The sequence below is a fragment of the Anaerolineales bacterium genome (assembly GCA_016928575.1).
GTDB lineage: Bacteria > Chloroflexota > Anaerolineae > Anaerolineales > RBG-16-64-43 > JAFGKK01.
The window spans coordinates 1-57,671 of record JAFGKK010000012.1 but is presented as its reverse complement, the minus strand read 5'-3'; the positions used below and the strand labels follow the sequence as shown (position 1 = coordinate 57,671).

Below are 57,671 nucleotides of genomic sequence, written 5' to 3'. Positions count from 1 at the left end.
AGGATCCACCTACTCAAGGTTGGGTACAATTCGGACCATGTCCGTTTTGCGGCGCCTTCTGGAAAGCCTGATCGTCGTCTGGGCCGTGGCGACGGCCGCCTTCTTCGCCCTGCGGCTGGGGCGGGTGGATCCGCTGGCCGCGCTTGCGGCCCAGGGGTTGGCGACCGAGGAGCAAACGGCAGAGATGCGCCGCGCGCTGGGTTTGGATCGGCCGCTGTTGGAACAATACACGGATTATTTCGGGGATGCCCTGCGCGGCGATCTTGGACGGTCGCTCTTCAGCGGGCAGGATGTGGCGGCGATGATCGCAGAAGCCGCCAAGCATACGGTGCCGCTGGCGGCCGCGGCTTGGATTCTGGCGGTCGTGTTGGGCATCGGCCTGGGAGCCGTCGCCGCCCGCCGCGCCGCCGGGATCGGGCCCGGAATCGGCGGCCTCGTTTCGGCGCTGCTCGCGGTGGGGGCGTCCACTCCCGCGGCTTGGTTGGGCCTGATTATTCTGTGGGCGTCGATTCCGCTGTTCGCTGTGTCCGCCGCGGAAGCGTGGCGCGAAGCCCTGCGCCTGTTCCTGCCGGCGGCCGCGCTTGCGCTGACCGTCGGATGCGGAATCGGCCGCGCGGCCGAGGCCTCGATCCGTCAGGTCCGCGGCGAGCCGTTCCATCTGGCGATGCGCGCCCGCGGATTCCCGCGGGGTTGGCGCGCCGATTGGAGGCTTCTGCGGGCCGCCATCGCCCCGGTCCTGGCGATGGCTGGGATGGAAGCGGCCTTCCTGCTCGGCGGGACGATGATCACCGAGGTTGTATTCGCCCGGCCAGGGCTGGGGCGGACGCTTGTCGACGCCGTTCTGCGCGGAGATTATCCGGTCGTCCAGGCGCTGCTCGGCCTCGCCGCGCTGGCGTACACGCTGCTCGGGATGGCGGCGGATTTCTCGGCCGCCGTCCTGGATCCGCGGGTGAGGGAGGCTGCGTGAACCCGGCGAAGGCGAAGATCCACCGCGTCCCGGCCGCCGGAGCGCGCCGCCCGTGGGTCGCTCTTGGTTGGCTCATAGTTTTGCCCGCCGCGGGATTGCTCGCCGGATTCTTCCCCGCCCCGGCGGCGGGCCTCCCGCTCCAGCCGCCCGGTTGGAATCATTGGCTGGGAACGGACCTCTTGGGGCGCGATCTGGCCTGGCGTTTCCTGGCCGGAGGGGCGCGGACCTTTCTGATCGCTTCGGGATCGGCGTTGATTGCGGTGCTGCTCGGCGGAGTCTGGGGGCTGGCGGCGGGATTCGCCGGCGGATGGATCGACCGGATCCTCGGGCGCGCCATCGATGCCGCCCTCTCCATTCCGGCGCTGATCTTGGGTTTGGTGATTCTGGCGGCGCTCGGTCCGAGCGAGGCGGCGGTGATTCTCGCCGTCGGCTTGAGCAGTGCGGCGACGTACGCGCGCCTGCTGCGCGCGGAAGCGGCGCAAATTCGGAATCGCGAGTACCTTCTCGCGGCGCGGACGCTCGGCGCGGGAACGGTGCATCGGATGTTCCGCCACCTTTTGCCGAACATCGCCGGCCCGCTCACCGCCTACGGGGCGCTGCACTTCGGATGGGCGATGGTGAACGCCTCGTCGCTGACGTTCCTCGGATTCGGCGGCGATCCCTCGGCTTCGGAATGGGGGCGGATGCTCGCCGACGCGCGGATGGTTTTCGGGCGGGCTTCCTGGCAGGCGGCGGTTCCCGGCTTGGCGCTGGCATTCACCGTGCTGGCGGTCCAGCAGGCCGGCGAGTGGTGGCTGGAGCGGAACCGGCGCTGAGGCCGGCTGTGTTTCCGGTCCTCCGGGCGCGGAGCGTATAATATCCACGCCGGTTGCGAGGCCTCCGCCCGCAGGGAAAAGGCGCCCGACCGGCGGGAGGATGGTATGAGCGATTATTCCAAACCCCCGGATGACGAATTGCGCAAACGGTTGACCCCCGAAGAATACCGTGTGACGCAGTGCTCCGATACCGAAACCCCGTTTGCCAACGCGTATTGGGAAAACAAGCGGCCCGGCATTTATGTGGATGTGGTGTCGGGCGAGCCGCTGTTTTCCTCGCTCGACAAATTCGATTCCGGCACCGGTTGGCCGAGTTTCCTGCGGCCGATGCCCGATGCGGAGCTGGTGTACCACCGCGACCGGACACTGGTCCGGGAACGCACGGAAGTCCGTTCGGGGCGTGCGGATTCGCACCTCGGGCATGTGTTTGACGACGGACCGCAGCCGACCGGCAAGCGCTATTGCATTAACTCGGCCGCCCTGCGGTTCGTTCCGCTCGCCGAGATGGAAGCCGCGGGATACGGCCGATACCTTTCCTTGTTCTTCGGAGCGGACGACGATAAAAACTCCATAAAAAAAGCGCCGTAGGCCGGCGCGGAATCTCAAGTTTCCGCGGATATTGCCGCGCAGAGGGAGAACCTCCGCCGCGGGAGGGTTGAAAAACACCGGCCGTTTCGCGTATAAAGAGGATGTTCCTTCCGGGGCTGATGGCGATGGTTTCTCCCGTCCGCATCAGGCGGGAAAGCGGGCCGGAAAAACATCCTCGGCTCTCTTCTTCTTCTTATTATTCAAAGGCATCATATTCCGGTTTGAAAGCCGCATCTGCCAGGGAAGGGACCGACTATGCTTTTATTTCCGTTCACGCCCGATGAAGTCATGAAGGAGATTGAGCATCTGCTGGACCTTCAGCGCCGGGAGAAGAAACCCTCCGCGTGGGTATTCCGCGAATGCAATCTGTGGGAGGACCAAAACCGGAACCGGGTGGCGGACGCCTACGGCAAGTTCTATCACATCTCCGCCCAGGCGCGGCGGGTGGCGGACGGCGAGCTTTCTCTGCGCGAAATGAAGCGGGATCTGGAGGGCCTGCACGCCGCCTTTTGGTGCATGCCGCAGCTCATCCGGCGGTTCCTGGTGGATGCGGTGAAAATCCTCGGGGTCGGCTTGTTGTTCACCGCCGTAGGCCTTGCGCATTACGGATTGAGCGTTTGGATCGGAAACGTGCCGGCGGCGGGAGTCATCATCGGGGGTTTGCTGGCGGTTGTGTTGATTCCACAAACCGCAAAGGAGATCTGGAAATGGCACCGGCGGCGGAGCGAAGCCAAGACGGAGGATTACCAACAGTCGATTCTCCAAAGGTTATGGAAAGGTTCGTCCTTGCGCTGTCCGAAGTGCGGCAAGTATTGCGGGGATCTGCCCGTGGATGCCGATGGATTTGTCCGCTGCACATGCGGCAACCGCATCGAACGGAAGCCTATCCCCTGACCGTCGAGTGAAATCCGATTGCGCCCGGTTTTTCCGGGCGCTTTTTTTGCCTTGGGAAATCACTGTCCATGGCCGTGAGCACCCACAAAGGGCTCCGCCGTGAAAGTGAAAACGAGAAGGCATCTGCTTGGCCTCCCCCTCTTCCCTTCCCCCTGCTGACTGCCGCGCGTTGAGTGTGGTACTCGTCCCATTCTGAAGAATTAGGCGGAAGCGATCCCGCGGGGGGAGGCGGACGGGCTGGAAAACAGGCCACCGATGAGCTTAAGGAGCGCACCCCCGGCCTCGCCATAGCGAAGCCGGAGTGTAACTTCCCGAAGCGGCATTCCCGAAGCCGGCCGCGATGCGGGTGGAAGCGGGGCCGGCGCTTTTGGCGGCGGCAATCTGCGGAATCTCAGCCGCCCAAAAAAGGCTGTGCCCTCAAGCGGCGGAAGGCACCTGTCAGGTGATGCGGACCTGTCAGGTGGAAGGCTCGCGGCGTCAGCCTCAGGGGAGGATCGGAAGGGTTGGGGGGCGGTCTCCGGCCTCATTTGCGCCGATCCCGTCGAAGAAGGTTGCGCCAACATCCGTGTGTGAAAGGAGGAAAGCGATGATTGCGCAAATCCGCCGCTCGGCAATGAATGGAGGAAAAGGATTCCTTTAAAACACGCGCGTGTCGGATCAGGCGGATTCCAAACCGGGGATGGACGCTCGCAGGACGGCTTCCGCCCGGCCCGCCGCATCCGGGCCGGAGGGCAACCAATGGATGTTCGGATCGCCGGGGCGGAACCAGTTTGCCTGATGGCGGACCAAGCGGCGGGTTGCGCGGCGGATTTCGACGACGCATTCTTCCCGGGTGAGTTCGCCCTGCAGGTGGCGGGCGATCGCGCCGTACCCGAGCGCCGAAAAGGCCGGCAGGGCGGGCGAGTACCCCCCGGCCAGAAGGATGCGCACTTCCTCGATCCAACCCGCGGCGATCATAGAGGCGATTCGCGCATCCACCCGGGCGTACAACTCGGGCCGCGGGAGTGCGAGGCCGATCAGCACGGATTGAAATTCGGCCGCGCCGCGGCGGCGCTGGGCGGAGAACGGCCTGCCGGTCGAGAGCACGACTTCCAATGCGCGGACAACCCGCCGCACGTTGCGCGGATCGATGCGCGCGGCGGCTTCCGGATCGGCCTGCTCCAATTCCGCGTACAAGGCGGCGGGTTCCCGCAGCGAGCGTTGCTCCAGGGTCCGGCGCAGCCTGGGCGCCGGCGATGCGGGGGGAATCTCCCAAGCCTCGAGCAGGGCGCGCACGTATTGGCCCGTGCCCCCGACGCACAACGGAAGCGCGCCCCGGCCGGCGATCCGGCGGATGCAATCCAGCGCGGCGGCTTGATACTCGGCCAGCGACCACGGCTGATCCGGCTCGGCGACGTCGATCAGATGGTGCGGGATTTCGGCGCGGACCACCGCGGAAGGCTTGTCGGTCCCGATGTCAAACCCCCGGTACAGCAGGCGGCTGTCGGCCGATACGATTTCGGCCGGCAACCTCCGCGCCAGGGCCAGGGCCAACGCGCTTTTGCCGGAGCCCGTCGGGCCGACGATGAACGCCGCCCACGGGCGGCCGTCGCGATCAACCGCGGACGGCATTCTCAAACACCTCGATCCGCTGCGAATCTCCCGCCCGGCCGAATTCCACCGCCACCACGTCGATCCGCCAGGGCGTATCCAAAAGGCCGCGCTCCTGAAGGTAATGCTGCGCCGAGCGGATCAGGCGGGTCCGTTTACGGGCGGTGACCGCCTCCTCCGGAAGGCCGTGGGCGCGGCTGCGGCGGGTTTTCACTTCGACGAAGACGGTAAATCCCATGTGCCGGGCGACCAAGTCCACCTCGCCGTACGGCGTGCGCAGGTTGCGTCCGATAATTTCGTACCCGGCGCGCCGCAGGCTTTCTGCGGCCGCTCGTTCGCCTTGGTCTCCCAGGATTTTGTTATGCGCCTTCCCTCGAACGGTCATGGCCGCTGTTCGTTTACCAAGGGGCAGGCTTCGCGGAGGTTCATTCCGCCGTCCGAATCCTCCGGATCAGTTCCGCGGTTTCCGCGGGCAGGCGGGGAAGCAGCCTGCGCAGGAAGGTCCGGCCCCGCTCCAACGATCGTGTGGACAATTCCGAAATCCATCCCTGCGTCTCCTGCGGATAGAATTCCGCCAGCTTCAGAAACAAGCCGGAAGCCCGGTCCTGGGCTTCCGGATCCGATTCGGAGAAAGCGGCGGCCAGCAAGTCAAAAGCGGCGAACGCCGATTCGGAGGTCTTTTCCTCCGCCCATTTGCGGAGCGCCGTCCAGCCGAACCTCCGGCGGGCGGGAACGGGATGCTCGATCCACCCGCGGACGTCGGACCGAAAGAGAACGGCGTTCGAGCGCCACAGGGGAGGGCAGGCGCGGGCGGCGAGGGTATCCAACAAAACCGGGTCGTCGACTCCCTCCAGCCATCCGCGGAGCAGGGTTCGAATCTCGCCTGAATCCTGCGAGAAGCCGGCCAGGAAGGCCGCCAATTGCTTTTCCTCCAGTCTTCCGGAAGGCCAGAGGGCCGCCGCGGCGGCCAGGGCCGCCGGGGGATTCTCCTGCGCCGCAGGCAGCAAAGCGGCTTCCACTTCACGGACCAGCAGGCCGGGGACGTCCCATGCGGGAAGCGCGCCGCGTTTGGAGAGCGACGGACCGCGCCGAAGCAGGCGGTGAGCATGCCCTTCCAGCAGCGTGCGCAACCGCTGTGCAAACGCGGCGGGATCGCCGAGCAAGCCGCTTAACGCCAGGGTCTCCCGGCGCAGGCTGTGAAGATCGACCGGCGCCATGCCTTAGTACGCTTTGCCGAACACGGCCTTGTGGGCGGAGGATTTCCCGCAGACGATGCAGTTGCCGCTGCCGCCCGGCTGGTCGAAGGGGATGCAGCGGATGGTGGCTTTAGTGTCTTTCTTCACCTTCTCCTCGCACGCCGCCGCGCCGCACCACCAGGAGGAAGCGAACCCGTTCTCCACGGCCTCGCGGAACGAAGCATAATCGGGGGGATCCTGAATCCGGCTGTCGCGGAATTGCTTCGCCCGCTGGAAGAGCGATTGTTGGATGTCGCCCAATAAGGTTTCGACCGACTCGGCCAGTCCGGCCCAGGGGGCCGCTGTCTTCCCTTCCCGGCCGGGCTTGTCGCGCCGGGCCAGCATCACCGACTGCCCCGCCAGGTCGCGGGGGCCGAGCTCGATCCGCACCGGCACGCCGCGCATCTCCCAATCGTTGAACTTGAAGCCGGGAGTCAGCCCTTCGCGCAGGTCGACGGTCACCCGCAGACCCGCCTTCAACTCCGCTTCCAGGCGGCGGGCCTGCTCGCAAACCGCCGCTTTCTCCTCTTCCTTCTTCCAGATCGGCGTGATCACCGCTTGGATCGGCGCCAGGCGCGGGGGAAGGATCAGCCCCGTATCGTCCCCGTGGACCATGATGATCGCGCCGACGAAGCGGGTGGATAGCCCCCAAGACGTGGTCCAGGCGTATTGCAGCGCGTTCTGGGGGTCCAGGTATTGGATGTTGAAGGCCTTGGCGAAGTTCTGCCCGAGGTTGTGCGAGGTGGCGGACTGCAGGGCCTTGCCGTCGCCCATCATGGCTTCGACGGCGTAGGTGGCGGACGCGCCGGCGAATTTTTCGCTTTCGCTTTTCCGGCCGCGGATCACCGGGACGGCGGCTTCGTTTTCCGCGAAGTCGGCGTAGATGTCGAGCATTTGGCGGGTCTCCGCCTCGGCTTCCTCGGCCGTGGCGTGGGCGGTGTGCCCTTCCTGCCAGTAGAACTCGGTGGTGCGCAGGAACAGTTTGGTGCGCTTCTCCCAGCGCACGACGCTGTTCCAAAGGTTGATCAGGATCGGCAGGTCGCGGTACGACTTGACCCACTTGGCGTACATGTGGCCGATGATCGTCTCGGAAGTGGGGCGGATCGCCAGCGGTTCCTCGAGTTTTTCGCCGCCGCCGATCGTCACCACTGCGAGTTCGGGCGAGAATCCCTCGACGTGTTCCTTTTCCTTTTCGAGGAAGGATTTGGGGATGAACATCGGGAAGCCGGCGTTAACGTGGCCGGTGGCCTTGAAGCGCCGGTCGAGCTCGCGGGTGATGTTTTCCCACAGCGCCCAGCCGTATGGACGCACGACCATGCAGCCGCGCACCGGCGCGTAGTCGGCCAGTTCGGCCCGCAACACCAGCTGGTTGTACCATTCGGAAAAGTCCTCGGCGCGCGAGGGAAGTCGGTCCTCAGCCATGAAGAAAATTGCCTCCGTCGGGGAAAGGATTCCGGGCAATCATACCCGGTTCGGCGGAGATAGCCAACCAGACCCCGTCCGGCTCCCATTCGCCGAGTCTTGCAGAGCGGAGGATTCGGTTTTCATCCTGGGGCGATAGGGGGGCGGGAGGAAAGGGGAAGGGCCGGGCAGGTCGGGGAAAGCGGGTGGATTTCCCCGATCAAGCCGAGAAAGCGGCCGGTTGGGTGCGGGCTTCAGGCCGGCTTTGACTGTAAAAAAACGTTTTGCAGGATCCGGACCGCCTCTGCCGGCGAGTCCGGAAATCGGAACAGCGCCTTGTCGTTTTCGGTCAGGTATGCGGCGGCGGAACGGAAGAAAAAGGGAAACGTCGCTTTCCACAAGGGGCCGAGCAGCAGAATCGGGCGGGGGGAAAGCTCGCCGGTCTGGATCTGGGTGGCGCAGAAGGCGATCTCCGACAGAGTCCCGATCCCGCCATCCAGCGCGACCGCGGCGTCGCCCAGGCGGCACAGGGTCAGCAGCCTTTCCCGCGCCGTGGGACATCGGATCTCTTCTTTAATCCAGGGATTGGTGCGGCGGCCGGCGCGGGTCATGGTTTCGCTGGTAACTCCCACCGTGCGGCCGCCGGCTTCGGCCGCGCCGCGGCTGACGGCGGCCATCGTCCCGCCGTATCCGCCGCTGGCGGCGGTCCATCCGCGCCCAGCGATCTGCGCGCCGAGCTCGCGGGCGGCCGCGTACGTCGGCCCATCCTCCGGCAGAAGGGCGGCGCCGAACACGGCGACGACCGGTTTTTTCACTGCGGGGCCGGCCGCTTTGGAATCCGCCATACTATTTCCCCGCTTCCCCATCCCAATCCAGGAGTCGGAAAGGCGGGATGTAGAAGACGTCGGTGGATCCGACGCGGGTCTGGAGATCGTGCGGCGGGCGGGCGAACTGCGAATGGCCGTGCAGCATCCAGCGCGGCTTGGCCCATTCGAGCAGCCAGCGGAACGCTGCGAATCCTTTGTGGGCGGGGTCTTCGCCTTCGTGAATCCCGCGGGCCGGCGAATGGGTGACGAGAATGTCGAGCCGGCGGCCGTAGCGCACTTGGTTGGTCAGCAGCTTGGGTGTCAGCTTCAGCACCCGCCGCCACATTTCGGCCTCGGTGGACTGGTTCTTGGTCGTGGCGCCGAAGCGGAGGCTGCCGCCCAATCCGGCGATCAAAACCCCCTTTGCCTCCAGGGTAGCGCCGTCGATGCTCTCACCGGCGTCGGGCAGGAAGTCGACCTTCCCGGATTCGCGGAAAAATCCCTCGCCGTCGTGGTTGCCCAGGACGTAGTACATCGGGACGTTGAAAACGCTCATCAGGAATTCCAGGTAGTCGAAGGGCAGGTCGCCGCAGCTGACGATCAGATCGACCTTGCCGGTGCGTTCGGGGGCTTGGCAGGTGTTCAAACGCGGGGAGACGTCGTCGCTTACCGCCAAGAGGATCCGCCGGTCCGGGGAGGCCATCAGGATCCGCTTCCTGCAGCGCCCGGACCGGGCCAACGCCGTTCGTAATTCGCCTTCAGCTTTTCGAGGATCGCCTGTTCCAGATCGATGCCGAGGACGGAGGCCAGCTGCAGGAGGTACAGCGCCGTATCGGCGAGTTCTTCCTTCACCGCCGGATCGGCCTGCTCCTCCCACTGGAAGTGCTCCAGCACTTCAGCCGCTTCGAGCACGAGGGACGCCGCGAGGTTGCGCGGGGTTTGCGGGCGGGGGGAATTCTCCTCGTACCAGCCTTTCGACCGGACGAACCGATGCATCTCCTCCGTGAGCTGCTTCAGATCCATGTTCCCGTCCGAATCCCGCCCCGGCGAACCTCGCGGGGAGGGAAAAAATCTCCGCGGCGGATTATACCAGTCCGCCATTCCCCGCGCGGCGCGTTTGCACATGCGCGCGTGCGCAACCGCTCTGGCCGCGGGCCGCGAAAGGAGATATACTGGATTCATCCGATGGAAACGCTTGGGAGGTTTGCATGCCGAAGACCGAACGGGATCGTGAAATCTCGCGCCGACGCCAACGCAGATTGAAAATGCAGTTCCTCCGCCGGCGCTTGGCCGAAGCCAAAGATTCAAAGGCGCGCGCCGCGATCGCGCAAAAAATCCTGCAGATCAATCCGAAGGCCAACGTTTCGGCAAAATGAACCGCATACCGTGCGAACGTTCCGCCGGGAGGGGGGCATGACTTCCGGGGGAGAAAATCCCCGCCGCGCCCCCGCCTTCCGGGAGATCCCGGACGCGCAGTGGAACGACTGGCGCTGGCAGCTCGGCCACCGGCTGAACAAGGCCGACGAGCTGGAGCGCGTGTTTGCGCTCACCGAGAGCGAACGCAAGGCGCTTTCGGCGGCCGGCTTGTTCCGCGTGGAGGTCACCCCGTATTTCGTCTCCCTCATCCGCCCCGACGATCCCCGCGATCCGATCCGGCGCCAGGTGATCCCCACCGCCGAGGAGCTGGTGCCGTTTACGGCGATGATGGAGGATTCGCTCGCCGAGGATAAGCACTCGCCCGTCCCGGGATTGGTCCATCGCTATCCGGACCGGGTGCTGATGCTGGTCACGACCCAATGCGCGTCCTACTGCCGCTACTGCACCCGCTCGCGGATCGTCGGGGATCCGTCCGAGCAGTTCTCCTCGGCCGAATACGAAGAACAGTTGGATTACATCCGGCGCACGCCGCAGGTCCGCGACGTGCTGCTTTCGGGCGGGGATCCGCTGACGCTCGCGCCGAAGGTCCTGGAAAACCTGATCGCCAGCCTGCGGGAAATTTCCCACGTCGAGATCATCCGCATCGGCTCGCGCGTTCCGGTGTTCCTGCCGATGCGCGTCGACGACGAACTGTGCGCGATGCTTTCGCGCTACCACCCGCTGTGGATGAACATCCACGTCAACCACCCCAACGAAATCACCCCGGAGCTGGCGGCGGCGGCCGACAAGCTGACCCGCGCCGGCGTTCCGCTCGGCAACCAGTCGGTTCTGCTGGCCGGCGTGAACGATTGCGTCCATGTCCAGCGGCGCCTGGTCCAGGACCTCCTGCGGATCCGCGTCCGGCCTTACTATCTCTACCAATGCGATCTGGTGGAGGGAGCCGGCCATTTCCGCACCCCGGTCTCAAAGGGAATTGAGATCATCGAAGGCCTGCGCGGGCATACCTCCGGCTTCGCCGTGCCCACCTACGTTGTCGATGCTCCGGGCGGAGGCGGGAAGATCCCTCTCGGACCGAACTACCTGCTAAGCATGTCGGACCGCCGCGTGGCGCTGAGGAATTTCGAAGGCTACATCTCCATCTACGAAGAGCCCCTCGGGTACACGCCGCACGACCCCGCCGCGTGTCCGGATTGCCGAAGCAAGCGGACCGAAGAGGGGCAGAAGGGCGTCACCGGCCTGCTCGACGGGGACGATCTGGCGATCGAACCTCGGGATTGGGGGATAACCCATACCCGCGGGGGAATGGAGCACCGTTTGAACCGGGACTCGGGCAAATGGAATCCGCGCGGGATCGGAGCGCCGCCGGGACCCGGCGGCGGCGCGGAAGCCGGTGCGGCGCAGGACCCCGAGAGTCCGCAAGGGTCCGCAAGGCCTCCCCATCCAAAGGCATAAGGATTGCCGTTGACCGATATTTCATCCAAAGATATGAAAACCGCGCCCAAGGGGGACGACAACGTTCCTCCCCGGCCTGTAGAAGACCCCAACCGCGGAAAAACCGGCAGAAAAAGCGGATTGCGCGTCGCGGTCCTGCATAATTTAAAGAAGCATGCCCCGGCCAACGGCGCCCACCCGGCGGATGCGTTTGCCGAACTTGACAGCGAGGCCAACATTGCCGCTTATGCCGCTGCGTTGCGCGCGGCCGGACACCATGTGATCGGGATCGACGGCAATCCGGACCTCTTCCGCCGGCTTAAGCGCCTAAAAGTCGATATCTGCTTCAATACCTGCGAGGGGTACCGCGGGGACGCGCGCGAGGCCCAGGTCCCGGCGATGCTAGAAATGATTGGAATTCCCTACACCGGCGGCAAGGTCACCTGCCTGGCCAATACGCTCGATAAAGCCGCGACCAAGCGGATTCTCCAAGCCTTCGGCCTCCCGACGCCGCGTTTCCAGGAATTCACGGATGCCGAGCTTCCCTTGGAGGATCCCCTGCGTTTTCCGCTGTTTGTCAAACCGAATCGCGAGGGAACCGGGATCGGCATCGACAGCCAATCCCTGGTGGGCTCCGAATCTCAGCTTCGCGCCAAGGTGGACTACATATTAAAGGAATATGGCCAGACTGCGCTGGTCGAGGAGTACATCCCCGGCCGCGATATCACCTGCGGGCTGGTGGGGAACCTGAGCGCTTTGGAATCCGGCCGGCCGATCCCCGATTTGACGGATCGGCCGAAGACCCCGAGCGGCGGACTGGATTGGGGGGACATCCATATCTTTCCCATCTCCGAAGTGGATCATGCCCGGATCCCGGACATGGATCCGTATTATTCTTATGCGGTGAAGGCGCTGTCGCTTGAAGAATATCCGTATTTCTGCCCGGCGCCGATCCCGGAAGACGTCGCCGATGAAGTCCGCCGGCTGACCTTGGAGACCTTCCGGGTGACCCGGTGCCTGGATTTCGCGCGGGTGGATTTCCGCCTGCACGAAGGGGAGAACCTCCGGCCGTACATCATCGAGATCAACGCCTTGCCCGGCCTGACGCCGATCAGCGACCTAACCCTTTGCGCGCAGGCGGAAGGATGGGAGTATCCCCGGTTGATTCAATCGGTTCTCGCCGCCGGCGCCAAACGGTACGGACTGCTTCCCGCCGAAGGGGAACCGGGCCGACTCGGATGATCCCCTTGCCGGGTCTCAGCGTGGCGGCCAGCCGTCCGGAGGACCGCGATGCGATCGGCGAGATCACCCGGCGGGCCGGGGTGTTCACCGAAGAGGAGCGGGAGTCGGTCTTTGAATTGTTCGACGCGCACCTGCAATCGGACGACTCGGGCTATGAATGGCTCTCTGCGCGGAGAGAGGGTCGTGTGGTGGGGTACGCCTGCTACGGTCCGGCGTCGTTCGCGCAGGGGGCGTACGATTTGTATTGGATCTGCTCCGATCCCGAGGCGCGGGGGGGAGGCGTGGGGCGCAATTTAATCGCGGCGATGGAAGCGGACATCCGCGCACGCGGCGGCCGCTTGCTGATGGTTTGGACCAGCGGAGCCGCCAAGTACCGTCCGGCGGCGAAATTCTACAAGGCAATGGGCTGCCAGCTTTCGGCGCGGATCCGTGATTATTACCAACCGGGAGAGGATTTGGTCGTGTACGTTAAACATTTCTAGCCGTGGTTTTTTCACTTCGCCCCATTTTTCTCCGGCCTTAACCCGCATTCGATTGATTCCCTTGGCGTCTTTGCGCCTTGGTGGTTTGTTCCACCACCAAGGCGCAAAGACGCCAAGGGTTTTTTGTATCTCCTCAGCCCCCCGTCCTTGCCCTTTCCTCACCTCCAACCCCCTCAACCCCTTCCCCCTCTACTGACTTATGTCAGGAGAGGGGGAAGGGGCCAGGGGATAGGGGTGAGGATGGAAAAGAGCAGGATTTCATTTCAATATTGCTGAGGCTGAGGAGATACGGATTTTTTAAAAGGAACGACTTCGGGCGGAGAAATATTTTCATACGTGTGGATTCCTCCAATTCTTTTCGTCCGGTCCGAAAAAATATTTCCTTCGCGGAGCAAATCCGGAACTTCACTGCGGAGTCGAGAAAAAAAATTATTCCATCGCCGCGGAAGGAGCAAAACCGCATCGCGAACCGCGCGAAATGTTAAAAGCGCCCAAAGGCAACTTTAAGATTCAACCCATTGACTTCCCGGTTTTGTCATGTAGAATAAAAATCATAAAGGAGATCGTTCATCCGTTTCGGCGGAAAAACAGGAGAGACATGAGACGATCGACAAAAGAAATCTACAATCCGTACTCGGTCTTGATCCTTCACAATGTAATGAGCGATTGGACTTCGGCGGACATCGAAGCCGCCGAGCAAGCGGTGACCCGGATGAAGTACGGGTTGACGTCGCTTGGCATGGAAGTCACTTCGATCCCCGTTCGGCGCGACATCGAAGGCGCCCTTCAAGGGTTTAACCCCAGAGAGTGCATCATCTTCAATTGGTGTGAAGGCTTGGACGGCGAACCAAACGCCTACGATGCGATCCCGCCGATTCTTGAGCGGCTCGGATTCATCTACACCGGATCGGATGCTTGGTGCCTGAACATCACCGAAGACAAAGTGACCACTAAGGAAATCCTCCGCCGCCATCGAATTCCGACGCCGCAGGCCGCCGTGTATTCGCGCCCGGCGCGGAACGGCTGGGTCCGGTTCCCGGCGCTGGTCAAACCCGCCACCGAACATTGTTCCTTCGGCATCACCCGCGAATCCGTCGTGGATTCTTCCGACGAACTCCGCAAGCGGGTGGAGTACGTGCTGGATACGTACCATTGCAAGGCTTTGGTGGAGGATTTCATCGACGGACCGGAATACAACGTCTCGCTGTGGGGGAACGACCGGCTGGATGTTCTTCCCCTGGCGTGCATCGATTATTCCGTCTTTCCTGATTACCACGACCGGCTGTGCTCCTACGACGCCAAGTGGGATCCGGCATCCGAAGCCTACCTGCTCACCTCGGTGCGCTGCCCGGCCCCGCTGGAGGACGAACTGCGGCGCCGGATCGAAAACGTCTGCCGGCGCACCTACCGCTCGTTGAGATTGCGGGATTACGGCCGTGTGGATCTGCGCGTCCGCGACGGAATCCCCTACGTGGTGGACGTCAACTCGAATCCCGACATCACCATGGAGGGCGGATTCGCCCGCTCCGCGCGCGCGGCCGGATACGACTACGGCCAGGCGATCGCGCGGATCCTTGAGCTGGCCGTTGCCCGCAGCGCCATTCCGGCCGAAATTCCGGAATCGGTGATGGCGATGGCCTGACCGCCCGACCCCGGAAAAACCCCGCTTCCCGCGGGGTTTTTTTTTATCCCCCGCCGATCCGGCGGAAGCCGCGGCCCGGAAAATTGGTACAATCGCAAAGCAAGACGGCGGATGTATGCAGCAACTTTCCCTTTTCCGATCGGACTGTCTGACGGTCACGCAAATCAACCGGTTGGCGCGTTCCACTCTGGAACGCGAACCCCTCCTGCAGGACGTTTGGGTCGGCGGAGAGGTTTCCGGCGTATCGCGGCCGGCCTCAGGGCATTTGTATTTCACCCTAAAGGATTCCGCCGCCTCCCTGCGCTGTGTGATGTGGCGCGACGCGGCGGCGCGGATCCCGCCTCCGCGCGAAGGCGAGGCCGTCGAAGCCCATGGGCGCATCAGCCTTTACGAGGCCGGCGGCCAATATCAATTGTATGTCGACACCCTTCGGCTCGCCGGGCAGGGCGAATTGTTCGCCGAATTCCTGCGCTTGAAGGCGAAATTGGAATCCGAAGGCTTGTTCGATCCGCAGCGCAAGCGGCCGATTCCGCGCTGGCCGGCCCGAATCGCGGTCGTCACCTCGCCGATCGGCGCCGCCTGGCGCGACGTGCAGACCGTTCTGGCGCGCAGGTTCCCCCTCGCCGAAGTGCTGTTCGCGCCCGCGGTGGTGCAGGGGGAGGAGGCCCCGCCGCGGTTATGCTCAGCCCTGCGCGCGGCCGATCGTGCCAAAGCGGACGTGGTCTTGCTGGTCCGCGGCGGCGGAAGCATCGAGGATTTGTGGGCGTTCAACGACGAGGAGCTGGTCCGGACGGTCGCCGCCATGCAAACCCCCGTCGTTACCGGAGTGGGGCATGAGACGGATTTCACCCTGGCGGATTTCGCGGCCGATTTGCGCGCGCCGACTCCTTCCGCGGCGGCGGAGCTTGTTTCCCCGGATCGGGCGGACCTCGTCCAGGAAATCCGCCGCAGCCGGCGGCGCCTTGCGCTGGCGGTGGAATCCGCCCTGCGCGCGAAGTGCGAACTCCTGTATTCGACGGAGATCCGAATGCGCGGCGCCTCCCCGGTCCACCGCCTGCAAAACATCCGCCAGCAGATCGACGAACTGACGCGCCGGGCGGAAGCGTCGATCCGCAACCGGGTCTCGCTCCGGCGCACGGCTTTGCAGGGTTTGGCGCGGGTGCTGGAAGGGATGGGGCCGGCGGGCGTGCTCGACCGCGGATATGCCTTGGTGCGGCGGGCCGACGACGGCCGCCTGGTGCGGTCCGTCGTCCACGCCCCGGCGGGGACGATGCTTCGCGTGCAGGTGAAGGACGGGGACTTCCGCGCCCGTTCGGAGGGCGCGGAAAATTCCGCGGCCGCCCGCTGAGCGGAAGGCCGCCGCCGGCGCCGCAAAGGAGCTTGGAAATGCCCCCCAAATCGAAAAAATCCCCGGACCGGGGACCGAGCTATGAGAAATCATTTTCCGAACTGCAGGAGATCGTCGCCAAACTCGAAGCCGGCGACCTGCCCCTGGAAGACGCCCTGACGCTGTACGAACGGGGCCAAGCCCTGGCGAAAACCTGCTCGGATCTGCTTGAGAAGGCGGAATTGCGGATCCGGGAATTGGGAAAGGCCGCCGCGGAATCCACTCAGCCAGATTGACGGGAGCATTCGGCGAACCATGGAGATACTGCAGAACCGGGTGTTGCATTGCGTGTTGGTCGCGTGGTTGATCGCGCAATCCAGCAAGCCGTTCATCCAATATCTGCGCACGCGGGAATGGGGGTGGCACTGGTTTTTCAGCGCGGGCGGCATGCCGTCCACCCATTCGGCCGTGATCGTCGCGGCGACGACCTCCATCGGGGCGCTGTTGGGATTCGACTCGCCGGTCTTCGCCCTCAGCGTGGCGATCTGCATGATCGTGCTGTACGACGCGGCGGGAGTCCGGCGCCAGGCGGGGGAGCACGCGCGGGTGATCAACGCCATCATCGACGATCTGGCCCACGGCCACCCCTTAAAGGAGGAAAACCTGAAGGAATTGCTCGGACACACGCCGGGCGAAGTGATCGTCGGCACGGTTGTCGGGGTCACCGTCGCCGTGTTGATGATGGCCGATGCGGGTTGGTGAACCGCTCCGCCGGATTCCACGGCCCTTTTTCATCATTTGCGGCACAAAGGCGAAAGGCGAATTAACTGCAGGATCGATCGCCTGCCCGGGCGAGGGGATCGTTGAAGGAACGCCGACGGAGAAAGGGGGAATGAGGATTGTGGGCGTTTGGCGTCTTAGCGGTGTAGGAACTTCGATTGCAGGGAGCGCAATGCGCCCCGCGCTTCCGGCGAACCGATGAGAAGGCTGGCCGCCCCGAATATGCCCGTCCCGGCCAGAAGCCCTCCCAAGCCCTGAATCCAAACCGACAAGTGTCCGGCGGCGCCGATCCATATCCAGAGCGCCGCGGCCATGACCGCCGAGGCGAGCGCGGTGCGTGCGAGGCTCAGCCACGCCGTGCGGTCCATCAACCGCCGGATCCGCCGGCGCAACAGGAGGATCAGGGCCGACATTTCGGCGATTGTCGCCAGCGAATTCGCCAGCGCCAATCCGCCGTGCGGCATCCAGCCCAGGCGCGGAAACAGGGAGATCAGCAGAAGACTCAGCGCGACGTTCAGCGCCATTCCGCCGATGCTGACCGCGACGGGAGTGGCCGTATCCTGCATGGCGAAGAACGTGCGGTTGAGGACTTCCAGCAGCGAATGCGCCACCAGGCCGATGGCAAAGAATGCCAGGGCCCAGGCCACCATGTCGGTGGAGCGGGAGTCGAAGGCGCCGCGCTCGAAAATCATCCGGACGATCGGCCGCCCGAGCAGGATCAATCCGGCCGCGGCCGGCAGGGCGAGGAAAAAGATCCCCCGCAGGACCGAGGCGACGGTCCGGCGCAGCAGATCGATTTCCCCGCGGCCGGCCTGGGCCGAGAGGGTCGGGAAGGCCGCCGTCCCGGCGGCCTGCGCCACGGCAATCTCCGGCATCAGCATCAGGGCGAAGGCCAGCGCGATCGCGGACTGACTGCCCTCCGGCAGGGAGGAGGCGAGGATCGTGTTCACCAGCAGATTCAATTGGATGGCGGATTGGCCGACCGCCCGCGGAACCATCAACCGCGCAACGTTGCGCAATGCGGAGTCGGCGGTCTCGAGAAGGAACCGGTACGCCGGCCGCAGGGAGACGAGCGCGGGCAGCTGCACGGCGAGATGCATCACCGCGCCCCCGACCACCCCCCACGCCAGGCCGAAGATTCCCAGCGCCGGTGCGAGCCACAGCGTTCCGGCGATCCAGCCCAGCGAATAAAACATCGGCGCCAGCGCCGAAAGGAAAAAGCGGTGGTGGGCGTTGAGAATGCCCATCGCCAGCCCGCTGATCCCGAAGACCGCCGGGCATACCAGCAGGATCCGCAGCAGGCTGATGGTCGTGTGAATCTGCGGCGGATCCGTGTATCCCGGCGCAATCACGAACCGGACCAGCGGATCGGCGAAGACGGCGCACAGCCCGGAAACCGCCGCCAGCAGGACGAACACCCAACTGCCGACGGCCGAGGCCAGAAGGTCGGCTTGCCGGCGCTTGTCCTCGATTAGGAACGCGGTGTAGGTGGGGATGAAGGCCGACGCCAGCGCGCCGCCGGCCATCAGGTTGAAGAGGAACTCCGGCAGCCGGTTGGCCGCGACGAACGAATCGTAATCCGCGCCGGTGCCGAAGGCGTGCGCGACGACGATGCTTCGAATCAGCCCGACGGCCTGTGAAAGAGCCAGGCCGATCATGACCACCAGGGCGGAGCGGCGGATGGATCGGGTGGGGGCGGCGGTCGGGGCCATGAGCGGGATTATAGCAAGAACGACGCCGGAAGGATGGAGCGCATTTTCGCCGCAGGGATGCGAAGGCCGCCGAGGGAAGTATTCCATGCCGGCGTTCTTTTCTGCTTCGAATACGAAACCCGCATTCCATTTGGCAGAAACCGGCCGGCTTACTTCCCCCGAACGGTTGCCTTTCGAAAAAAACTCATCCCCTATCCGCCGCCGCGGATTCCTCCACCCAAACCGGGCGGATGCGTCAACCGTTACCGCAATCTCCCTGTTCCGATCCGCCGGCCGGATCGAAGGGCGCATCCGATGATACAATCCCTGCGTAGAGTAGAATATGCGCCCGAAAACGGCGGGCTTCCGACCGACGGGAATCCGTTTTGACGAACTTTCCAGAAAGGCGGCTTAACGATCCTTGACCGAGATAACTCCCCCCAAAGCTCAGGAAATCCACTCCAACAGCGTCGAGGACCTTGTCAACCAACTCGACACCCACATTCACAAAGGCCTCGGCGCCGATCAGGCCCGGGAACGGTTGGAGAAGGTCGGCCCGAACGAGCTTAAGGAACGGCCCCGGCCCGGCTTCCTGCATCTGCTCCTGGCGCAATTCAACAACTTCCTGATCATGCTGCTGATCGTGGCCGCCGGGGTGTCCATGCTCCTGGGAGAGTACGTGGACGCAGCGGCGATCCTGGCGATCGTCGTCCTCAACGCCGTTTTGGGCGTGGTTCAGGAATCGCGGGCGGAGAAAGCCCTGGCCGCATTGCGCAAGATGGCGGCCCCGAACGCAATGATTGTCCGGGACGGCGCGCAGATGCTGATCCCCTCGCGCGAGCTGGTTCCCGGCGACATTGTCCTGCTCGAGGCGGGCAACTACGTTCCCGCCGACCTGCGCTTGGTGGAAAGCGTCAACCTGAAGATCGACGAATCCGCGCTGACCGGAGAATCCCAGCCGGTCCACAAGGATTCGGGGGTGGTGCTGGACAAAGACATTCCCATCGGCGACCGGACCAACTCGGCCTTCATGAGTTCGATGATCACCTACGGGCGCGGGCGCGGATTGGTCGTGGCGACGGGGATGCACACCCAAATCGGCATGATCGCCCAGATGCTGCAAACCTACGAGGAGGAGCCGACCCCGCTGCAGCGGAGGTTGGACGACCTGGCGCGCACGCTGGGCGTGGCGGCGCTGGCGATCTGCGGGGGGATCTTCCTGTACGGCATCCTCCGCGACACCTCCCCGGGAGTGATCCTCGCCCAGGGCGTCGGGGCCTACCTGGCCGCCCACCGATCCGAGATCGTCGAATTGTTCATGACCGCGGTCAGCCTGGCGATCGCGGCCGTGCCGGAAGGACTGCCGGCGGTGGTGACGATCTGCCTGGCGCTCGGGATGCAGCGGATGGTCGGCCGGCACGCGCTGATCCGCAAGCTGGCGGCGGTGGAAACGCTGGGCAGCGCGACGGTGATCTGCTCCGACAAGACCGGAACCCTCACCCAAAACGAGATGGCCGTCACCCACGGCTGGGTGAGCCGGGCCGAGTTCACCGTCGAGGGCACGGCCTGCCTGACCGAGGGCTGCTACCGCCGGGGAGAATCGGCGTTCGAGCCGGCCCGCGATCCGGATGCGTTCCTGCTCCTGCGGGGGGCAGCGCTGTGCAACGACGCGCGGCTCGAGGAAAGCGGCGAATCCGAAGGCGAGAAAACCTGGCGCATGATCGGCGATCCGACCGAGGGGGCCCTGCTGGTTGCGGCGGCGAAGGCGGGTCTGCAACGCGAAGCGCTCGAACGGGAAGCCCCCCGGGCGGGCGAGGTCCCGTTCGACTCGGCGCGCAAGCGCATGACGACGATTCATCCCGTCCGGGGAAAGGACGGTTCCGGCTGGATTGCTTTCATGAAGGGGGCGCCGGACGTCGTCCTGGATCTGTGTACCCGGATCCGGGAAGACGGAAGCGATGTGCCGCTGACGCCCGAGCGGAAGCAGGCGGTGCTGGACGCCAACCACGGCATGGCGCGGCGCGCCCTGAGGGTCCTCAGCGTGGCCTGCCGGTCGTTATCCGAAAAACCCGATACCGAGGATGCGGAGGGGCTGGAACGGGAGATGGTGTTCGTCGGCATGCTGGGGATGATCGATCCGCCGCGGCCGGAAGTCGCGGCTGCGATCCGCACCGCCCGCGCAGCCGGATTGCGGACGGTGATGGTGACCGGCGACTACCCCGACACGGCGCGGGCGATCGGCGAGCAGATCAACCTCCTCGGAAAGGGGCAGGAGGTGCTGCCGGGCTCGGAGCTGGATGCGCTGAGCGACGCCGAAATCTCGGATCGGGCCGAGCGGGTCGGCGTGTATGCCAGGGTTTCGCCCCAGCACAAGGTCAAGATCGTCGAGGCCTTGAAATCCCGCGGCCATGTGGTGGCGATGACCGGCGACGGGGTGAACGACGCCCCGGCCCTGAAACGCTCGGATATCGGGATCGCAATGGGGATCACCGGCACCGACGTCTCGAAGGAGACCGCCGACATGGTGCTGACCGACGACAACTACGTCAGCATCGTTTCGGCGATCGAGGAAGGCCGGATCATTTATTCCAACATCCGGAAATTCGTCTACTATCTGATCTCCTGCAACATCGGGGAGATCCTGATCGTCCTGTTTTCCATGGTCGGCGGGCTTCCTTTGCCCCTCCGGCCGATCCAACTGCTGTGGCTGAACCTGGTGACCGACGGCGCGCCCGCGCTGGCGCTGGGGATGGAGAAAGGCGAACCGGACGTGATGCGGCGACCGCCTCGGCCGCCGAAGGAGCCGATCATCAACCGCGAGATGACGGCGGGCATCGCGGTTCAGGCTTTGGTGATGACGGCGGCGGTGTTAAGCGCGTTCCTGTACGGGCTGCAACGGTATCCTGGGAACCTGGCAGGCGCCCAAACGGTGGCGTTCGCCACGCTGGTCCTCTCCGAACTGCTGCGGGCGTACACCGTTCGCTCCGAGCGCATGTCCGTGTTCCAGATCGGGTTGTTCACCAACCGGTGGATGCAGGCCGCGGTCGTGAGCTCTCTGCTGCTCCTCTTGGCGGTGATCTACATCCCCTTTTTCGACCCGATTTTCAACACCGTCGCGCTCGACCTGCAGGATTGGCTGGTTTTGTTCCCCTTCGCCTTGGCCTCGTCGCTTGCCGCCGAGTTGATGAAGGGGATCTTCCGCCGGGGTTCGAATGCGCGGCGGCCGGCCGCCTCCTCCGAGTAGAATCACAAGAGCCGGGGACGCCGACCCCGGCTCTCGAAAAGGAGGAGAAGAAGAGAGAATTGCCCTTCTGTTATGTAGATTAACACATCCGTCGAAAAAATGCATGCTCGATGTCCGACGGAAAACCTACGAATGCCCTACGCCGCGCCCGTTTTAACCTTTCCTTAACACCCAGCCGATAGGAGAACGGCCCTTCCCTGCCGCAACCATGGATACTTGGCGGATCCTCTTGTCCGCGTCTCCGCTTCTGGCCATCCTCCTGCTGATCGCGGGATTGCGCTGGAACCTGATCCGAACCGGCCTCGCCGTTTGGTGCTTGACCCTTGCGCTTGCGGCGGCGGCTTTTGAAGCAGGATCCGCGACCCTCGCCGTCTCACAAGCCAAAGCGCTGTTGTTGGCGCTGGACGTCCTGCCCATCGTCTGGGGGGCGCTGTTGTTCTATTCGGTCTGTTCGGAGGCCGGGATCATCCGGGCCGTCGGGGACGGCTTGGCGGACGCCGTTCCCCGGAAAAGCCTGCGCGGACTGCTCCTGGCTTGGGCCTTTGCCTCCTTTCTGCAAGGCGCGGGAGGGTTCGGCGTTCCGGTGGTGGTCACGGCTCCGCTGATGGTCGCGTCCGGCTTCTCCCCGATCCATGCGGTGGTGCTTCCTTTCCTCGGGCATGGCTGGGCGGTAACCTTCGGATCGCTCGGGGCATCCTTCCAGGCGCTGATGTCGGCCAGCGGGTTGGGATGTGAAGCGCTGGCGGCGCCGTCGGCCGCAGTTCTCGGAATATTGTGTTTGCTGACGGGCTTCCTGATTGGCGCGTCGGTCGCCGCGAAGGGTGAATTCCTGCGCCTGTCGCCCGTTATCCTCCTTGCCGGATCGGCGATGGCCGGAATGCAGTATTTCCTGGCGGCGTCCGGCTTTTGGCAGATGGCTTCGCTGGGAGGCGGTTTGGTTGGGATACTCGTCCTGCTTGCCGCCGGGCGGCTGATGCGCGGGAGGGACGCCCCGGCGCCTGGAAAACGGGACAGCAAATTTCTCATGGGATTATCGGGCTACGTCCTGCTGGCGGCGATCGTGCTGTGCGCGCGATGGATCGGCCCCCTGCGCGACGCGCTGGAATCCTGGCAAATGCGGTTTTCGCTTCCGGCGGCGGCGACCGCGCTCGGGCACGAAACCGCCGCCGGCGAGGTGCTCCGGATTGCGCCGCTGGCGCACCCCGGGACCCTGTTGCTGTATGCCTCGCTCGCCGTGTTCCTCGCGTTTTCCGCGCGGCGCTGGTATCCTCCGGATGCGGCGGGAAAGATCCTCCGAACGACCTTCGGCCGGGCGCTTCCGGCCTCGGCCGGAATCCTGCTGATGACCGGGATCTCGACGATGCTTTCGTATTCCGGGATGACCGCGCGCTTGGCGGACGGGCTGGCCGCTACCCTCGGCGCCGCGTTCCCCGCCTGCGCGCCGTGGCTGGGCGCGGCCGGGGCTTTCCTCGCCGGGAGCAACACCAATTCCAACCTTTTGTTTGCCCCGCTGCAGCAGCAGGTAGCTCGGACGATCGGCGCGGAGGAAAAGATCCTCCTGGCGGCGCAGACCGCCGGAGGCGCCGTGGGTTCCGTGCTCTCGCCGGCGAAGGTCGGGGTCGGAACCGCCGCGGCGGGGGTTTCCTTGAGGGAAGGGGACGTAATCCGACGTTTGCTGATCCCGGCCGCGTTGTTGCTGACGGCGGCGAGCGGATTTGCCGTCTTCTTGGGTTAACCCCGCACCACTTGACCCTCACAAAAAAAAAGAATGGACATCTCCCCGTCATCCCCACATCATCGCCCCCGATGATGTGGGGAGGACGGGGAAGGGAAAGACGGGCATCATTGCAGGCCTGAGGAGAACTTGATACGATTGGTTCCCGGGCCGCATCCGCCCACTCCGTATCCCCCAAAACCAGAGACGGTTTGTGAGGAATCGGCGCCTATGGAAGAACCCGTCTTTGTCCTGATCACGGAACCGTTCTCCGCCGAGATCGTCGACCAACTGCAGGCGATCTCTCCGCGGCTTGAGTTGCACGTCCACCCTGCGAACAAACTCGAAGAGGTTCCGCCCTCCCTGCTGGCGCGGGCCGAGGTGCTCTACACCCTGCGGATCGTTCCCGCGCCGGAGCAGGCCCCGAACCTGAAATGGATCCAATTTCATCAGGCCGGCCTGGACCGCTTCGCCGATTCCCCCATCCTTCATCGGGGAGTCGAATTCACCTCGCTTTCGGGCGCGGCCGCGCCCCAGATCGCCGAGTACATCGTGATGATGCTGCTCGCGCTGGGGCACCGCCTGCCGGATCTTCTCGGGGCCCAGGCCGCCCGCGAATGGCCGCGCGATAAGTGGGAAAAGTTCGCGCCGCGCGAGCTGCGAGGTTCGACGGTCGGGATCGTGGGCTATGGCAGCGTCGGGCGCGAAACGGCCCGCCTGTGCAACGCCTTCGGGGCCAGGGTTCTTGCGGTCAAGCGCGACGTGATGGCCCCCGATGACGGCGGCTACTCTCCGGAAGGCGTAGGGGATCCGGAGGGGAGAATCCCGGCCCGCATCTACCCGCCGCAGGCGGCCAAGCGGATGCTGGCGGAATGCGATTTCGTGATCGTCTGCGCGCCGCTGACCTCCGCCACGCAGGCTTGGTTCGGCGCGGAGATGATCGCGGCGATGCGCGAAGGGGCCTGCCTGGTGGGAATCTCGCGGGGCGGAATCATCGACGAGGCGGCCCTGCGCTCCGCCTTGGCCGAGGGCAAACTCCGCGGGGCGGCGCTGGACGTGTTCGCCCGCGAGCCGCTCCCGGCCGAGGATCCGCTGTGGGAGTCGCCGCGCCTGTTCCTGACGCCGCACATCGCAGGCCATTCCCCGCTCTACGATGCCCGGGCGTCGCTGGTGTTCGCCGAAAACCTGCGCCGCTATCTTTCCCGCCAGCCGCTCGTCAACCGGCTGGATCCGCAGAGAGGGTATTAGAACCCCGAATGATTCACGGGGCAATTTTGGATTACGGATCGACACTGATCACGTTCGACGGAGATGTCGCCGAAGTGCGCGGCCGCGCGCACCGGGCGATGCTGGAGCGCCTGCGCCGCGAAGGTCTGCCGTTGCGCGAAGCGTCCTTCCTCAACCGGTTCGCGCGGAAGTTCGACGAATACGACCGCAAGCGCAACGCCGACCACCGGGAACCCACGGCCTTCGCGGTGCTGGCGGCGGTTCTCGAGGCGGAGGGGCATCCCGCCCAGCCGGCCGACCGGATCCGGCGGGCCCTGCGGGCGATGTACGAAGTGTACGAGTCGCACTGGAAGCTGTTCCCCGACACCCTTCCCGCGCTGGAGCGGATCCGCGCCTCCGGCTTGCGCCTGGCGATGCTCTCCAACGCCTCCGACGAAGAAAACGTCCGCACGATGCTGGAGGGTCACGGATTGAAGTCCTTCTTCGATCCGGTGGTCATCTCCGCCGCGATCGGAATCCGCAAGCCGGATCCCCGGGCGTTCTGGCCGATCCTGGCGGCTTGGAAAATCCCGGCCAGTGAACTCGTGATGGTCGGGGACCAATTGGGCAAAGATGTCCGCGGGGGCCTGGGGCTGGGCATGCGGACGATCTGGCTGACCACGGAAAAGGATTCGTCCACCAACAAGCCCTTGCGGAGAAAGGTCGTCCCCGACGCCCAGGTGAAAACCATCGGCGAGGCCGCGGCCCTGCTGGTGCATTGGAGGGGGCAGGCCTGACGATGAACCTTTCCGATTGGGACGGCGCATACCGCGGCGACCGCAGGATCTGGGGCCGGGGTCCGAGCGAAACGGCGCTCGCCGCCGGAGAATACTTTTCCGAGGCGGAGTTTGCGACTGCGGGCAAGCGTCTGCTGGAGATCGGCTGCGGATACGGGTGGGATTCCTTTTTCCTCGCCTCCCGGTGGGGTTTGTGCGTGACGGCCGTCGATCCCTCCCCGGCCGCGGTGGCGATGGCCCGTGCCGAGGGTCCGGAGCATGGGCGGCCGGCGGTGGAGTTCCGCACGGCCCGCTTTCAGGATCTCGCCGACTCCCCGTACGACCTGGTCTACGCCTCGAACCTTTATCAAATTCTGCCGCCGGAGGAGCGAGAGCAATTCCCGCAGGCGGTGGATTCGCTTCTTATGCCGGACGGATTGTTGATCCTCGGCCCCCTTTCTAGCCGCGATCCCGAGCATGCCGGGAATGGAGCGGCGGTCCCCGGAGATCCCAATTCCCGGATCGATCGGACGTACGTCCACATCAGCGACCGGGCCGAGCTGGAAACCGCCTTCCCCTTTTTGGAGTTCCAGAAGTTTTTCGAACAGGAATACCTCGAGAGCCGGGCGGAGGGGGCGGACCACCATCACATTTCCTGGATCCTGATCGCCGGTCGGAAGTCCGCGGGCGGCGGCAAAGGCTGATCCGATGTTGGCGCGCATCGCGGGAATTCCGATCGTCGGCCAGGGGTTGCGCAAAGCGGGAAAAGCGTTGCGCGGGTGGCGGAACGCGCGGCGGATCCGCGGCGCCCTGGGCCGTTCCCCGCTGCGGATCGTAATCGGCGCCTCGGCGACGTTCGATCCGGGCTGGATCCCGACCGAAATCGAGGCGTTGAACATTCTGCGCGAGGAGGATTGGGCGCGGTTCTTCGAACCCGGGTCGATCGACGCCATGCTAGCCGAGCACGTTTGGGAGCACCTTACCGCAGAGGAGGCTCTGCGCGGCGCGGAGTTGTGCCGCCGCTACCTCAAGCCCGGCGGATACCTGCGGATCGCCGTCCCCGATGGCTGTCATCCGGATCCGGACTATATCCGCTGGGTGGAGCCGGGCGGAAGCGGGGCGGGGGCAACGGACCATAAGGTCCTCTACACGCACCACAGTGCGAAGGCCCTCTTCGAACGGGCGGGATTCCGGGTGCGGCTGTATGAATTCTTCGACGAGGCCGGCCGTTTCCATTGCGACGAATGGTCTCCGGCCGACGGAATGATCCACCGTTCGAAGCGGTTCGACAAGCGCAACCGCGGGGGGAAGCTGGCCTATACGTCGATCATTCTCGATGCGGTGACTCCCTCGCCGGCCGTCCTTGTCCCCCCAATCCCGGGGGAGGGCGGCCGAACCCGCCCCGGAGCGGGCGGCGGCAGGCCGGATGAGGGGAGTGCCGGATTCCGAAAGGCGGCACGCCGTGCAGGATGAATCCCAACTTGCCGCGAAGCAAAACGCTTTGTTCTCGATCCTGAAGGACATGGGATCGGTGCTGGTCGCCTATTCCGGCGGCGTGGACAGCAGTTATCTGCTGTGGGCCGCGGTGCGGGCGCTCGGAGCGGGGAAGGTGACCGCCGCGACGGCCCGGTCGCCGATTTACGTCGAGCAAGATGAGGAATCCCTGCGGGCGCTTCCCCGCGAGCTTGGAATCCGGCATCTGTTCCGGGACGTGCGGCAACTCGAGGACGAGGTTTTCACCCATAATCCGCAGGACCGGTGCTATTACTGCAAACGCGGCGTGCTGGAGTCGTTCGCGGAATTGGCCCGCCGGGAAGGGATCGATTGGGTCGTCGAGGGTTCCAACCGCGACGACCTGGGCGACTACCGCCCCGGCGAACGGGCGGCGCGCGAGGCGGGAACGCGCAGTCCGTTGTGCGAGGCGGATCTGGCCAAGGCCGAGATCCGCGGATTGGCCCGCCGCGCGGGACTCGCGGCGTGGGATAAGCCGGCCGAATCCTGCCTGGCGACCCGGTTCCCCTACGGGGCGCGGATCACGTCCGAAGGATTGCGGCGCGTGCGGGAAGCCGAGGCGGCGCTCAAGGCGATGGGGTTCCACGATGTGCGCGTGCGGGATTACGGGGCGATGGCCCGCGTGGAAGTGGCGCCGGAGGAAATCGCCCTCCTTGCGTCGCCGGAAACCGCCGCCCAAGCGGCGGCGGCCCTGCGGCGCGCCGGATACGCTTACGTCGCCGCCGACCTGCAGGGGTATCGGCGGGGAAGTCTAAACGAGACGCTCGGCCCTTCGGCCGGAGAGGGACGCCATGGATAGCAACCGGGTGCGCGAACTGCTGGAGCAGGTCCGCAGCGGAAGATTGAGCGTGGAGGATGCCTTCGCCGGCATCAAAGACCTGCCGTACGAGGATCTCGGATTCGCGCGGATCGACACCCACCGCGCGCTGCGCAAGGGATATCCCGAGGTGATCTTCTGCCCGGGAAAAACCGTCGACCAGATCGCCGCCATCTTCGAGCGCGTGGCCCAAGGCGAAGGCCGGGTGATGGCGGCGCGCGCTTCCGCCGAGGCGGCCGAAGCCATCCGCAGAAAATTTCCGCAGGCCGTCCATCATGCGTCGGCGCGAATCGTCACCCTCGGGGAGACCGCACCCTCCGGGAAGGGGACGGTCCTCGTGCTCAGCGCCGGAACGGCCGACATCCCCGTCGCGGACGAGGCGGCGGTGACCGCCGAAACGCTCGGCAGCAAAGTCGAGCGGCTGTTCGACGTCGGCGTGGCGGGAATCCACCGTTTGCTGGACCGCCGCGAAACGCTGTTTTCGGCCAATGTGCTGATCGTCGTGGCCGGAATGGACGGCGCGCTGCCCAGCGTCGTCGGCGGGCTGGTCAGCCGGCCGGTGATCGCGGTCCCCACCAGCGTCGGATACGGGGCTTCCTTCGGCGGATTGGCCGCGCTGCTGACGATGCTCAACTCCTGCGCGCCGGGCGTGACCGTGGTGAATATCGACAACGGGTTTGGCGCCGGATTCTCCGCGCATCTAATGAACCAATAAGAGGAGCCGATCGGGATTGCTCCCAGCCGAAACCGCCCATCCCCGGCGCGGGAGATTGCTTCGCCGCCTTCGGCGTCTCGCAATGACAACATGGAATCCCCCACGGGCGGCGCGGATGCGTCCTCTTCCGGTAATCCTGGCCATCCTGAAAAATCCAGCAATCCTGTCCCGGATGTCTTCCTCCTTCGCCAGCCGAAACCTCCCATCCCCGGCGGGGGAGATGGCTTCATTCCATCCCGTGGTAGCGCCGGGCGAAGAGGGGCCGCAGAGGCATTTCTCCATACCTTGTCGTCCTGCTTTGCGTATATACCCATGAGCCTTGCCTTTCGGGCTCGCCGTCCGGCGGTCATGGAATGAGCAAACGCCGGTCATGGGGATGGATGTTTTCGTCTATAATAAGCCAATATGAACAGCACGCCGCGCCTAAACCGGTTTTTGTTTGTTGCCTTCATTTTCCTTTCCTTCTGCGTGGGAAGCGCCGCGTTGTTCTCGCCGCAGGTCCGCAGTCTGTCGTATGCCCCCCTGCGGGATTCCCTGTTTCCCAATTTTTACCTGAATCCCCAAGCCGGAAAACCGGTGACCCTGCTCGTCGCTGTCCCGTCTGCTTTGGAGAATTGGGTCAAGGATTCCACGGCCGATTTCTCCAGCCAGAATCCGCTGATCACCGTCGAGCTGACCGTGGTCCGGGGCGTGGATGCCGGCCGGCGGCTGAACGTAATGACCGGGATTCCGGACGTGTGGATCGCCGAATCGGACTGGACCCGGACGGCGGCGGGCGGAATCCCGTTCGAAACCGAGGGGTGGGTCGTCGCGCAGGATTCCTTCGTCTGGACGGTTTGGTCCGGATCGCGGGCCGATGCGCTTTCCCAATTGGATTGGGGATCCATTTCCCGGCTGGCCGCTTCCGATCCGCAGTTCCGTCTGGCGGTTCCGCCGGAAGGAAGCGTGGAGGGGATGGGCGGATGCCTTTCGGCGGCCGCGGAATATTTCCAGCAATCCGTGCTGACGGCGGATCAGATCAACGACGCATCCTTCCAAAGATGGAAGTCGGAGTTGTTGGAGTCGGTCCCGGATCTGAAGCGCAATCCGTTCGACCAGCTGACCAGCCGCCCCCCGCAGGCGGATGCGGCCTTTCTGCCCCTCAGCGACGGCCGCCGCCTGGACGGGTCGGCGTTCCTCCTGCAGGCCCCGCAATCCGCGGCGGTTCTTAATTTCACCTTTTATATCCGCTCTTCCTGGCTGGAGATCGAGGATTGGGAGGCGGAGTTGCAGCGCCAAGCGGCGGAGAAATTCCGCGCTCATTTATTAAGCGGCGGCGTGCAGGGCGGATTGGCGGCGCACGGCCTGAGCGGCCCCGGGGCGGATTTCCCCAACCCCGTCCGCCCGGCGGATGAGCACGCCGTCTATGCCCTGCAGTTCTGCTGGAGTCGTCAAGGAGGGAATGCATGAAGCGCCTGATCGCAGTCATCCTCGGAGTGAGCGTGTTCGCGGCGGCCTGCAGCATCATCGGCGAAGCCAAACCCAAGGACGCCGTGGAGATCAGCATCACCTACGCGCCCGAGAGCGAACTGTACTTGAAGGAAGCCGTCGAAGCCTTCAACCAAACCTCGGCCGCCGGCAAGAATCCCGTCACCAACCAACCCTACGCGGCCGGCGAGAAGCCGGTCTGGGTGACCGGAGGCTCCGGATCCTCGGGCACGGTGGCGCAGGGGATCATCAACGCCATCCTGGCGCCCAACAACGAAAACGTCGCCCGGCCGACGATCTTCAGCCCGTCGGTCAGCCATTGGCTGGCGCTGGTGAACTACCAGACGGGCCGGGAGATCTTCACCCTCTCCGACTGCCCGCCGACCGCGCTCGCCCCGGTGGTGATGGCGATTTGGGAATCGCGCCTGCGGGCGATCCAAAACAAAAACGGCGGCCGGCCGGTGGGATGGGAGGAGCTCCTGGAAGTGATGAACTCCCCCAACGGCTGGGCGGATTACGGCATCGGCGGGAACCGCACGACGGTCTACTACGGACACACCGATCCCTACATCAGTTCGACGGCGATCTCGACTCTGATCGCGGAATTCTACGCCAGCGCCATGTACAATGCCGGCGCCGGCGATATCCGCCGCTTGACCATGGACCTGGTGCAGGACGAGGAGGTGCAGGCGGGCGTGCGCCGGATCGAGAGCCTGATCAAGCACTACTCCTCGCGCACGACCGAGTTCAAGGAATACATCGCCCAGGGCCCGGAATACCTGGATTTCGTGGCGCTGGAGGAGAACGATCTGATCTTCATCAACCAGGGCAAGACCCAATACAAGCCGCCGGAGAAGCTGGTGGCCTTGTATCCGAAGGAAGGGACCTTCTGGCACGAGCATCCGTTCGCCGTCCCCAACGCGGATTGGGTGACCGAGGAACAGCGGACGGCCGCGAAACTGTTCACCGACTACATCCTCGGCGAAACGGTCCAGCGCAAGGTGCTGGAGAACGGATTCCGGCCGGTTAACGCCAGCGTTGCGATCGGATACCCGATCGTCGCGGAACTGGGGGTGGATCCGAACCAGCCGGCGACCGTCCTGAACGTGCCCGACCCGGACGTGATCGCCGCCGTCCAAGCCAGCTGGCAGTACGTGAAGAAGCAGGGCGACATCCTGCTGGTGATCGACCGCTCCGGCTCGATGGAAGGCGATAAGATCGAGCAGGTGAAGCAGGCGGCGGTGCTGTTCCTGGACAAGATGCCCAAGCAGAACCGGGTCGGATTGACGATCTTCAACGATACGGTGCTGGAATTGGTGCCCCCCGGGCTGGTGGAGGAGGTCAGCAACCGGATCGCCACGCAGATCTACGCCCTGGAGGCGGTCGGCGGCACGGCGCTGTACGACACGCTGATCCTGACCATCGACGAATTGATGGCCACGGCCCCGGCAGAAGGGGAAGACCGGATCCGCGCCATCGTCCTGCTGAGCGACGGCCAGGACACGGCGAGCGCGGCCACCTTGAACCAGGTCCTGGAGAAGATCGCCGAGGGGCGGACCGGACGCAACCCGATCCTGATCATCCCGGTCGCCTACGGCTCCGACGCCGACATCGGCGCCTTGAACAGCATCGCGCGCGCCTCGGCCACCAAGGTGCAGTCCGGCGATCCCGACGACATCGCCAAACTGCTGGAAATCATCAGCAGTTACTTCTAAGCCGGGAAGGACGAAGCGATGCGATCCCCTTGGATGACCGCCTTGTTCCATAGCTTGAATCCGGCGATGCTGGGCCTGGCCGTGCTGGCCGGTTTGACCGCGGCGTGGTGGCTGTTTCCGGTGGGGCTGATCCTGTGGCTGGTCATGGTCGCGCGGGTCGCCACCGATCGCCGGATCCGCATGGACTACGACATGCGAGCCCGGTCGGGAACGCTGTCGGCGCGGTTCCAGGAGCAGTATTCCAAGGTCGTACGCTCGCAGATGCGGATCTTCAATTCGCTGATGAGCGCCAGCGGACGGACGAAAACGGCACTCGATCCGGTTCAGGCGGAAATCGAGCTGCTGACCAAACGGGTGTATAACCTCTGCCGGCAAATGACCGGCCCCGAAAATTTCCTCAAGGTCTCGAAGATGAACACCGACCTGGAGGGCGAGCGGGCCCTGCTCAAACTCGGCCTGGAAACCGAGAGCGATCCGCTGGTGAAGCGGGAGAAGCAGGAGGCCCTGCAGGCCGTCGAGGATCGGATCAAGAAGCTGAAGAAGGTGGAAACCCTGCTCAACCGCGTGGAGGCCCAGCTGGCGAGCATGATCACCACGATGGACGCCCTGCTCGCAGACATCGCGCGCCTGCAAGCCTTGGGCGGCGCGCAGGCGGCGAAAGAGGCGCCGCAGATCGTCCGGCAGATTCGGGCCCAATCCGCGCAGGTGGAAGAGTTCGCCAAGGAAGCCGCCAACCTGGCCTGACGGCCGAAAGGGGGGATAGGAAAACCATGCGTTTCCGTTTCCGCAGAACCGCGCTCATGGGGGCGGTATGCGCCGCCGCCGGAATCGCCTGTTGGACCTCATTCCTTGGCACGCCGCCGAAGGATCCGGCGTTCGGACCGCAGGACGAACCGCCGGCATTTCCATGGGGCGAGGGCGAAATGCAATTCGTCCGGCTGTCACGGGAAGACGGGGCGCTGATTCAATACACCCAGGTGCTGGTCGACAGGGAAGGGACCGTCTACCTGTTCTGGCAGGAAGAGTACGGCGACGGCGATTACCGCTCGTATGATTATCTGCTGCGGCGGCGTCGGACGGACGGGTCGTGGGACGCCGAGGAGCGGATCGAAAATTCGGAGTTGAATTTTGATCCGTTCTTTCTGATGGACGACCAGGGCCGCCCCTGCTTCACCTACTACGAAGATGCGGACACCGCCGTACTCGGATTGAACTGCAGGGTGGGGGGCGGCTGGATGACGTCCAATGTCGACGGATATGCGGATTTGATAAATCACAGCCTCTCGCTGTTTCTGGATCCGCCCCGGATCGTGACGGCCTACATCACCCTGGAAGGATCTTATGGTATCCTGCACTTCAACGGAAAGCCGGTATTCCGCGGGATAGGGGATATATCCGGCGTGCGTCTGGCGCACGACGGAGCCGGGACATATTACTTGTTATTCTGGATGGACGACGACACCGTTTCCGCCGCCCCGATGATGATCTCGGAATCCATGGATCGGGGCCAAACGTGGTCCGCCCCGGCGGAAATTTTCCGCGGCCATGGAGGGGAGCCGAAATTCTTCCTGGGGCGGGACGGCACGCTGTACCTGGCCTGGACGGAATTAAATAAGCTGATTCTCCTGCACCATCCGCCGTCTGCGGAGTGGATCCGGCTGGAACTTCCGTTTGACCGGAAGTACGCATTTTTTAACGAGGATATCTTTCTCGGCGAATCCGACCGGGGAATCCTATGGATTGCGTTGTGGGACGAGAACGGCATGCATACCCTGCATGGGACCGCGGAGGAAGGATTCGGCGACCCCGTCCCGGTGTTGAGCGGCGCCTATTCGGAGTATTGGATGACCGGTGAATCCGCGGTCTTCAACGGCGACGGATCGTTGTATTTCACCGGCGTGGCGTATGATAGGGACGATATTGATCTGAGTTATGCCGTTTTCGGGTGGATTTAGCACCGTGGTTTTCCGGGAGACCGGCATGAAGCGTCGCGTTCTCATCCTTATGGTCCTTGCCGCGGGCGGATTGGCGTGCGCGAGAACCGCCACGCCCTCTCCCGGACAGCCGGCCGCGCCGGTCGAAACCGGCCTGCCGGCCGCCACGCCGACTTCCACCGCGGCGATGACGGCCGTTTGGGTGTATTACACAATGGCCGCCGACGAGAACATGACGCCCGTTCCGGTGGAGCGGAGCGTGCCGGAGTCGGCCAACGAAGCCGTCCTGCTGCATTCGACGCTTAAGGAGCTGGTCAAGGGGCCGACCGGGGCCGAGCAGGCCGCGGGGATGACCTCCTGGTTTTCGGCCGAGACGGCCGGAACGGTCGTCGCGGTATCCGCCGGGGACGGAGAATTCACCGTGGACGTCGCCGGATGGCCGGCCCTGATTCCAAACGCCTCGACCAGCGCCGGAAGCCGGATGCTGCTCTCGCAGATGAACAGCACGGTGTTCCAATTCGGCTTCGTTCAGAAAGTACAATACACCCTGAACGGGGATTGCGCCGCCTTTTGGGAATGGCTGCAGATGGACTGCCATCCGGTGACCCGCGCCGAATGGGAAGCCGGTTGAGGAGAAGGCTGGATCGTGAGCGAGTCGCTGGAAGGGCGGTCGTATCTTCCGCCGGAAGAACCGCTGGAAAAGGAAAGCTCTCTGGCCTGGACCAGCCTGGTGTTCGGCATCCTGAGTTGGGTTGCGGCTCCGGTTTTCTTCGCTGTCCCGGCGGTCCTCTTGGGACATATGGCGAGGACACGGATTGCGCGATCGGCGGGGCGGCTGAGGGGTGATGGACTGGCGGTGGCCGGTCTGTTGCTCGGCTACGCCAATCTGGTTTTAGCCGCGGTGGCCGCGGCCTGCCTGGCGGGCCTTTTCCTCATTCCGGCGTTGGTGCGGATGCTTTCAAGGTGATCCTTCGAGACATCCCCGGCATTCGGTATCGAACGAATACCAAAAAAGGGAGGCAAGAATGGAAACCACAACCCCGAAAAAAGGCTGGCTTTCCCGGAACGTCATCTGGTTGATCCCGGTCAGCGTGCTGGCCGTGGTGCTGGTTTTGGCGCTGTCGTGCGTGGGCTGCGGAACGGCGGGCTTCTTCGGCGTCTTCGGGCTGATGAAATCCCATCCCGCGTATCAGGAAGGCTTGGCCTTGGTTCAAGAAAACACCCGGGCGCAAGAGCTCTTGGGCGAGCCCATCGAAGCGGGATGGTTCGTCAGCGGCGAAGTCTCCGAGACGGGCGCCACCGGAACCGCGGAACTCTCGGTTCCCGTCTCCGGACCGAAGGGGTCCGGCGTGGTGTACATCACGGCCCGCAAGCGCGCGGGCGAATGGGTGCTGATCGAGGTGGTGTTGGTGATGGACAAAACCAAACAGCGGGTTCTGATTCTGGCGGATTAATCACGGCGGGGCTGTTTGTCGGCCGCCCGGGTAGCTTCCGCATCATAAAGGAACGCAGAAATATGAAGACAATCGCCTACTTCGATTGTTATTCCGGCATCAGCGGCAACATGGCGCTCGGCGCGCTGATGGATTGCGGCGTCGCGCCGGATTCGCTTAAGGCTGAATTGCATAAATTGAACCTGGGCGGGTACCGGCTGGAGGTCCGCGAGGCGGAAAAGTCCGGCCTGCGCGGTCTCTTCGTCGACGTTCCGGTGGAGGAGAAGCAGCCCCACCGCCATCTGCGGGACATCGAGGAGATCATCCTCCGCGGCGGCTTTACGGCACGGATCCGGGAACGGAGTCTGGCGGTCTTTCGCAGGCTGGCGGAAGCGGAATCGCGGGTCCACGGCGAAGCGGTGGAGAAAATCCATTTTCACGAGGTCGGCGCGGTGGACGCGATCGTCGACATCGTCGGGACCGCGATCTGCCTGGAGATTCTGGGGGTTGAGAACGTGTACGCGTCGCCGCTGCACATCGGCGCCGGAACCGTGCAATCCGCGCACGGGCTGCTGCCTGTCCCCGCTCCGGCGACGGCCGAACTTCTGCGGGGGGTTCCGGTCTACGGTCGGGACGTAGAGGCCGAATTGGTCACCCCGACCGGCGCGGCGCTCTTGGCGGGGCTTGCGGCGGAGTTTGGCGCGGCGCCGCCGATGCGGGTCGAACGGGTGGGATACGGCGCCGGAACCCGCGACCTGCCGTGGGCCAACCTGTTGCGCGTGACGATCGGCGCGGTCGCGGATCGGGAGCCGTCCGCCGCGCGGGAATTGGTCGTGGAAGCCAACATCGACGACATGAATCCCCAGTGGTACGAGCACGTCACCGAACGGCTGTTTGCGGCGGGGGCGCTCGACGTGTACCTCACCCCGATCCACATGAAGCGCAACCGGCCGGCGGTGATGCTCGGAATGCTGGTGGAGGAAACCCGGTTGGATCCGGTGCTCGGGATCCTGTTTGCGGAGACCACGACCATCGGCGTGCGGATCCATCCGGTCGAGCGGCGCAAGCTCGACCGCGAGGAAAAGACGGTCGAGACGCCCTATGGTACGGTGCGGGTGAAAAACGCCAAGTGGGAAGGACGGGTGATGAACGCGGCACCGGAATACCGGGATTGTCTGCGGCTGGCGGAGGAAAAGAACGTCCCGCTCAAGGAAGTGTGGCAGGCGGCGCTGGCCGCGGCCCGGGCGATGAAGAAATAGACGTTTCATCGCAGAGGCGCAGAGAACGCAGAGGAGAACACTGTCCCTGCGGCCTCTGCGTCTCTGCGGTAAAAAAGGTTTTCAGAAGACCGAGAGAAAAATCATGCCAAAAAGTGAAACCGGTTCGTCCGATCCGAAGGCGGAAGTGATTCTTTATTGCACGCAGTGGTGCCCGAGCTGCCGCGCGGCGCGGAATTTCCTCAAGGAACACGGCATTGCGTACACCGAGATCGACATCCACCGCGATTCGCAGGCCGCGGCGCGCGTCCGCGGCTGGGCGGACGGCAACGAGACCACTCCGACCTTCGACATCGGCGGCCAGATCGTGGTGGATTGGGAAAAGGAACGGGTGGCGGAACTGCTGGGGATCGGTTGAGGCGCCGGTATCCGCAAATCGGGATTATGGGGAAGAGGGCGGACTTAACCCATTCCAATACTCGATGAAAACCACCGCTTCCCCTTATCGTCGGGTTCGGGAAAAGGGCTTCCGGTTTTTCCGGAAGCCCTTTTATGCTTCTCCGCCGCGGCGCGGGGAAATCCGGAAAAATCCAGGGTATCGATTTGGATTATTTAACCCGGCGTTATGCGGACATCATCCCCAATGCGTTTCGGGCGCGGACTCTGGCTTCTAGTCACTTGGAGAAGCTTTCCAAAACCATTCCGGAGAAGAAATTATCGGATCATTTTGGTTTTTCCGTTTCTTTCCTTTGCCATCGATTGGCCCAAGAAAAAGCCGACCTAGAAGAGAGGATTTTTCTGGACTATGTGAAAGAAAAAAAATTAGTTCTTGCGGTTTCAAACGATCCGGAACTCGGCTATCGGATACCGGATGCGGATGAAATCGTTTCCAGCGGTGCAAATCCTTATCAATATTATCTATTCAACGACGTTGACGTTTCTTCCATGAACTCGCTGGAACGGCACGTCGGGGAACTGCTGGATCGACAACAAACCATTGTCTGGTGGTTTAAAAACCGGGTTAAGGGAGGGTGGTATTCCATTCAGGGTTGGAGGGAAAACCGCTTTTTTCCAGATTTCGTCGCGGCCAAGAAAAACACGTCCGGTAAGCTGGATATCGTATACATTCTCGAGGCGAAGGGGGAGCATATCGCGGGAAACGAGGATACGACATATAAGAAACAAGTTCTCGACCTCATGACCGAGCAGAGCCGCATGGGGCAATTACAAACGTATGTGCAAAAGGAGTTTCCCGGATTCCATATCAATGAGAAAATCGAGGAATATCTTGTGGAAGAGGGTCAGGAAGAAGCAAAGATACGCAGCCTTTTTTCCATCAAAGAGTCATCCAAAATCAAAGCAAAACCCTTGAATAACACACGAAAAAAACAAAGAGCTAAAGCAAAGTAAATTACGTTTCGATGAGTATAGTAATTAATTCAACCCTGGATGCCCGCTAAGAACACGCGGGCATGACGGCCTATTCCGCTAATGCCCAATCCTGACGCTTTTTGCTCTTGTCGGTTATAGAGCCACTGGATGCCGGCTTCGTGCACGCCGGCATGACGAGTAAAACCCTTCGTGTTCTTCAGGTTTTTTTCGTGTCCTTCGTGGTTTCTGCTATACTTTCCCCCATGGACCTTTTCGATCACGCGCTGAAGGAGCGGATGAAACGCGAGGCGCCGCTGGCGGCCCGGATGCGTCCGCGCACGATCGACGAGTTCGTCGGGCAGGAAGAAATCATCGGCCCCGGAAAACTCCTCCGCCGCGCGATCGAAGCCGACCGGCTGTTCTCGTCGATCCTGCTTTGGGGGCCGCCCGGCAGCGGCAAAACGACCCTCGCCCAGATCATCGCCAATTCGACCAAATCCCACTTCGAAACACTGAGCGCCGTGCTGGCGGGCGTGGCCGAACTGCGGCGGGTGATCGCCCAGGCGCAGGAGCGCCGCAAGCTCCACAACGTGCGCACGATCCTCTTTGTAGACGAAGTCCACCGCTGGAACAAGGCCCAGCAGGACGCGCTGCTGCCGCACGTGGAAAACGGCACGGTGGTGCTCGTTGGCGCGACGACTGAAAATCCCTACTTCGAGGTGATCGGGGCGCTGGTGTCGCGCTCGCGCATCTTCCAATTGCGGCCGCTGGCGCAGGACGACGTGCGGCGCCTGATCCGGCGCGCGCTCGAAGACCCCGAGCGCGGCTACGGCGGCCGGCCGGTGGTGCTGGCGGAGGAGGCGGGAACCCACTTGGTGGACGTGTCCGGCGGCGACGCGCGCAACGCGCTCAACGCGCTCGAACTGGCAGTCGAATCCACCGCCCCGGGGCCGGACGGCGCCGTGCGGATCGACCTCGCCGTGGCGCAGGAATCGATCCAGCGCCGGGCGCTGCTTTACGACCGCGACGGCGACGCGCACTACGACACGATCAGCGCGTTCATTAAATCCCTGCGCGGCTCCGATCCGGACGCGGCCCTCTACTGGATGGCGCGCATGCTTTACTCGGGCGAGGATCCGCGCTTCATCCTGCGCCGGATGCTGATCCTGGCCGGGGAGGATATCGGCTTGGCGGATCCGAACGCGTTGGTGGTCGCCAATGCGGCGGCGCAGGCCTTCGATTACGTCGGCCTGCCGGAGGGAATCTACCCGATAGTCGAAGCGGCGCTGTACCTTTCGACGGCGCCGAAATCCAACAGCGCGCTGGCCTACTTTCAAGCCTATGAAACGGTCGAGGCGCGGGGCGTGACGGAGGTTCCGGACCATCTGAAGGATTCCAACCGCGACGCGAAAGGGTTGGGGCACGGCGCGGGGTACGTGTACCCGCACCAGATGGAAGGCCACCACGTCGGCCAGCAATACCTGCCGAAAGCGTTGCAGGGAACCTACTTCTACAAACCCACCGGCATCGGGTACGAAGCCCAGGTGCGGGAGCGGCTGGAGCGCTGGCGGCGGGCGCAGGAGAAGGCCCTCGGGGTCACCGAGACGACCACCCTGCCCACACCGACGCACGAGGAGGCCGAAAGCATCAAGCGCAAGATGGGATTTAAGAATACATAAGCCATTCCCCCCCTCATCCGGCCTACCGTCACTCCGCTCCGGGACAGGTTCGGCCACCTTCTCCCAGCGTAAGCAGGGAAAAGGAATGGATGAGGGCGGCGCCGCAAGAAAAATGATCCCCATCACTTTTTCAAGGAGACTCACATGTACAAATTCGAGGTTTACAAAGACAAGGAGGGGCAATACCGCTGGCGGCTCGTCGCACCCAACGGCAGATCGATCGCCGATTCGGGCGAGGGATACTCAAGCAAACAAGCCTGTTTGGAGGGGATCGAATCCGTCCGCCAGAACGCCACCGGCGCCCAAGTGGTGGAAACGGCGTAGGCTCCTGATTCCCGGGACCAACAGGTTGTCAAGACCTGACAGGTCCAAAGGTGGAGGCAAATGCCGGACCTGATCTTCCCCGACGGTTTCCTCTGGGGCGTATCCTCCTCCGCCTACCAGATCGAAGGCGCCTGGAACGAGGACGGCAAGGGGCCTTCGATTTGGGACTGGTACTCGCACCTCCCCGGGAAGACGGCTCGCGGCGAAACCGGGGACGTCGCCTGCGATCACTACCACCGTTGGCGGGAAGACCTCGATCTGCTCAAGGCGCTGGGCGTCGGCGCATACCGTTTCTCGGTCTCCTGGTCGCGCGTGATCCCCGAAGGCCGGGGAAAAATCAACCCGAAGGGATTGGATTTCTACGACCGCCTGGTCGACGGACTGCTGGAACGGGGAATCGAGCCCTTCCCCACGCTCCACCATTTCGACCTGCCGCTCGCGTTGCATAAGAAGGGGGGCTGGCCTTCGCGTGAAACGGCTTCGGCCTTCGGAGAGTTCGCGTCATCCGTGGCGGCGCGCCTGGGCGACCGGGCGACCTGGTGGATCACGATCAACGAACCGATGGTGATCGCCATGATGGGGTATCTGCTGGGAAATCACGCGCCGGGAAGGCGCCACCCGGGAGCCTTCGCCCGCGCGATGCATTCCGTGCTGATGGCGAACGGCGAGGCGGTGCGCGCCGTGCGCGCCGCGGCGCCGCGTACGCCGCGGGTCGGAATCGCGCTCAATCTTTCCCCGGTTCATCCCCTTCGGCAAACGGAACCCGACCGCAAAGCGGCCGCGGCCTTCGACGCGCTGTCGAACCGCATCTGCCTGGATCCGATCCTGCGCGGCTCCTATCCCGAGGATTTGTGGCGCCGGTTCGGGCTGTTTGCCCCGCCCATCCGTCCCGGCGATCTGGCCGGAATCTCCGAACCGCTGGACTTCCTGGGTGTGAATTTTTACACCCGCCACGTCGTCTCCGCCCGCTGGTGGATCCCTTTCATGGGCGGAAAGATGGTGCGGCCGGAAACGGGCGAGTTCTCCCCGATGTGGGAAATTTATCCGCCCGGGTTAAGCGAGACGCTCGAACGGGTGTGGAACGAATACCGGCCGAAGATGATCCTGGTGACCGAAAACGGGATTCCGACGGCGGATGTGCCGGATCCGTCGGGCGCGGTCGACGATCCGCGGCGCATCACCTATCTGCGGCGCCATCTGCAGGAGCTGCACGGAACCATCGCCAAGCGCATTCCGGTGAAGGGGTACTTCGTCTGGTCGCTGACCGACAACTACGAATGGGATCTGGGGTATGCGATGCGCTTCGGATTGATCCGCGTGGATTTCGGGACGCTCAAGCGCACTCCCAAATCCTCCTTCGATTGGTATGCCGGGGTGATCCGCCGCAATCGAATCGAGGCGGCCGGATGACCGTCCTGCTCCTGGTCCGCCACGGCGAAACCGATTGGCTTGGGGAGCGTCTGGCCGGTCGGCTTCCGGATGTCCACCTGAACGCGGAAGGGCGCAGGAAGGCGGAGACGGTGGCGGCCATGCTCCGCGACGTTCCCCTCGCCGAGGTCTATTCTTCCCCCCTCGAACGGGCGGTGGAAACGGCGGAACCCGCTGCGCGAACGGCGGGATTGAGAATCGTCCGCGATGATCGCCTGCAGGAGGTGGATTTCGGCGGGCTTGCAGGATTTCCCTACGCCGAACTGCGTGAGGTCCCGATCTGGCGGAAGGTTCACCGGGATCCGGCGTCCGTGCGGTATCCCGGCGGTGAGAGCCTCCAGGAAGTCCAGGATCGGGCCGTTCGGTTCATCAAGGAGCTGCAGTCCGGCCGGGAATCCGGGGTTGTGGCGGCATTCACCCATGCCGACACCATCCGGCTGGCGCTGGCGTTTTTCCTGGGCATGCCCTTGGCCTCTTACCATGCCCTGGTGACGGATCCGGCGTCGGTTTCGGTGCTATCCTTAACGGGGCGGGTTGTCCGGGTGCACGGGGTCAACCTCCCCCCGGGATCACCGCTGGTCATCCCAAAGGATTAACCTTTTTCCAGGAGCGGCATGACACCCTCTCGGTATGAGATACGTCCCGTGGAACGGATCACCGTCGGCGCAATCGGCGAACCCGGGCACCGCGTGTTTTACCTGCAAGCCGGAGGAGGGGAAAAGCTTCTGACCCTCCGGGTGGAGAAGGAACAGGTGCTGATGCTGGCCTTGTCGATCGAGCAGTTTCTCAACGACCTCCAGCAGCGGTTTCCGAACCTTGCGGAGGCCGATGCGCGGTTCGAAGAGGGGGAGATGGACTTGGTCGATCCGCTGGAGCCGGCATTCCACATCGGTAACATGGGGCTGGGATACGATGAGAAGGAGGACCGGCTGTTGTTCGTCCTGCGCGAGGCCGTCGAGGATCTGCCCGCCGGAAATCCGACCTCGGAGGCTTCCCTGTGGTGCACCCGCGGCCAATTGCGGCGGCTGGCGCTGTGGGGGGCCGAGTTGGCGCGCCGCGGCCGGCCGATCTGCGGGAACTGCGGGAATCCGATCGATCCCGGCGGTCACTTCTGCCCCCGGAGAAATGGGCACAAGCACTGATCGGGGTTCACGCCCGACATCCACAGACCGCGCGCTGGAAATCCTCCGCAAGGGCGAGGCGGAAGTGCGCGGTTTGTTCCGCCTCGGTTCGAACGACGCTTTTCTGTGCCGGCTGCGTTCGGATGCCGGCGAGCTTCAGGCGGTGTACAAACCGGTGCGGGGGGAGCGCCCGCTGTGGGATTTTCCCCGGGGCAGCTTGGCCAAACGCGAAGCCGCGGCGTTTGAGACGGCCCGCCTGCTCGGCTGGGATTTCGTGCCCCCTACGGTGTTCCGCCGCGACGGACCGCTCGGCCCCGGGTCCTTCCAGGAATACCTGAATCTGGACCTCGAGCAGAATTATTTCCTTCTCCGTGGGCAGGCTCCGGCCGCCCTGCGGCGGGTGGCGGCCTTTGACATCCTGGTCAACAATGCGGACCGCAAGGCGATGCACGTCCTGCGCGACGATGCCGGAAGGATCTGGCTGATCGATCACGGGTTGTGCTTCCACCGGGATTGGAAACTGCGGACCGTCATCTGGGATTTTGCCGGCCAAGCCCTGCCGGACGACGTCCTGCAGGTGTTGGCGGCCTTCGCCGAATCCAAACCGGACGATCATCCTTCGCCGAATTCCTCGATTCGAACCCGTCTGAAGGGCGCCCTGTCTCCGCTGATTTCCGGTGAAGAGATCTCCGCGGTGAGGGTCAGGGCGAAAGCCCTTTGGAAGGCGAAAAAATTCCCGCTTCCCGGCCCGGGGGTTTCGATTCCCTGGCCGGTTTTGGCTTAGCGGTCCCGCCGATGCCATAAGATCATCACAAAAAAGTGATTAATTTGCGCCAAATTCGTGACGGATCGCGTATCGGATTGCTTCCCGAAGGGGTATAATGACAAAAACGGGGGGATTCTCCGCGCCCAGCCGTGACGGCGGAGGGCGGAGAAATTTCGGAACTCTGGGGAGTGTGCCAGGGGATTGATCATGGACATCGGCAAGTGGGTCCAGGAAGGCCAAATTGTGAACATTTCGACCTCCATGGAGGGGGAAGATTGGTATGCGTCGAAAGTTGCGGAGGTGGGGTCCGCTTCCTTCTTCATCCTGCCTCCGAAAAAAGACAACGGTGCGTTTTCGTTCCAACCCGATCAAAGAATCCGCGTCAGCGTTCCCTCGAAAGAGGGGCTTTTCCAATTTACCTGCGGGGTGCTGTGCGAGGAGCAGGGATCCGGGCGCCGCGTGGAGTTGGATTTTCCAAAGGAGGTGGTCCATTTGGAGCGTCGCGCATTTCCGCGTCTTCCCGTCCGGATGGATGCCCAATATGCGGAGATCCGGGACGGGGGGGGGAACATCCCGTACTCGCGTTCCACGGCGCTCGACATCAGCGGGGGGGGAATCCGGCTGGAAACGAACCGGCTGTGCCCGCGGGAAAGCCTGGTGCGGGTGAAGTTCCAGATTCCGCTCGGGGCGATGGAGGAGGAATTAATCCTGACCGGGCGGATTGTCCGTTCGACTCCCGCCGAGGGCGCCAGGAAAAGCCAGGCGGGCGTGGAATTCATCGACATCACGCCGCAGCAGCAGGAATCGCTGGTGCAGTTCATCTTGGACCGCCGGAAGGATGCGCGTCCCCAAGCGTGATGTCCGGGAGAGAGGGAGAGGAGTGGGTATGGCTCTTGACGCCAAACAATTAGTCGATCAGATGCTGGCTAATTTTCCCCCCGACAAAGCCGCCGGACTGGAAGCGGAGATTCAATTGATTCTGTCCGGGCCGGGCGGCGGAAATTGGGTGATCAAGTTCGCCGGCGGGAAAGTGACCGCAACGGAGGGGAAAACCAGCGCCCCCCGGTTGACCGTCACCGCCGGCCTGGCGGATCTGATCGCCGTTGCGGAAGGCAAGCTTGACGGCATGGCCGCGTTCATGCAGGGGAAGATTAAACTCGACGGCGATGTCGGCCTGGCGATGCGCATGGTTAACTTGTTTCAGCGCGCCTGATCCGCCCTCAATGCAGAGCGTCCCCGTCCACCGATCGGGCTTCGTCGCCGTCGTCGGTCGTCCCAACGTCGGCAAATCCACCCTGCTGAACGCCTTGCTCGGCCAAAAAATCGCCGGAGTGTCGCCGTGGCCGCAAACGACGAGACGCCGGCAAATGGGGATCCTCACCCTCCCGTCCGCGCAACTGATCTTCCTCGACACGCCGGGCTGGCACGCGCCCAAGGACGGCCTGGGCCGGGCGATGATCCGCGATTCCGAAAAAACCATCCGGGATTCGGATGTGGTTCTGTTTCTGGCGGACCTCTCGCTCCCACCGGCGGAGGAGGACCGCGCCCTCGCCGCCTGGCTGATCCGGCACGAGCCGGATGCTCCCGCCGTTCTCGCGCTGAACAAGGCGGACGCCGTTGCGCCGCCGTTATGCGAGGAGCGCGCCGCCGTTTACCGCGCGCTCCTGCCGCAGGCCGAAGGCTGCGTGATCTCCGCCAGGGAAAACCTGGGGCTTGGGGAATTGATCGAGAGAATTTCCGCGCGGCTTCCCGAAGGGCCGATTCTGTACCCGGAAGAGGAAATCACCGATTTGTCGGAGCGGGAAATCTCCGCCGATCTGATCCGGGAAGCGGCTCTGCGCAACCTGCGGGCCGAAGTCCCCCACGGCGTGGCGGTCCGGATCGAGCAATACAAGGAACGCGGGGAGGGAGGCGCCTGGGTCGAAGCCACGATCTTCGTCGAGAGGGAATCGCACAAAGCGATCGTGATCGGCAAGGGGGGATCCATGCTGAAGCGGATCGGCACCGACGCCCGGCGGAAGATCGAAGCGATGAGCGGCCGCAAGCTGTATCTGCAGCTGCGGGTCAAGGCGCTTCCCGGTTGGCGCGACCGCGAGGACGCCCTCCGGCGGCTGGGGTACGCGACGAAGGAAAAGTAGGCTGAAAGCTCTTCCCCTTGTAGCGCCGATTCTTCGACACCAAAGCGGCCTCGGGTTGACCCATCCCGAGCGTCATTGCGTCATTCCGAGGAGCCCGAAGGGGCGGCGAGGAATCGGCGTCGTTTGCGGAAAAGGGTTGTCGCATTCCCCAAACTGACGCATAATTGCGCGCGCGGCGGCTTTGCGCGCGCCTGAAAGCCATCCCGCGGGAGGTACTCCATGGACGTCGATGTCTTGCTGGATGATTACGCCTCGCCCTTCAGCTCGCGCTACGGATCCGTCGCCATGCGCCGGATTTTTTCCGAAAAGAACCGCCGCACCCTCTGGCGGCGGATCTGGATCGCGCTGGCGGAGACCCAGCAGAAATTCGGACTCGTCCGCCCCGAACAGGTGGAGGACTTGCGCCTGCACGCCGCGGATGTGACCCTCGAGCGTTCGCTGGAAATCGAAAAGGAAATCGGCCACGACGTGATGGCCGAGGTCCGCGCCTTCGCCGAACTCTGCCCGGTCGGCGGCGGGATCATCCATTGGGGGGCAACCTCGGCCGACATCACCGACAACGCCGACGTATTGCGGATGCGCGACGGAATGGATCTGCTGTTGGACGGACTCCGCAGGCTGCTCGAGGCCGTCGCCGGGCAGATCGAGCGTTACGCCGGATTCGTGGTCCTCGGATACACGCACCTCCAACCCGCCGAGCCGACGACTCTCGGATACCGCTTGGCGCTTTTCGGGCAGGATTTGCTCGAGCATTGGGAGGACCTTGGACGGATCCGCGACGGCCTGCGCGGCAAGGGGATGAAGGGGGCAGTGGGGACCGCGGCCTCGTACGGCGAAATCCTCAACGGAAAGAACGTGTCCCCGGATGTCATCGACGCGACCGTGATGGAGATGCTGGGCCTGAAGTCCTACCCGATCGCCTCGCAGACGTATCCGCGGATACAGGATTACCGCGCGCTCTCGGCGCTGGCCGGCTTGGCCGCCGCACTGCACAAGTTCGCCTTCGACCTGCGGATCATGCAATCCGCCGGTTTCGGCGAAGTGCGCGAGCCGATGGGCAAGCGCCAGGTGGGTTCCAGCGCGATGCCCTTCAAACGCAACCCGGTGAAATCCGAGAACGTCTGCTCGCTGGCGCGCTTCGTGGCCGTTTTGCCGGAGATCGCCTGGCAGAACGCCGCGAGCAACCTGCTGGAGCGCACGCTCGACGATTCCGCCAACCGGCGCAGCATCCTGCCTGAGGCGTTTCTGGCGACCGAGGAAATGCTGACCGTGATGACCGCCGTCGTCGGCGGGCTGGATGTGGACGAGGCGGGTTGCGCGGCGAACCTCGCCCGGTTCGGCGCGTTCTCGGCCAGCGAACGGGTGCTGATGGGGCTCGTGGCGGCCGGGGCCGACCGGCAGGCGATGCACGAAAAGATCCGCGAACACAGCCGCAAGGCGTGGGAGGTTCTGCGCGAAGGACGCCCGAACCCGCTGGCGGATTACCTGGCCGCCGATCCTGACATGCTCAAGCACCTCCAGCCGGCGCGGATCCGGGAGCTGATGGACGCCGGCGCGTATGTCGGCTCGGCGCCGGATCGCGCGCGGGAAATGGCGAAGAGGATCAAAGCGGCGATAAAGGAGTAGTGGAAGGTCATCCGCGAAAGACACGAGAGGGACCTGAAGCCTCCGGAGGATTTTGGCGCGGCATGCCCACGCCTGCCCCCCGGCCCGACCACCGGGGCGGGCTTGCGCAACGCGGGTGACCGTGGCGGGCATCCAGGGACTTTGCGAGTCTGTGTCTTGCGGATCCCCGATACGATCACTCGGGGATGACGGTCGAAAACATTCGCGGGGAGAGGGGCTGTGGAAAGGGGAAGGCCGAGCTATGACTATGTTTTTTCAACAATCCCGGTCCCATCCTTCGTGGATGGGGGTTATCTGTTATCGGTGTCCAGCCAGACCGTAAACGGCCCATCGTTGACGAGTTCCACCCGCATGTGCGCGCCGAAGGCACCGGTGCGGGCTGGCACTTCCAGCGCGTTCAGCTTCTCCGCAAATCGGCGCACCAGCGGTTCGGCGGCCTCCGGCGCGGCGGCGTCGGTGAAGGAGGGCCGCCTTCCCTTGCGCGCGTCGGCATACAGCGTGAATTGCGAAACCACCAGCGCTTCCCCCCGAACATCCTGAACCGACAAGTTCGTTTTTCCCGCCTCGTCCTCGAAGATCCGCAGGTAGGCGCACTTTTCCGCCAGGGCGTCCGCATCCCCCGCGCCGTCCCGCGCGCCGATCCCCAGAAAAATCAGCAGGCCGCGCCCGACCGCGGCGACGGCCTGGCCGTCGACGCTCACGCTGGCTTTCGTAACCCGCTGAAGGACTACTCGCATAGGGGTTGTCCAGTTCTTTCCGTACGTGGATTATGGAAACCGAGTAATCTGACCGTCGACCATGGACCATCGCCGCGGATTGATTTCAGATCGGCGGTTCTTCGCTAATGCCGGGTTAATGCATTGGGTGATTTTAAATCAAGATGCTTTTCTGAACCCTGCACGATGGTCCATGGTCAATCGTCGATGGTCGGATTCTCACGGCAGACCGATCGCCGCGCGCACTTCGGCCATCGTCGCTTCGGCGATGAGGTGCGCGCGTTTGGCGCCGTCGGCCAGCACGTCCCAGACGTAATCCGGATCCTTCGCCAATTCGGCGCGTTTGGCGCGGAATTCCGCGAGGCTTGCGTTGATGTTCGCCGCCAGGCATTTTTTATCGTCGACGCAGCCGAGTTTGGCGCTGCGGCAATCGGCCGCGATCCGTTCCACGTCCGCGGCGGGCGTGAAGGTCCGGTGCAGGGTGAAGACGTTGCACACTTCGGGGCGGCCGGGGATGTTGCGGTGGGTGCGCTGGGGGTCGGTGACCATGGCCATTACCTTGGCCGCGGTCTCCGCCTCGGTGAGGGCCAGTTCGATCTGGTTGTTGAGGCTCTTGCTCATCTTCTGCGCCCCGTCGGTGCCGAGCACCTTGGGGTAATTGGTCGTCTTCATCTGCGGCTCGACCAGAACCGGTTTACCGGTTTTGAAGTTGAACGAGCGCACCACTTCGCGCGTGAACTCGAGGTGGCTTTCCTGGTCGATCCCGACCGGGACGACGTCGGCCTTGTAGAGTGCGATGTCGGCGGCCATCAGCACCGGGTAGCCCACCAGCCCGTAGTTGATGTTGTGCGGGTGCATGCGGGCTTTTTCCTTGAAGGTCGGCAGGTCGGTGAGTTTCCCGAGCGGCGTGAACATCGAAAGGATCGTGTGCAGTTCGGTCACCTGCGGAACGTGGCTTTGCACGAAGAGGATCGTCTCCTCCGGGCGGATGCCCGCCGCCAGCCAGTCCAGCGCCATTTCGGCGGTGTTCTCCCGCAGGAGATGAAAATCCTCGAGCGTGGTCAGGGCGTGCAGGTCGACAATGCAGTAGACGCAATCGTAATCGTCCTGCAGGGCGACGTAGTTTTTGATCGCGCCGAGGTAGTTGCCGAGATGCTGGCGCCCGGTCGGGCGGGCGCCGGAGAACACGCGTCCTTTTTTGTTCGCCACGATAAGATCCTTAACCTAAGGGATCGTTCCGGTTCCCGAGCCAGAGAGACGGGAGGAGGAGCCGAGAACGGGTGAATCCGAACTGTGATGTATTGCTGGAATCTCCAACTGCCTGATTCCTCACCCGGCCTTCGGCCACCTTCTCCCAGCGTCAGCTGGGAGAATTTTTCCCGGAACGCAGTGACGGGAGGAAGGGATGAGGGGTCGGAGAAGAATTCGTTGGAGTCAACCGACGCAATGTCAAGTCGCAAGTATAACATGCCGGATATCGGCTTAAACCTCCAGCCGCGCGACCGTCACGCCCTCGCCGCCTTCGTGTTCCCCGCCGGATTCGGCTGATGAGACCTGCGGATGCCGGCGCAGGGCGTCGCGCACCGCGCTGCGCAGCTTGCCGGACCCCTTGCCGTGGATGATCCGCACCCACGGCAGGCCGGCCGCCACCGCCGAATCGATGTAGCGATCCAATTCGATCAGCCCGTCCTCCACCATCATTCCGCGCATGTCGAATTCCAGGCCCGGGCCGGGTTTCGCGGTCCGCGCGGCCGGCGGCGGAGCGGATTTCGGCGCGGGCGCCTCCGCCGGCGCGGGCAGATCCTCGGGCAGGATGAAATCCCCGCGCTCGGCGCGGATCCGCAGCGCGCCGAGCTGCAGTTCGTAGCGTTCGCCGTCGCGGGCGGTGATCTTCCCCAAAACGCCGAGCCCTTTCATGCGCACGGTTTCGCCGACGCGCGCCTCGCGCGCCGGCGCGGCCGCCGGGGCGGAAGCGAGGCCGCTTTTCTCCGCGCTGCGCTCGATCCGGTCCTCCAGGGCCCGCGCTTCGGCGGCGATGTTCTGCAGTTCGGGCGCGGCGGCGTGGCCCGCCCGGCGGCGGAGTTCGCGCAACTCATCCCGCAGGTCCTCCAGTTCGCGTTCGGCCTGGGCGCGGGATTCTCCGAGGATCCGGTTGCGCTCTTCCTCGATCCCGCCCAGTCGGTTGGCGAGCATCCGTTCGCGCTGCAGCGCCCGACCCTTTAACTTTTCGGCGTCGGCCCGCGCCCGGCGCGCCGTTTCGCGCTCGCGCTGGATCTTCTCCAGCAGGCGGTCGGCTTCGAGATCGCCGGCGTCGACCATCGCGCGGGCTTCGGCGAGGATTTCCTCCGGCAGGCCCAGCCGTTTGGCGATCGCCAGCGCGTTGGAGCGCCCCGGCAGACCGAGAACCAGGCGGTAGGTCGGCCGCAGGGAGCGCAGATCGAATTCCATGCAGGCGTTCTCCGCGCCCGGTGTGTTGTAGGCGAAGGCCTTGAGCTCCGGATAGTGGGTCGCCACCAGGGTCGGGATCCCGCGGCGCAGAAGGTCCGAAAGGATCGCCCGCGCCAGCCCCGATCCCTCCTGCGGATCGGTCCCGGCGCCCAGTTCGTCGAGGATCACCAGCGAGCGCGGGGTGGCCGCGGCGAGGATGCGGATGATCTGCCCGACGTGCGCGCTAAAAGTCGAAAGCGACTGCTCGATCGACTGCTCGTCGCCGATGTCGGCGTAGACCGAGTCGAAGAACGCGGTTTTCGATCCGCGTTCGGCCGGGACGTGCATCCCGCATTGGGCCATCAGCGCGAGCAGGCCGGCGGTTTTGAGCGCGACCGTCTTTCCGCCGGTGTTCGGACCGGTGATGACCAGAGCCCGCACCCCCGGCCGCAGAGCGACGTCGATCGGCACCACCTTCTCGGGCGGGAGCAGCGGGTGGCGCGCGGCGTGGAAGAGCAGGGGGGTGAAATCCGGCGGCGGCTTTTCCGGCATCTCCGCCAGCTCCGCGCGCACGGCGTCCAACGCCTCGGCGTAGCGGGCGCGGGCGACGGCCGCATCGTAGTCCGCCAGCGCCTCGACGGTTAGCACGATGGATTCGCGTTGTGCGCCGATCTGGGCCGAGAGTGCGGCCAGAATGCGGTGGACCTCCTCCTGCTCCTCCAGGATCGCCTCGCGCCAACGGTTGCCGAGTTCGACCGCGGCCAGCGGTTCGATGAACAGGGTCGCGCCGGAGGAGGATTGGTCGTGGACGATTCCCCTCAGGCGGCCCTTGCACTCGGCCCTCAGGGGCACCACGTAGCGGCCTTCGCGCTGGGTCAAGATCGGCTCCTGAAGCTGGGAGGCGTGTTCGGAAAGGATCCGCTGCAGGCGGGTGAGCAGGCGGTCGTGGGTTGTGCGCACCTCGGCCCGCAGGGAAGCGAGCTTCTCGGAAGCGCCGTCGAGCACCTCGCCCTCGTCGCTTAAGGTCCGCCCGATGGCGTCGATCAGCCCGCTGGAGTCGTCCATCCGCAGGGCGATCCGGTACAGATCGGGAACTTCTGCGGCGATCCGGGCCAGCGTGCGCCGGATGGCGCAGGCGGACCCCAGGGTTGCGCGGACCGCGATCAGCGCCTCCGGCAGGAGGGTGATCCCGCGCGCGGCGTCTTCCGCGGCCGGGCGGATGTCCCGCGCGCCGCCGATGGAGATTTCGGAATGGCGTTCGAGCAGAAGCCGGGCTTGGCCGGTTTCATCCAACAGCCGTGAGGCCGCGGCGAAATCCGACGCCGGGCGGGAGGCGAGGATCCGTTCGCGCGAAGCCGAGAATGACGCGTGTTCGGCCAGCCGTTCCAACACCCGCGGAAGTTCCAAAGTGCGCAGCGATTTCTCGTCCATGGTTTTTCGTCGGGCGATCCGCAACCGCCCGTATTCCGTTCATGATGGATTACGCCCATAAAACCCGTAGGGTGGGTTGATGGCGTAGTTCCCGACCTAACTCCCTCACCCCGCTGGCTCTCCGGAAGGCCGCCGGGACTCCGGCACCCCTCTCCCCCTTCACTTAAAGGAAGGGGGAGAGGGGATTGGGGTGAGGAGGTTAGGTCAGTCCGTCAACCCACCTTACAGAATCGCCGCGAATACGATTCCGAACGCCGCCCCCAGCACCGTCCCGCCGGCGACGTCCGAAAGATAATGCACGCCCATCGCCACCCGTGCCAGCGCCACCAGCGGCGCCCACAGGAAGAACAGCAGACTCAGCCACCACGGGCCGAGCGCAAGCGTCAGAATTGCCAGCATCGCCATCCGCGCCGCATGGCCCGAGGGAAAAGAGTGCGGATCGGTCGAGCGGTAGATCAGCCCCCAATCCCCCGCCGGTCGGCTGCGGCCGATCAGCCGCTTAAGCCCGACCGCGGTGAGGGCGGTGATGCACACGGCGAGGAACATCACCAGCATCCGCCACTTCCACATCCCGTCGCCGAGGAGCCAGATCACGCCCATCACCGGGATCATGAACCATGAATCGCCCGAATGCGCCAGGAAACGGAACGCCGTCCGCCATCCGGCGTGGCGCTGGGCCGCGGTCAGCTTCGTGGAGAGGCGGGCGTCGAGCAGCAATACCTTGTTGATCCAGGTGTTTCCCGGGATCGGGGTTTCGGATTCCGACATGATCGCGGATTTTTCTCCTTTGGATGTGCGCTGAGGTTTCGGGTGCGTCTTCGATGAGACCGAGGCGGTCTGTCAGACCGCCTCGGTCTGTGAAAATCTCCGTTACGCCCCCAAGCTTTGGATCGCCTCGCGGACGATTTGGGCTGAGCGCTTAAGCAGCGCCGTCTCCTCCTCGTCAAGGGCCATGGCGAAGGCGTCGAGCACTCCGTCGCCCCCCACCAGGTGCGGCAGGGAGACGGTCACGTTTTCGACGCCGGCCACCTTCGTGGTCGGCGTGCAGACGGTGAGGATCGAGCGCTGGTCGCGCAAGATCACCTCGCAGATCCGCGCCAACGCGCTGCCGATTCCGTAATAGGTCGCGCCCTTGCCCTCGATGATGCGGTAAGCGGCGCGGCGGACCGCTTCATCGACCTTGGCCTTCTCCTCGCATTCGCGGCAGGGGATTTGTTTGCAGCAGAATTGCCCGACCGGCATTCCGCCGACAGCGGCGATCGACCAAGTCAACACCTCCGAATCCCCGTGTTCGCCGACGACGTAGGCGTGTACATGCTGGGGATCCACTCCCAGATGCCGTCCCAGGAGCGAGCGGAAACGCGCGGTGTCGAGCGTGGTTCCGGAGCCGAGCACCCGGGTGGAGGCGACCCCGAAAGGTTCCGCGGCCTTGGCGGCCACGTGCGTCATGACGTCCACCGGATTGGTCACCATCAGCAGGACGGCTTCCGGGGCGTGCCGCAGCACGGAGGGTACGACCTCGGAAACGATTGCGGCGTTGCGCGCCAGGAGGTCCATCCGGGTTTCGCCGGGCTTCTGGGCGGTTCCGGCGGTGATTACCACCACCCGGCAGCCCGAGAGGTCGGGATAATCACCAGCCCGGACCTGCAAGGGATGGGCGAAGGGGACCGCGTGCAGGATGTCGTCCGCCTCGGCCTGCGCCCGCGAGGCGTTCTTGTCCACCAGGACGATTTCCCGCCCCACGCCGCGCATCACCATCGCGTAGGCGGCGGTGGCGCCGACAAATCCGCTCCCGATGATTCCGATTTTCATGGGACCGTCCTTTCCATCCAAGCCGGGCTGTAAGACGGGCGTGATTATAGTCCATATGTCCCGGGATTTGACGAAGGGAAAAAAGGAAGACCCCCGTCGGGATTTCATGACGGGGGTCTTCCTTAAGCGGAGCAAGCGATTTGTCCGTCCGTGACCCGCAGCCTATCGCATGCACCGTTGCAAGGTTACCTGCCGGAACACCTCGCTCCGGGCCACCGGCTGGTAGTTCGAATCGTAGGCGACGAATTGAATATCCAGCCAGGCTTCGTTCTGCCAGTTATAAATACTCGGAAGATCGTTGCCGGAGAGTTCGAGCTGGTACCAGCCGTTCCCCAGGCGTTCCATCTTCAACCCCTCGTTCCAGTCGTAGGCTCCGGTTCCGTCCTTTTCCACGAGGCGGTAGTGCAGCGCGATGGAATGGACCAGATCGGCCGGCGCCACCATCACTTTGACGGTGAGGGACATCGGGTGGCAAGTTTTTCCTCCTTGAAAGAGCTCATCAGAGGAGAACTCGACCGGGTCGAAGAGGATGGGCGAGAGCCCGGGCGTCGGGGTGGGGGTGATATCGAGGGCCGGCGTCGGGGTGGGCGTGGGTGTCGCGTCTTCGGAGACCGCTTCGAAGGCGCCGATGTCGCAGTGCGGTCCCTGCGGCCGGGCGACGTTCCGCTGGTCGAGCGGCAGGCAGGTTGCATCGTCGCCGGCGTCGATCGCCGGGCTGTCGGGGGCCAAGGCGTGGGTGAAGCTGCTCCCGCCGTTGTCCTGCAGGGGGCCCAGCTTCGGCGAAGTATCGGAGAGGTCGCCGACCGCCGTGAAGCCGCAGGTGGTCCCGTCATCCAGATTGAATCCGCCAGAGACGATGGGATCCGGTGCGGCGCAGTTGATGGGGGTGTTTTCAGCGATGATGCTGTTCCGGACGGTCAAGCGGTTGTCGCCGAGGATTCCACCGGAATGGTCTGCGCTGTTCTGGGTTATGGTGACGTTGTTCAAGGTGACCGCGTCGCCGGCGGCCACCATCCCGCCGCCGGTGTTGGCGGACCGGTTGCCGCTGATGGTCACGTTCTTCACCACGCCGGATCGGGCCTGGATGTACAGCCCTCCGCCGTTGGATGTGGCGGAATTGCCGGAAATGGTGGAATTCTGGATCACCACATCACCCATCGACCGCAGGCCGATGCCCCCGCCCGTCCGGGCGTCGGTAAGGTGTATGTTGCCCGAGATCGTGCTGTAGGATAAATCCAGGTCGCCCCGGTCCATTTGCAGGCCGCCCTCCGAATTGTCCCGGATCAGGCCGCCGATGAAATACAGATCGGCGTATTCGGCATAGATCCCCGAGAGCGTGTTGCCCTCGATCGTGCTTCCGCTGATTTGGACGGTGCCGGGCGTGAGCGAGGAATGGGATGCGATCCCGTTCATCGTGTTGCCCCGGACGACGCTGGTTTGCAGGCGCAGCCAGCCGTTGTTGTTGTAGATGCCGTCACCGCTGTTGCCTTCGATGACCGAGTTGGACACTTCGACGCGGGCTTCGCTGTAGATCCCGCCGCCCCGGCCGAAGGGGATATCGCCGGTCTCGTATTCCGCCGTGTTGCCGTGTCCGGGCTGGCCGATCTCCGTCCCGTTTTCCACCCAAAGGGTGGCCGTGCCGGCGCTTCCGGGCACAATATGGACGCCGCCTCCATCGATGCGGGCCTTGTTGTCGATGAGGACACTGTGATTCAGCCGGACGGTGCCTCCATTTACGGCCAGCCCGCCGCCCAAGTAGGCGATGTTGTTGGAGAGGGTGCTTTCGTTCACGATGAGCGAGTGGCTTCCATCGCTGGTGAAGTCGATCCCGCCGCCGCAATCGTGGGCCGAGTTGTTGTCGATGATGACACCGGTCAGTTCCGCGTGGGAAAGATACAGCCCGACGCCGCCAAAGGGATGAAGCGCCCAGCCGATATTGTCCCGGACCTCCGTCCCCCTCATCGTCAGGGATCCGTTGCTGACCCCGATTCCCCCGCCGTTGCCGCGGATGATTCCGCCGGTGATCGTCACAGCGTTCATATTGGAGGAAATCCCCGCCGATACGTTGTCTGTGAATTCGGAGTCGACGATCGTCACCGGCCAGGGGGTGGCGCCGCTGCCGGTCGCCAGGCCGACGTCCCGGTTGCGGCTCACATTCATTTCCTCGAGAATCAGCTCTCCGCGGTTCGAGATGCCGCTGTCGGGGAATTCGACGATCGCCAGGCCTTTCATCGTAACGGCGATATCCGCCGCGACCGTCAGGCCGTCGAGGGTCGGCGGAACGAGTAGGCCGCCGCCGTCGAGCGTCACCAGGGTTGTCCCGCGGACATATCCCGGCTGAGACATTCCATCCAGGATCACCGCCTCGCGGATTTCGGGAAGGGCCGAAAGCGGGGCGATGGTCAGGCTTCCGGCGGGAAGGTTGAAGGTGATGGTGTTGGTTCCGGCCCAGGCGTTGGCTTCCTCGATGGCGGCGCGCAGCGTGCATTCCGTCGCCGAGGCGGCGATCCGGCAGATTTCATCGCCGGGGTCGGAGTCGCCCGAGTCACCGGTGCTGTTGACCACCAACCCGCCGCCTTTGCCGTCGCAGCCGGCGGCGAGCAGAAGCAGCAGGAGGATCGCCATCGGGCGGATCATCCTCCCGCCGATCGCCCGGCTTGCAGCCGGGAATTTCCCCCAGAACGATGGTGCGCTTATCCGAATCCATTCGGCGGATCCTTGCTCCGCGTTTCTCATTAGGTTGCGTTCCGTGTTCATGGTTGCCTCTCTCTTGGGTGGTGGAACTCCAGAAAATTCCATGATGCTCGATTTCTCCGGTTGAAGGATGCCTTTTATCATTGTATAGAACATTATCCCTGGGAACAAATATTTAACGTAAAAAGACGCATATTCTGGAGGTTTTCTGGAGGAATTGCGACACCGAACGTGGAGGTTCTTTGGAGAATCCTTCCTTCCAAAACCGGGGGGAGGAATAAAGGTTGAAAACTGAAATAAGCAGCTGAGCCGGGTATTGCCCGGCTCAGCTTGAAAAACAATTTGTGTGGCTCTTGAGGATGTCCTCCGTTCCCCGCTGGGGAGGCCGGTTACTGCATGCACTGCCCGACGGTCACCTGCCGGAAGACCGTGCTGTGCGCCAGCGCCTGGCCGCCCGCATCGTTGGCGACGAACTGCACCGCCAGCCACAGCTCGCCTTTCACCGTCGACAGGTCCGGGAAATCCTCGCTGTAGATCGTCAGCGTGTACCAGCCGCCGCCCTGGGGGATCATCGAGTAGCCGATGCTCCAGCCCGTCATGTTGCCGCCGCTCTTCTCCTCCAGGCGGTAGAATAAACCGACCGATCCCACACCCTTTTCGGGCGTGACCATTACCTGAATCGTCACCTCTTTGGGTTTGCAGGAGCGTCCGATCTTCGTGTACATCAGATCAGTGGAAAAATTAACCGGATCGAATACGAATTCCGAGAGCGCCGGTGTGGCCGTGGAAGTCAGCGTGCTGGTGGCTGACGGCGGCGTGGCCGTGGCCGGGCTTTCGGCCTCGTAGGCGCCCATGTCGCAGTGCAGGCCTTGCGGACGGGCGACCCCGCGCTGGTCGGTCGCCATGCAGGTGGCGTCGTCGCCGGCCTCGAGCGCCGGGCTGCCGGGCAGCAGGGCGTGGGTGAAGGTGCCGCCGCCGTTGTCGGCCAGCGGCCCGAGGTTCGCCGGCAGGCCGGAAAGGTCGCCCGGATCGGCCAGCGCGCAGGTGCCGTCGGTGTCGAGATTGTGTCCCTGGGATGTGACGGACAGTCCGCCGCAGTTCCCCGCGGCGTTGTCCGCGACGATGGTGTTGCGCATCGCCACCAACGAGGGATTTTGGACGTGCACGCCGCCGCCGAAGTTTGCGGCGAGGGTGACGTTGGTGAAGCCGATGCTCCCGTTCTCCACTTCCACGCCGCCCCCGGAGACGACCGCCGAATTCCCGCTGACGGTCATGTTGGCCAGGCTGATCTTGCCGGCGTCCAATCCCCACAAGTACAGACCCCCGCCGGTGGATCCGGAGGAGTTGCCCGAGACGGTCGAGTTTTGCATCGCCGCCGTAATGTTGTAGGCGGCGATCCCGCCGCCGTCTCCGGCGGAGTGGTTGCCGACGATTTCGCTGCGGTCCATGGTCAGGCTCCCGCCGTTCATCCGGATTCCGCTCGCGCCGTTGTCGCGGATCGATCCATGGGTGATCGACAAGTCGGCGTTGATGGCGCCGATGCCGGAGAAGCCGTTCTCGGCGAACTTGCTGCGTTCGATGTTGATCAGGGTGGTGGCTCCGGTGATGAAGGACTCGAGTCCGGAGAGGGTGTTGCCGCTGACCGAGCTGTCGAGGATGCGCACTTCCCCGCCGTCGTTATAGATTCCGTCGCCGGTGTTGCCTTCGACCGACGATTCGGAGATGTTCAACTGCTTGGTGTTGTAGATTCCGCCGCCCAGGCCGCCGGCCGCGGGTGCGGAAGAGGCGATGTTGCCCTCGCCGATCCGGCCGATGACGGTTCCGTCTTCCACCCAAAACGCCGGGTTGTTGTTGTGGTTGACGAACACGCCGCCGCCGTGGCGCTTGGCGCGGTTGTTAATCAGCGTGCTGGCCGCCAAATGCGAGGTGCCGGCGTCGATGTAGATCCCGCCGCCGTCGTATCCGTAGTTGCCGTCGAAGGTGCAGTTGTCCATCATCAGCATTGTCCCCGGCATTCCCCACAGGTACAACCCGCCGCCCTTGAGGCCGGCGGTGTTGCCCTCGATCGTCGTGTTGCGGATGTCCGGATTGCCGGCCATGGAAAGGTAAATCCCGCCGCC

At 64.1% G+C, this 57,671-nt stretch carries 55 protein-coding genes; 40 read left to right on the top strand and 15 right to left on the bottom strand.

All coding sequences use genetic code 11. The annotated features are described in order from the left end of the window. The first annotated feature begins 37 nt into the window (after positions 1-37). The 4 genes from JW929_01885 (at position 38) to JW929_01870 (ending at position 3,264) form a co-directional block, all read left to right on the top strand. On the top strand, positions 38-967 hold the full coding sequence (locus JW929_01885; protein MBN1438134.1) for an ABC transporter permease: 930 nt from the start codon (positions 38-40) through the stop codon (positions 965-967). Then, positions 964-1,782: an ABC transporter permease gene (locus JW929_01880; protein MBN1438133.1), complete on the top strand. Its 819-nt coding sequence runs from the start codon at positions 964-966 to the stop codon at positions 1,780-1,782. Before JW929_01885 ends, JW929_01880 begins: the two co-directional genes overlap by 4 nt. 105 nt (positions 1,783-1,887) lie before the next feature. After that, positions 1,888-2,370 (top strand): peptide-methionine (R)-S-oxide reductase MsrB, encoded by a 483-nt coding sequence (msrB, locus tag JW929_01875; protein MBN1438132.1) that lies wholly within the window; start codon positions 1,888-1,890, stop codon positions 2,368-2,370. Between the two features lie 255 nt (positions 2,371-2,625). Next, the gene (locus JW929_01870; protein MBN1438131.1) at positions 2,626-3,264 is read left to right on the top strand and encodes a hypothetical protein; all 639 of its coding nucleotides are present in this window, start codon (positions 2,626-2,628) and stop codon (positions 3,262-3,264) included. A 657-nt stretch (positions 3,265-3,921) separates the two neighbouring features. Here JW929_01870 and miaA read toward each other — a convergent pair. The 7 genes from miaA to JW929_01835 all read right to left on the bottom strand — a co-directional run bounded on the left by miaA (position 3,922) and on the right by JW929_01835 (position 9,319). Then, positions 3,922-4,875, bottom strand: a complete 954-nt coding sequence (gene miaA, locus JW929_01865; protein ID MBN1438130.1) for a tRNA (adenosine(37)-N6)-dimethylallyltransferase MiaA — start codon at positions 4,873-4,875, stop codon at positions 3,922-3,924. Next, positions 4,859-5,239, bottom strand: a complete 381-nt coding sequence (locus tag JW929_01860; GenBank protein ID MBN1438129.1) for a YraN family protein — start codon at positions 5,237-5,239, stop codon at positions 4,859-4,861. The genes miaA and JW929_01860 overlap by 17 nt, the downstream gene beginning before the upstream one ends. A 40-nt stretch (positions 5,240-5,279) precedes the next feature. Further along, a complete protein-coding gene (locus tag JW929_01855; GenBank protein ID MBN1438128.1) occupies positions 5,280-6,071 on the bottom strand; it encodes a DNA alkylation repair protein in 792 nt (263 codons plus the stop codon). A 3-nt stretch (positions 6,072-6,074) separates the two neighbouring features. After that, positions 6,075-7,511: a proline--tRNA ligase gene (locus tag JW929_01850; protein MBN1438127.1), complete on the bottom strand. Its 1,437-nt coding sequence runs from the start codon at positions 7,509-7,511 to the stop codon at positions 6,075-6,077. A 233-nt stretch (positions 7,512-7,744) separates the two neighbouring features. Further along, entirely contained in the window at positions 7,745-8,335 is a 591-nt protein-coding gene (locus JW929_01845) for an LOG family protein (GenBank protein MBN1438126.1), read from the bottom strand. Between the two features lies 1 nt (position 8,336). Then, positions 8,337-8,999, bottom strand: a complete 663-nt coding sequence (locus tag JW929_01840) for a metallophosphoesterase (protein MBN1438125.1) — start codon at positions 8,997-8,999, stop codon at positions 8,337-8,339. Beyond that, positions 8,999-9,319, bottom strand: a complete 321-nt coding sequence (locus JW929_01835; protein ID MBN1438124.1) for a nucleotide pyrophosphohydrolase — start codon at positions 9,317-9,319, stop codon at positions 8,999-9,001. The genes JW929_01840 and JW929_01835 overlap by 1 nt, the downstream gene beginning before the upstream one ends. 185 nt (positions 9,320-9,504) lie before the next feature. On the opposite strand from JW929_01835, the gene JW929_01830 reads away from it, so the two are divergent. The 8 genes from JW929_01830 to JW929_01795 all read left to right on the top strand — a co-directional run bounded on the left by JW929_01830 (position 9,505) and on the right by JW929_01795 (position 16,559). After that, positions 9,505-9,672, top strand: a complete 168-nt coding sequence (locus JW929_01830) for a hypothetical protein (protein MBN1438123.1) — start codon at positions 9,505-9,507, stop codon at positions 9,670-9,672. Between the two features lie 37 nt (positions 9,673-9,709). Beyond that, entirely contained in the window at positions 9,710-11,125 is a 1,416-nt protein-coding gene (gene ablA / locus JW929_01825; GenBank protein ID MBN1438122.1) for a lysine 2,3-aminomutase, read from the top strand. Positions 11,126-11,134: 9 nt separating this feature from the next. Next, entirely contained in the window at positions 11,135-12,346 is a 1,212-nt protein-coding gene (locus JW929_01820; protein MBN1438121.1) for a hypothetical protein, read from the top strand. A 5-nt stretch (positions 12,347-12,351) separates the two neighbouring features. Next, positions 12,352-12,828 (top strand): GNAT family N-acetyltransferase, encoded by a 477-nt coding sequence (locus JW929_01815; protein MBN1438120.1) that lies wholly within the window; start codon positions 12,352-12,354, stop codon positions 12,826-12,828. Positions 12,829-13,426: 598 nt separating this feature from the next. Next, positions 13,427-14,470 carry an ATP-grasp domain-containing protein gene (locus JW929_01810; protein MBN1438119.1) on the top strand — a complete coding sequence of 348 codons (1,044 nt, stop codon included), beginning with the start codon at positions 13,427-13,429 and terminating at the stop codon, positions 14,468-14,470. Positions 14,471-14,585: 115 nt separating this feature from the next. Then, positions 14,586-15,818 carry an exodeoxyribonuclease VII large subunit gene (gene xseA, locus JW929_01805; protein MBN1438118.1) on the top strand — a complete coding sequence of 411 codons (1,233 nt, stop codon included), beginning with the start codon at positions 14,586-14,588 and terminating at the stop codon, positions 15,816-15,818. Positions 15,819-15,856: 38 nt separating this feature from the next. Further along, a complete protein-coding gene (gene xseB, locus JW929_01800; protein ID MBN1438117.1) occupies positions 15,857-16,093 on the top strand; it encodes an exodeoxyribonuclease VII small subunit in 237 nt (78 codons plus the stop codon). Between the two features lie 19 nt (positions 16,094-16,112). Then, positions 16,113-16,559 carry a divergent PAP2 family protein gene (locus JW929_01795; protein ID MBN1438116.1) on the top strand — a complete coding sequence of 149 codons (447 nt, stop codon included), beginning with the start codon at positions 16,113-16,115 and terminating at the stop codon, positions 16,557-16,559. 155 nt (positions 16,560-16,714) lie between these two features. Here the strand turns inward: JW929_01795 and murJ are convergent, their stop codons facing one another. Further along, on the bottom strand, positions 16,715-18,289 hold the full coding sequence (gene murJ / locus JW929_01790) for a murein biosynthesis integral membrane protein MurJ (protein ID MBN1438115.1): 1,575 nt from the start codon (positions 18,287-18,289) through the stop codon (positions 16,715-16,717). A gap of 400 nt (positions 18,290-18,689) precedes the next feature. Here murJ and JW929_01785 point away from each other — a divergent pair, with 400 nt between their 5' ends. From JW929_01785 to purB, 28 genes are all read left to right on the top strand, one after another. Next, the gene (locus JW929_01785) at positions 18,690-21,512 is read left to right on the top strand and encodes a cation-translocating P-type ATPase (GenBank protein ID MBN1438114.1); all 2,823 of its coding nucleotides are present in this window, start codon (positions 18,690-18,692) and stop codon (positions 21,510-21,512) included. 229 nt (positions 21,513-21,741) lie between these two features. Then, on the top strand, positions 21,742-23,247 hold the full coding sequence (locus tag JW929_01780; GenBank protein ID MBN1438113.1) for an L-lactate permease: 1,506 nt from the start codon (positions 21,742-21,744) through the stop codon (positions 23,245-23,247). A 210-nt stretch (positions 23,248-23,457) separates the two neighbouring features. Then, a complete protein-coding gene (locus tag JW929_01775; protein ID MBN1438112.1) occupies positions 23,458-24,474 on the top strand; it encodes a D-2-hydroxyacid dehydrogenase in 1,017 nt (338 codons plus the stop codon). Between the two features lie 8 nt (positions 24,475-24,482). After that, the gene (locus JW929_01770; GenBank protein ID MBN1438111.1) at positions 24,483-25,229 is read left to right on the top strand and encodes an HAD family hydrolase; all 747 of its coding nucleotides are present in this window, start codon (positions 24,483-24,485) and stop codon (positions 25,227-25,229) included. Positions 25,230-25,231: 2 nt separating this feature from the next. Next, positions 25,232-25,912: a class I SAM-dependent methyltransferase gene (locus JW929_01765; GenBank protein MBN1438110.1), complete on the top strand. Its 681-nt coding sequence runs from the start codon at positions 25,232-25,234 to the stop codon at positions 25,910-25,912. A 4-nt stretch (positions 25,913-25,916) separates the two neighbouring features. After that, positions 25,917-26,681, top strand: a complete 765-nt coding sequence (locus JW929_01760; protein MBN1438109.1) for a hypothetical protein — start codon at positions 25,917-25,919, stop codon at positions 26,679-26,681. After that, positions 26,644-27,519: an ATP-dependent sacrificial sulfur transferase LarE gene (gene larE, locus JW929_01755; GenBank protein MBN1438108.1), complete on the top strand. Its 876-nt coding sequence runs from the start codon at positions 26,644-26,646 to the stop codon at positions 27,517-27,519. Before JW929_01760 ends, larE begins: the two co-directional genes overlap by 38 nt. Then, positions 27,512-28,252: a nickel pincer cofactor biosynthesis protein LarB gene (gene larB, locus JW929_01750; protein ID MBN1438107.1), complete on the top strand. Its 741-nt coding sequence runs from the start codon at positions 27,512-27,514 to the stop codon at positions 28,250-28,252. Before larE ends, larB begins: the two co-directional genes overlap by 8 nt. A 405-nt stretch (positions 28,253-28,657) precedes the next feature. Further along, positions 28,658-29,701, top strand: a complete 1,044-nt coding sequence (locus JW929_01745; protein MBN1438106.1) for a substrate-binding domain-containing protein — start codon at positions 28,658-28,660, stop codon at positions 29,699-29,701. Further along, positions 29,698-31,434, top strand: coding sequence for a substrate-binding domain-containing protein (locus JW929_01740; GenBank protein ID MBN1438105.1), 1,737 nt, complete (start codon positions 29,698-29,700; stop codon positions 31,432-31,434). The genes JW929_01745 and JW929_01740 overlap by 4 nt, the downstream gene beginning before the upstream one ends. An 18-nt stretch (positions 31,435-31,452) precedes the next feature. Continuing rightward, positions 31,453-32,178 carry a hypothetical protein gene (locus tag JW929_01735; GenBank protein ID MBN1438104.1) on the top strand — a complete coding sequence of 242 codons (726 nt, stop codon included), beginning with the start codon at positions 31,453-31,455 and terminating at the stop codon, positions 32,176-32,178. Positions 32,179-32,204: 26 nt separating this feature from the next. Beyond that, complete coding sequence (locus JW929_01730; GenBank protein ID MBN1438103.1) at positions 32,205-33,389, top strand: hypothetical protein; 1,185 nt, start codon at positions 32,205-32,207, stop codon at positions 33,387-33,389. A 25-nt stretch (positions 33,390-33,414) separates the two neighbouring features. Continuing rightward, positions 33,415-33,999, top strand: coding sequence for a GerMN domain-containing protein (locus JW929_01725; GenBank protein MBN1438102.1), 585 nt, complete (start codon positions 33,415-33,417; stop codon positions 33,997-33,999). A gap of 15 nt (positions 34,000-34,014) precedes the next feature. Then, the gene (locus JW929_01720; GenBank protein ID MBN1438101.1) at positions 34,015-34,335 is read left to right on the top strand and encodes a DUF4190 domain-containing protein; all 321 of its coding nucleotides are present in this window, start codon (positions 34,015-34,017) and stop codon (positions 34,333-34,335) included. Positions 34,336-34,393: 58 nt separating this feature from the next. Beyond that, positions 34,394-34,822 carry a cytochrome c oxidase assembly factor 1 family protein gene (locus JW929_01715; GenBank protein ID MBN1438100.1) on the top strand — a complete coding sequence of 143 codons (429 nt, stop codon included), beginning with the start codon at positions 34,394-34,396 and terminating at the stop codon, positions 34,820-34,822. A gap of 62 nt (positions 34,823-34,884) precedes the next feature. Continuing rightward, on the top strand, positions 34,885-36,060 hold the full coding sequence (larC, locus tag JW929_01710; GenBank protein ID MBN1438099.1) for a nickel pincer cofactor biosynthesis protein LarC: 1,176 nt from the start codon (positions 34,885-34,887) through the stop codon (positions 36,058-36,060). A gap of 103 nt (positions 36,061-36,163) precedes the next feature. Then, a complete protein-coding gene (locus tag JW929_01705) occupies positions 36,164-36,436 on the top strand; it encodes a glutaredoxin family protein (protein ID MBN1438098.1) in 273 nt (90 codons plus the stop codon). 134 nt (positions 36,437-36,570) lie between these two features. Next, a complete protein-coding gene (locus JW929_01700; protein ID MBN1438097.1) occupies positions 36,571-37,428 on the top strand; it encodes a hypothetical protein in 858 nt (285 codons plus the stop codon). 224 nt (positions 37,429-37,652) lie between these two features. Beyond that, on the top strand, positions 37,653-39,068 hold the full coding sequence (locus tag JW929_01695; GenBank protein MBN1438096.1) for an AAA family ATPase: 1,416 nt from the start codon (positions 37,653-37,655) through the stop codon (positions 39,066-39,068). 144 nt (positions 39,069-39,212) lie between these two features. After that, complete coding sequence (locus tag JW929_01690) at positions 39,213-39,392, top strand: DUF1508 domain-containing protein (protein ID MBN1438095.1); 180 nt, start codon at positions 39,213-39,215, stop codon at positions 39,390-39,392. A gap of 60 nt (positions 39,393-39,452) precedes the next feature. After that, positions 39,453-40,802 carry a beta-glucosidase gene (locus JW929_01685; GenBank protein ID MBN1438094.1) on the top strand — a complete coding sequence of 450 codons (1,350 nt, stop codon included), beginning with the start codon at positions 39,453-39,455 and terminating at the stop codon, positions 40,800-40,802. After that, positions 40,799-41,416 (top strand): histidine phosphatase family protein, encoded by a 618-nt coding sequence (locus JW929_01680; GenBank protein MBN1438093.1) that lies wholly within the window; start codon positions 40,799-40,801, stop codon positions 41,414-41,416. Before JW929_01685 ends, JW929_01680 begins: the two co-directional genes overlap by 4 nt. Before the next feature lie 18 nt (positions 41,417-41,434). Then, positions 41,435-41,962, top strand: a complete 528-nt coding sequence (locus JW929_01675) for a DUF3090 domain-containing protein (protein MBN1438092.1) — start codon at positions 41,435-41,437, stop codon at positions 41,960-41,962. After that, complete coding sequence (locus tag JW929_01670) at positions 41,946-42,725, top strand: SCO1664 family protein (GenBank protein ID MBN1438091.1); 780 nt, start codon at positions 41,946-41,948, stop codon at positions 42,723-42,725. The genes JW929_01675 and JW929_01670 overlap by 17 nt, the downstream gene beginning before the upstream one ends. A gap of 189 nt (positions 42,726-42,914) precedes the next feature. Further along, the gene (locus JW929_01665; GenBank protein MBN1438090.1) at positions 42,915-43,565 is read left to right on the top strand and encodes a PilZ domain-containing protein; all 651 of its coding nucleotides are present in this window, start codon (positions 42,915-42,917) and stop codon (positions 43,563-43,565) included. A gap of 28 nt (positions 43,566-43,593) precedes the next feature. Next, positions 43,594-43,920, top strand: a complete 327-nt coding sequence (locus JW929_01660) for an SCP2 sterol-binding domain-containing protein (protein ID MBN1438089.1) — start codon at positions 43,594-43,596, stop codon at positions 43,918-43,920. Between the two features lie 10 nt (positions 43,921-43,930). After that, positions 43,931-44,845 (top strand): GTPase Era, encoded by a 915-nt coding sequence (gene era / locus JW929_01655; protein MBN1438088.1) that lies wholly within the window; start codon positions 43,931-43,933, stop codon positions 44,843-44,845. Positions 44,846-45,064: 219 nt separating this feature from the next. Further along, positions 45,065-46,471, top strand: a complete 1,407-nt coding sequence (gene purB / locus JW929_01650; protein ID MBN1438087.1) for an adenylosuccinate lyase — start codon at positions 45,065-45,067, stop codon at positions 46,469-46,471. 290 nt (positions 46,472-46,761) lie between these two features. Here purB and JW929_01645 read toward each other — a convergent pair whose 3' ends face one another. From JW929_01645 to JW929_01615, 7 genes are all read right to left on the bottom strand, one after another. Beyond that, positions 46,762-47,208: a D-tyrosyl-tRNA(Tyr) deacylase gene (locus tag JW929_01645; GenBank protein ID MBN1438086.1), complete on the bottom strand. Its 447-nt coding sequence runs from the start codon at positions 47,206-47,208 to the stop codon at positions 46,762-46,764. A gap of 198 nt (positions 47,209-47,406) precedes the next feature. Further along, on the bottom strand, positions 47,407-48,396 hold the full coding sequence (gene trpS, locus JW929_01640) for a tryptophan--tRNA ligase (protein MBN1438085.1): 990 nt from the start codon (positions 48,394-48,396) through the stop codon (positions 47,407-47,409). 273 nt (positions 48,397-48,669) lie between these two features. Beyond that, the gene (locus tag JW929_01635; GenBank protein ID MBN1438084.1) at positions 48,670-51,045 is read right to left on the bottom strand and encodes an endonuclease MutS2; all 2,376 of its coding nucleotides are present in this window, start codon (positions 51,043-51,045) and stop codon (positions 48,670-48,672) included. Between the two features lie 222 nt (positions 51,046-51,267). After that, positions 51,268-51,813: a phosphatase PAP2 family protein gene (locus tag JW929_01630; protein MBN1438083.1), complete on the bottom strand. Its 546-nt coding sequence runs from the start codon at positions 51,811-51,813 to the stop codon at positions 51,268-51,270. A 102-nt stretch (positions 51,814-51,915) separates the two neighbouring features. After that, entirely contained in the window at positions 51,916-52,857 is a 942-nt protein-coding gene (locus JW929_01625) for an L-lactate dehydrogenase (protein MBN1438082.1), read from the bottom strand. A gap of 162 nt (positions 52,858-53,019) precedes the next feature. Then, positions 53,020-55,482 (bottom strand): right-handed parallel beta-helix repeat-containing protein, encoded by a 2,463-nt coding sequence (locus tag JW929_01620; GenBank protein ID MBN1438081.1) that lies wholly within the window; start codon positions 55,480-55,482, stop codon positions 53,020-53,022. Positions 55,483-55,940: 458 nt separating this feature from the next. Next, positions 55,941-57,671: right-handed parallel beta-helix repeat-containing protein (locus JW929_01615; protein MBN1438080.1), on the bottom strand; the 1,731-nt coding region annotated here is incomplete at its 5' end.

Bases quoted from the DNA above. Each gene is read 5' to 3' on its own strand.
- JW929_01700 (MBN1438097.1), top strand. From the start codon at position 36,571: ATGCTTCTCCGCCGCGGCGCGGGGAAATCCGGAAAAATCCAGGGTATC.
- JW929_01660 (MBN1438089.1), top strand. From the start codon at position 43,594: ATGGCTCTTGACGCCAAACAATTAGTCGATCAGATGCTGGCTAATTTT.
- JW929_01670 (MBN1438091.1), top strand. From the start codon at position 41,946: ATGGGCACAAGCACTGATCGGGGTTCACGCCCGACATCCACAGACCGC.
- msrB (MBN1438132.1), top strand. From the start codon at position 1,888: ATGAGCGATTATTCCAAACCCCCGGATGACGAATTGCGCAAACGGTTG.
- JW929_01645 (MBN1438086.1), bottom strand. From the start codon at position 47,208: ATGCGAGTAGTCCTTCAGCGGGTTACGAAAGCCAGCGTGAGCGTCGAC.
- purB (MBN1438087.1), top strand. From the start codon at position 45,065: ATGGACGTCGATGTCTTGCTGGATGATTACGCCTCGCCCTTCAGCTCG.
- JW929_01685 (MBN1438094.1), top strand. From the start codon at position 39,453: ATGCCGGACCTGATCTTCCCCGACGGTTTCCTCTGGGGCGTATCCTCC.
- JW929_01690 (MBN1438095.1), top strand. From the start codon at position 39,213: ATGTACAAATTCGAGGTTTACAAAGACAAGGAGGGGCAATACCGCTGG.
- JW929_01775 (MBN1438112.1), top strand. From the start codon at position 23,458: ATGGAAGAACCCGTCTTTGTCCTGATCACGGAACCGTTCTCCGCCGAG.
- JW929_01730 (MBN1438103.1), top strand. From the start codon at position 32,205: ATGCGTTTCCGTTTCCGCAGAACCGCGCTCATGGGGGCGGTATGCGCC.
- JW929_01625 (MBN1438082.1), bottom strand. From the start codon at position 52,857: ATGAAAATCGGAATCATCGGGAGCGGATTTGTCGGCGCCACCGCCGCC.
- JW929_01735 (MBN1438104.1), top strand. From the start codon at position 31,453: ATGCGATCCCCTTGGATGACCGCCTTGTTCCATAGCTTGAATCCGGCG.
- JW929_01740 (MBN1438105.1), top strand. From the start codon at position 29,698: ATGAAGCGCCTGATCGCAGTCATCCTCGGAGTGAGCGTGTTCGCGGCG.
- JW929_01830 (MBN1438123.1), top strand. From the start codon at position 9,505: ATGCCGAAGACCGAACGGGATCGTGAAATCTCGCGCCGACGCCAACGC.
- murJ (MBN1438115.1), bottom strand. From the start codon at position 18,289: ATGGCCCCGACCGCCGCCCCCACCCGATCCATCCGCCGCTCCGCCCTG.
- JW929_01770 (MBN1438111.1), top strand. From the start codon at position 24,483: ATGATTCACGGGGCAATTTTGGATTACGGATCGACACTGATCACGTTC.
- JW929_01725 (MBN1438102.1), top strand. From the start codon at position 33,415: ATGAAGCGTCGCGTTCTCATCCTTATGGTCCTTGCCGCGGGCGGATTG.
- JW929_01675 (MBN1438092.1), top strand. From the start codon at position 41,435: ATGACACCCTCTCGGTATGAGATACGTCCCGTGGAACGGATCACCGTC.
- JW929_01840 (MBN1438125.1), bottom strand. From the start codon at position 8,999: ATGGCCTCCCCGGACCGGCGGATCCTCTTGGCGGTAAGCGACGACGTC.
- JW929_01855 (MBN1438128.1), bottom strand. From the start codon at position 6,071: ATGGCGCCGGTCGATCTTCACAGCCTGCGCCGGGAGACCCTGGCGTTA.
- JW929_01695 (MBN1438096.1), top strand. From the start codon at position 37,653: ATGGACCTTTTCGATCACGCGCTGAAGGAGCGGATGAAACGCGAGGCG.
- xseA (MBN1438118.1), top strand. From the start codon at position 14,586: ATGCAGCAACTTTCCCTTTTCCGATCGGACTGTCTGACGGTCACGCAA.
- JW929_01760 (MBN1438109.1), top strand. From the start codon at position 25,917: ATGTTGGCGCGCATCGCGGGAATTCCGATCGTCGGCCAGGGGTTGCGC.
- JW929_01630 (MBN1438083.1), bottom strand. From the start codon at position 51,813: ATGTCGGAATCCGAAACCCCGATCCCGGGAAACACCTGGATCAACAAG.
- JW929_01680 (MBN1438093.1), top strand. From the start codon at position 40,799: ATGACCGTCCTGCTCCTGGTCCGCCACGGCGAAACCGATTGGCTTGGG.
- JW929_01870 (MBN1438131.1), top strand. From the start codon at position 2,626: ATGCTTTTATTTCCGTTCACGCCCGATGAAGTCATGAAGGAGATTGAG.
- JW929_01665 (MBN1438090.1), top strand. From the start codon at position 42,915: ATGGACATCGGCAAGTGGGTCCAGGAAGGCCAAATTGTGAACATTTCG.
- JW929_01850 (MBN1438127.1), bottom strand. From the start codon at position 7,511: ATGGCTGAGGACCGACTTCCCTCGCGCGCCGAGGACTTTTCCGAATGG.
- era (MBN1438088.1), top strand. From the start codon at position 43,931: ATGCAGAGCGTCCCCGTCCACCGATCGGGCTTCGTCGCCGTCGTCGGT.
- JW929_01620 (MBN1438081.1), bottom strand. From the start codon at position 55,482: ATGGCGATCCTCCTGCTGCTTCTGCTCGCCGCCGGCTGCGACGGCAAA.
- larC (MBN1438099.1), top strand. From the start codon at position 34,885: ATGAAGACAATCGCCTACTTCGATTGTTATTCCGGCATCAGCGGCAAC.
- ablA (MBN1438122.1), top strand. From the start codon at position 9,710: ATGACTTCCGGGGGAGAAAATCCCCGCCGCGCCCCCGCCTTCCGGGAG.
- JW929_01885 (MBN1438134.1), top strand. From the start codon at position 38: ATGTCCGTTTTGCGGCGCCTTCTGGAAAGCCTGATCGTCGTCTGGGCC.
- miaA (MBN1438130.1), bottom strand. From the start codon at position 4,875: ATGCCGTCCGCGGTTGATCGCGACGGCCGCCCGTGGGCGGCGTTCATC.
- JW929_01810 (MBN1438119.1), top strand. From the start codon at position 13,427: ATGAGACGATCGACAAAAGAAATCTACAATCCGTACTCGGTCTTGATC.
- xseB (MBN1438117.1), top strand. From the start codon at position 15,857: ATGCCCCCCAAATCGAAAAAATCCCCGGACCGGGGACCGAGCTATGAG.
- JW929_01795 (MBN1438116.1), top strand. From the start codon at position 16,113: ATGGAGATACTGCAGAACCGGGTGTTGCATTGCGTGTTGGTCGCGTGG.
- JW929_01635 (MBN1438084.1), bottom strand. From the start codon at position 51,045: ATGGACGAGAAATCGCTGCGCACTTTGGAACTTCCGCGGGTGTTGGAA.
- JW929_01860 (MBN1438129.1), bottom strand. From the start codon at position 5,239: ATGACCGTTCGAGGGAAGGCGCATAACAAAATCCTGGGAGACCAAGGC.
- JW929_01845 (MBN1438126.1), bottom strand. From the start codon at position 8,335: ATGGCGGATTCCAAAGCGGCCGGCCCCGCAGTGAAAAAACCGGTCGTC.
- JW929_01765 (MBN1438110.1), top strand. From the start codon at position 25,232: ATGAACCTTTCCGATTGGGACGGCGCATACCGCGGCGACCGCAGGATC.
- JW929_01745 (MBN1438106.1), top strand. From the start codon at position 28,658: ATGAACAGCACGCCGCGCCTAAACCGGTTTTTGTTTGTTGCCTTCATT.
- JW929_01705 (MBN1438098.1), top strand. From the start codon at position 36,164: ATGCCAAAAAGTGAAACCGGTTCGTCCGATCCGAAGGCGGAAGTGATT.
- JW929_01715 (MBN1438100.1), top strand. From the start codon at position 34,394: ATGGAAACCACAACCCCGAAAAAAGGCTGGCTTTCCCGGAACGTCATC.
- larB (MBN1438107.1), top strand. From the start codon at position 27,512: ATGGATAGCAACCGGGTGCGCGAACTGCTGGAGCAGGTCCGCAGCGGA.
- JW929_01835 (MBN1438124.1), bottom strand. From the start codon at position 9,319: ATGGATCTGAAGCAGCTCACGGAGGAGATGCATCGGTTCGTCCGGTCG.